The sequence below is a fragment of the Mammaliicoccus sp. A-M4 genome, assembly GCF_022386955.1.
GTDB lineage: Bacteria > Bacillota > Bacilli > Staphylococcales > Staphylococcaceae > Mammaliicoccus > Mammaliicoccus lentus.
In genome coordinates, this window is record NZ_JAJNHH010000005.1 from 115,343 (window position 1) to 156,476 (window position 41,134).

36 protein-coding genes (1 of these 36 only partly in view) are annotated in these 41,134 nt (G+C 31.6%); 25 read left to right on the forward strand and 11 right to left on the reverse strand.

Going from position 1 to position 41,134, the window contains the following annotated elements; translation table 11 throughout:
* The 7 genes from opp3C to LQ682_RS06350 all read left to right on the forward strand — a co-directional run.
* On the forward strand, window positions 1-509 hold the end of the coding sequence (gene opp3C / locus LQ682_RS06320) for an oligopeptide ABC transporter permease (protein WP_064204848.1). It extends 568 nt beyond the left edge of the window; the window shows 509 of its 1,077 coding nt (coding positions 569-1,077); the start codon falls outside the window, past its left edge; it ends in the stop codon at window positions 507-509.
* 17 nt (window positions 510-526) lie between these two features.
* Window positions 527-1,600, forward strand: coding sequence for an ABC transporter ATP-binding protein (locus LQ682_RS06325; RefSeq protein ID WP_016999391.1), 1,074 nt, complete (start codon window positions 527-529; stop codon window positions 1,598-1,600).
* Window positions 1,600-2,565 carry an ABC transporter ATP-binding protein gene (locus LQ682_RS06330; RefSeq protein ID WP_135031722.1) on the forward strand — a complete coding sequence of 322 codons (966 nt, stop codon included), beginning with the start codon at window positions 1,600-1,602 and terminating at the stop codon, window positions 2,563-2,565. The genes LQ682_RS06325 and LQ682_RS06330 overlap by 1 nt, the downstream gene beginning before the upstream one ends.
* Window positions 2,566-2,736: 171 nt before the next feature.
* Window positions 2,737-4,410: a peptide ABC transporter substrate-binding protein gene (locus LQ682_RS06335; protein WP_016999389.1), complete on the forward strand. Its 1,674-nt coding sequence runs from the start codon at window positions 2,737-2,739 to the stop codon at window positions 4,408-4,410.
* Between the two features lie 107 nt (window positions 4,411-4,517).
* The gene (locus LQ682_RS06340) at window positions 4,518-6,179 is read left to right on the forward strand and encodes a peptide ABC transporter substrate-binding protein (protein ID WP_239724025.1); all 1,662 of its coding nucleotides are present in this window, start codon (window positions 4,518-4,520) and stop codon (window positions 6,177-6,179) included.
* 207 nt (window positions 6,180-6,386) lie between these two features.
* Window positions 6,387-8,027 (forward strand): peptide ABC transporter substrate-binding protein, encoded by a 1,641-nt coding sequence (locus tag LQ682_RS06345; protein ID WP_135031726.1) that lies wholly within the window; start codon window positions 6,387-6,389, stop codon window positions 8,025-8,027.
* 43 nt (window positions 8,028-8,070) lie between these two features.
* The gene (locus tag LQ682_RS06350; RefSeq protein WP_064204854.1) at window positions 8,071-9,699 is read left to right on the forward strand and encodes a peptide ABC transporter substrate-binding protein; all 1,629 of its coding nucleotides are present in this window, start codon (window positions 8,071-8,073) and stop codon (window positions 9,697-9,699) included.
* Between the two features lie 556 nt (window positions 9,700-10,255).
* On the opposite strand, the gene trpS is transcribed toward LQ682_RS06350, so the two are convergent.
* Window positions 10,256-11,251 (reverse strand): tryptophan--tRNA ligase, encoded by a 996-nt coding sequence (gene trpS, locus LQ682_RS06355; RefSeq protein WP_064204855.1) that lies wholly within the window; start codon window positions 11,249-11,251, stop codon window positions 10,256-10,258.
* A gap of 339 nt (window positions 11,252-11,590) precedes the next feature.
* Between trpS and spxA the strand changes: the two genes are divergently transcribed.
* The 4 genes from spxA (at window position 11,591) to pepF (ending at window position 15,727) form a co-directional block, all read left to right on the forward strand.
* A complete protein-coding gene (gene spxA / locus LQ682_RS06360) occupies window positions 11,591-11,986 on the forward strand; it encodes a transcriptional regulator SpxA (protein ID WP_016999380.1) in 396 nt (131 codons plus the stop codon).
* Window positions 11,987-12,137: 151 nt separating this feature from the next.
* Window positions 12,138-12,845, forward strand: coding sequence for an adaptor protein MecA (mecA, locus tag LQ682_RS06365; RefSeq protein ID WP_016999379.1), 708 nt, complete (start codon window positions 12,138-12,140; stop codon window positions 12,843-12,845).
* Window positions 12,846-12,890: 45 nt separating this feature from the next.
* Window positions 12,891-13,874 carry a competence protein CoiA gene (locus tag LQ682_RS06370; RefSeq protein WP_239724026.1) on the forward strand — a complete coding sequence of 328 codons (984 nt, stop codon included), beginning with the start codon at window positions 12,891-12,893 and terminating at the stop codon, window positions 13,872-13,874.
* A 47-nt stretch (window positions 13,875-13,921) separates the two neighbouring features.
* Window positions 13,922-15,727 (forward strand): oligoendopeptidase F, encoded by a 1,806-nt coding sequence (gene pepF / locus LQ682_RS06375; RefSeq protein ID WP_218707334.1) that lies wholly within the window; start codon window positions 13,922-13,924, stop codon window positions 15,725-15,727.
* A gap of 802 nt (window positions 15,728-16,529) precedes the next feature.
* On the opposite strand, the gene LQ682_RS06380 is transcribed toward pepF, so the two are convergent.
* The 3 genes from LQ682_RS06380 to LQ682_RS06390 all read right to left on the reverse strand — a co-directional run bounded on the left by LQ682_RS06380 (window position 16,530) and on the right by LQ682_RS06390 (window position 18,372).
* Entirely contained in the window at window positions 16,530-17,318 is a 789-nt protein-coding gene (locus tag LQ682_RS06380) for a DsbA family protein (RefSeq protein ID WP_239724029.1), read from the reverse strand.
* Window positions 17,319-17,338: 20 nt separating this feature from the next.
* Entirely contained in the window at window positions 17,339-17,698 is a 360-nt protein-coding gene (locus LQ682_RS06385; protein ID WP_064211107.1) for a globin domain-containing protein, read from the reverse strand.
* Between the two features lie 95 nt (window positions 17,699-17,793).
* Window positions 17,794-18,372, reverse strand: a complete 579-nt coding sequence (locus tag LQ682_RS06390) for a CYTH domain-containing protein (protein ID WP_064204859.1) — start codon at window positions 18,370-18,372, stop codon at window positions 17,794-17,796.
* 135 nt (window positions 18,373-18,507) lie between these two features.
* Here LQ682_RS06390 and LQ682_RS06395 point away from each other — a divergent pair, with 135 nt between their 5' ends.
* From LQ682_RS06395 to fabI, 7 genes are all read left to right on the forward strand, one after another.
* Entirely contained in the window at window positions 18,508-18,864 is a 357-nt protein-coding gene (locus LQ682_RS06395) for a UPF0738 family protein (protein WP_016999373.1), read from the forward strand.
* Window positions 18,865-18,869: 5 nt separating this feature from the next.
* Window positions 18,870-19,505 (forward strand): GTP diphosphokinase, encoded by a 636-nt coding sequence (yjbM, locus tag LQ682_RS06400; RefSeq protein WP_016999372.1) that lies wholly within the window; start codon window positions 18,870-18,872, stop codon window positions 19,503-19,505.
* Between the two features lie 12 nt (window positions 19,506-19,517).
* A complete protein-coding gene (locus tag LQ682_RS06405) occupies window positions 19,518-20,321 on the forward strand; it encodes an NAD kinase (protein WP_016999371.1) in 804 nt (267 codons plus the stop codon).
* Between the two features lie 3 nt (window positions 20,322-20,324).
* Window positions 20,325-21,167, forward strand: coding sequence for an RluA family pseudouridine synthase (locus LQ682_RS06410; protein ID WP_239724031.1), 843 nt, complete (start codon window positions 20,325-20,327; stop codon window positions 21,165-21,167).
* A gap of 50 nt (window positions 21,168-21,217) precedes the next feature.
* Window positions 21,218-22,600 carry a magnesium transporter gene (gene mgtE, locus LQ682_RS06415; protein ID WP_016999369.1) on the forward strand — a complete coding sequence of 461 codons (1,383 nt, stop codon included), beginning with the start codon at window positions 21,218-21,220 and terminating at the stop codon, window positions 22,598-22,600.
* A 10-nt stretch (window positions 22,601-22,610) separates the two neighbouring features.
* The gene (locus tag LQ682_RS06420) at window positions 22,611-24,452 is read left to right on the forward strand and encodes a cation:proton antiporter domain-containing protein (RefSeq protein WP_064204861.1); all 1,842 of its coding nucleotides are present in this window, start codon (window positions 22,611-22,613) and stop codon (window positions 24,450-24,452) included.
* A 150-nt stretch (window positions 24,453-24,602) separates the two neighbouring features.
* Window positions 24,603-25,376: an enoyl-ACP reductase FabI gene (gene fabI / locus LQ682_RS06425; protein WP_016999367.1), complete on the forward strand. Its 774-nt coding sequence runs from the start codon at window positions 24,603-24,605 to the stop codon at window positions 25,374-25,376.
* Window positions 25,377-25,951: 575 nt separating this feature from the next.
* Here fabI and LQ682_RS06430 read toward each other — a convergent pair.
* The gene (locus LQ682_RS06430; protein ID WP_017000866.1) at window positions 25,952-27,064 is read right to left on the reverse strand and encodes an AI-2E family transporter; all 1,113 of its coding nucleotides are present in this window, start codon (window positions 27,062-27,064) and stop codon (window positions 25,952-25,954) included.
* A 361-nt stretch (window positions 27,065-27,425) separates the two neighbouring features.
* On the opposite strand from LQ682_RS06430, the gene LQ682_RS06435 reads away from it, so the two are divergent.
* The 3 genes from LQ682_RS06435 (at window position 27,426) to LQ682_RS06445 (ending at window position 30,355) form a co-directional block, all read left to right on the forward strand.
* Window positions 27,426-28,985 carry an alanine/glycine:cation symporter family protein gene (locus LQ682_RS06435; RefSeq protein ID WP_017000865.1) on the forward strand — a complete coding sequence of 520 codons (1,560 nt, stop codon included), beginning with the start codon at window positions 27,426-27,428 and terminating at the stop codon, window positions 28,983-28,985.
* A gap of 78 nt (window positions 28,986-29,063) precedes the next feature.
* Window positions 29,064-29,813: an alpha/beta hydrolase gene (locus tag LQ682_RS06440; protein WP_017000864.1), complete on the forward strand. Its 750-nt coding sequence runs from the start codon at window positions 29,064-29,066 to the stop codon at window positions 29,811-29,813.
* 35 nt (window positions 29,814-29,848) lie between these two features.
* Complete coding sequence (locus LQ682_RS06445) at window positions 29,849-30,355, forward strand: 2'-5' RNA ligase family protein (RefSeq protein WP_017000863.1); 507 nt, start codon at window positions 29,849-29,851, stop codon at window positions 30,353-30,355.
* A 111-nt stretch (window positions 30,356-30,466) separates the two neighbouring features.
* Here LQ682_RS06445 and ltaA read toward each other — a convergent pair whose 3' ends face one another.
* The 5 genes from ltaA to LQ682_RS06470 all read right to left on the reverse strand — a co-directional run bounded on the left by ltaA (window position 30,467) and on the right by LQ682_RS06470 (window position 35,426).
* Window positions 30,467-31,669: a lipoteichoic acid biosynthesis MFS flippase LtaA gene (ltaA, locus tag LQ682_RS06450; RefSeq protein WP_064204863.1), complete on the reverse strand. Its 1,203-nt coding sequence runs from the start codon at window positions 31,667-31,669 to the stop codon at window positions 30,467-30,469.
* Entirely contained in the window at window positions 31,647-32,822 is a 1,176-nt protein-coding gene (locus LQ682_RS06455) for a diglucosyl diacylglycerol synthase (RefSeq protein ID WP_017000861.1), read from the reverse strand. Before LQ682_RS06455 ends, ltaA begins: the two co-directional genes overlap by 23 nt.
* A 107-nt stretch (window positions 32,823-32,929) precedes the next feature.
* The gene (locus LQ682_RS06460) at window positions 32,930-33,574 is read right to left on the reverse strand and encodes a TetR/AcrR family transcriptional regulator (protein WP_064204864.1); all 645 of its coding nucleotides are present in this window, start codon (window positions 33,572-33,574) and stop codon (window positions 32,930-32,932) included.
* A 9-nt stretch (window positions 33,575-33,583) separates the two neighbouring features.
* On the reverse strand, window positions 33,584-34,717 hold the full coding sequence (locus LQ682_RS06465) for an ABC transporter permease (protein ID WP_239724033.1): 1,134 nt from the start codon (window positions 34,715-34,717) through the stop codon (window positions 33,584-33,586).
* Window positions 34,710-35,426: an ABC transporter ATP-binding protein gene (locus LQ682_RS06470; RefSeq protein WP_239724035.1), complete on the reverse strand. Its 717-nt coding sequence runs from the start codon at window positions 35,424-35,426 to the stop codon at window positions 34,710-34,712. The genes LQ682_RS06465 and LQ682_RS06470 overlap by 8 nt, the downstream gene beginning before the upstream one ends.
* A gap of 130 nt (window positions 35,427-35,556) precedes the next feature.
* On the opposite strand from LQ682_RS06470, the gene LQ682_RS06475 reads away from it, so the two are divergent.
* The 4 genes from LQ682_RS06475 to LQ682_RS06490 all read left to right on the forward strand — a co-directional run bounded on the left by LQ682_RS06475 (window position 35,557) and on the right by LQ682_RS06490 (window position 39,884).
* A complete protein-coding gene (locus LQ682_RS06475) occupies window positions 35,557-37,041 on the forward strand; it encodes a UDP-N-acetylmuramoyl-L-alanyl-D-glutamate--L-lysine ligase (RefSeq protein ID WP_239724037.1) in 1,485 nt (494 codons plus the stop codon).
* Window positions 37,031-37,270: a YueH family protein gene (locus tag LQ682_RS06480; RefSeq protein WP_064204868.1), complete on the forward strand. Its 240-nt coding sequence runs from the start codon at window positions 37,031-37,033 to the stop codon at window positions 37,268-37,270. Before LQ682_RS06475 ends, LQ682_RS06480 begins: the two co-directional genes overlap by 11 nt.
* Window positions 37,271-37,283: 13 nt before the next feature.
* On the forward strand, window positions 37,284-38,846 hold the full coding sequence (locus LQ682_RS06485) for a peptide chain release factor 3 (protein ID WP_064211112.1): 1,563 nt from the start codon (window positions 37,284-37,286) through the stop codon (window positions 38,844-38,846).
* A gap of 216 nt (window positions 38,847-39,062) precedes the next feature.
* The gene (locus LQ682_RS06490; protein WP_026023726.1) at window positions 39,063-39,884 is read left to right on the forward strand and encodes a TerC family protein; all 822 of its coding nucleotides are present in this window, start codon (window positions 39,063-39,065) and stop codon (window positions 39,882-39,884) included.
* A gap of 457 nt (window positions 39,885-40,341) precedes the next feature.
* Here the strand turns inward: LQ682_RS06490 and LQ682_RS06495 are convergent.
* The coding region (locus LQ682_RS06495; protein ID WP_239724039.1) for an IS256 family transposase at window positions 40,342-41,134 on the reverse strand (793 nt) is incomplete at its 5' end.

The window sequence follows — 41,134 nt, forward strand, 5'->3', positions numbered from 1 at the left end:
ATATCATGCAACGTATTGTTGAGATATTATCTTCAATTCCAAACTTAATTGTTGTTATCTTGTTCGTGTTATTATTCGACCCGTCAATTTGGACAATTATTCTAGCCATGTCCGTTACAGGTTGGCTAGGTATGAGTCGTATTGTTCGTGGACAATTCTTAAAACTTAAAGAACAAGAATTCGTAATGGCTTCAAGAACATTAGGGGTATCAAATTATAAATTAATCTTTAAACATATTTTGCCAAACACACTTGGACCAATTATTGTAACGTCAATGTTTACAGTACCAAGTGCAATATTCTTCGAAGCATTCTTAAGCTTTATTGGTCTAGGTATACCAGCACCACAAGCATCATTAGGTTCTCTAGTTGATACAGGAAGAAAGATGTTATTGATCTTCCCACATGAACTATTTGTTCCAGCTGTGGTATTAAGCTTATTAATCTTATTCTTCTATCTATTCAGTGATGGTCTAAGAGATGCCTTTGACCCTAAAATGCGTAAATAATAAGGAGGAAATGAATTATGGCTAAGAGAATTTTAGAAGTAAATAACTTAAAAGTTTCCTTCGACATTGACGCGGGGGAAGTACAAGCAGTTAGAGGTGTAGATTTTTATCTTGATAAAGGTGAAACACTCGCAATTGTAGGTGAATCTGGTTCGGGAAAATCAGTTACTACAAAAGCTTTAATGCAATTACTACCAAGTAAAGTAGGCAGAATAAAAGAAGGTTCTATTTTATTTGATGGTAAAGATTTAGCGAAGTTAGAAGAAAAAGAAATGCAAAAAATCAGAGGTAAGGAAATAGGGATGATTTTCCAAGATCCAATGACTTCATTAAATCCAACTATGAAAATAGGAAAGCAAGTTATGGAACCTCTTATTAAGCACCAAAAATTATCTAAAAGTGATGCTAAGAAAAGAGCATTAGATATTTTAGATTTAGTTGGATTGCCTAACGCAAAGAATCGTTTTAATAATTTCCCACACCAATTTTCAGGTGGACAAAGACAACGTATTGTTATTGCAACGGCATTGGCTTGTGATCCAAAAATACTCATAGCGGATGAACCTACAACTGCTTTGGACGTTACTATACAAGCTCAAATATTAGAGTTGATGAAAGAGTTACAACATAAGATTGATACATCAATTATTTTTATCACCCATGACTTAGGTGTTGTGGCAAACGTAGCTGATAGAGTGGCTGTAATGTATGGTGGACAAATTGTAGAAACAGGTTCAGTAGATGAAATTTTCTATAATCCGAAACATCCGTATACTTGGGGGCTTCTATCTTCTATGCCAAGCCTTGAAACATCTCATGAAACAGAGTTGCTTGCAATTCCTGGTACACCACCAGATTTAATAAAGCCGCCTGTAGGAGACGCGTTCGCTAGGAGAAGTGATTATGCACTGGATATCGACTACAAGGAAGAACCGCCATGGTTCCAAGTTTCACCTACACATTTCGTGAAATCTTGGTTGTTAGATGAAAGAGCACCAGAAGTAGACTTACCAGAAGCGGTTAAAAATAAATTAAAAGAAACACCTGACCAGTTTGATAAGCCGAAGCGTGTAGAAAGGGTGACGTTCTAATGGCTGAGAAAAAAGAAATATTAATCGACGTACAGAATTTGAAACAATATTTCAACGAAGGCAAGAAAAATGAAGTAAAAGCAGTAGATGATATTTCATTCCAAATATATCGTGGTGAAACATTAGGTTTAGTAGGGGAGTCTGGTTGTGGAAAATCCACAACTGGACGAACACTTATTAAATTACATGATGCAACGGATGGAAAAGTTATATTTGATAATGTTGATATTCAAAACATCAAAAAACGTAAAGATTTATTAAAGTTTAATCGACGTATGCAAATGATTTTCCAAGATCCATATGCGTCTTTAAATCCAAGATTAAAAGTAATGGATATTATTGCTGAAGGATTAGATGTACATAAATTAGTTTCTAGCAACGGAGAACGAAAAAAGCGTGTTTACGAATTGTTGGAAACAGTAGGTTTAAATAAAGAACATGCAAATAGATATCCACATGAATTCTCTGGCGGACAAAGACAGCGTTTAGGAATAGCACGTGCTTTAGCAGTAGAACCAGAATTTATTATAGCAGATGAACCTATTTCAGCTTTAGACGTTTCAATTCAAGCACAAGTTGTTAACTTAATGCAAAGATTGCAAGAAGAAAAAGGAATTACATTCTTATTCATCGCGCATGATTTATCAATGGTTAAATATATATCAGATAGAATCGGTGTTATGTACTTTGGTAAATTGGTTGAACTTGGACCATCAGATCAAATATATAAACATCCACAACATGAATATACTAAATCATTATTGTCAGCTATTCCATTACCAGATCCAGAATCTGAAAGAACAAGAACAAGATCATCATACGATCCTGACGTACACCAATATACTGATGATGAAGAGCTAGAATTGAGAGAAGTAGGGCCGGAGCATTACGTATATTGTTCTGAGAAAGAATTTGCTAAGAAAAAAGAAAATTACAACAAGACATTTAATTTATCAGAAGCATAATATGTACTAATAGAATTATTATTACAACTAATTATTAATAATTTCGAAAGTGTAAAATAACAATTATTTGAAAATTGTGTGAATTTCTATTGTTTTTCATACATTTTTAAAATATAATATTATTAAAGCTTCTGAATTTTCAGAAGACAGAAAACAAGGGGGAGTAACTATATGAGGAAAAGACTTTCTGTACTCATGTCAATCTTAGTTGCAGCTGTACTAACACTTGCAGCTTGTAGTGGTGGAGGTTCCAAAAAAGATGATAGTGGAGGTAAAGGCGGCGTTAAAAGTGAAAAATCTGAAAACGTCTTAAACTTATCTTCAACATCTGATATACCAACGATGGATTCATCGTTAGCTACTGACCAAGTTTCATTCTTTACATTTAACCAAACTTTAGAAGGGTTATACGTGTTAGATAAAGATGATAAACCTGTACCTGGTGTTGCGAAAGGCGATCCAGAGAAATCTGACGATGGCAAGACTTGGACGATGAAGTTACGTGATGATGCTAAATGGTCAAATGGGGACCCTGTAACTGCTCATGACTTTGTATATGCTTGGCAACGTACTGTAGACCCAGACACAGCTGCTGAATATGCATATATGTTTGAAAACATCGAAAATGCATCAGAAATTACATCGGGTAAGAAAAAACCTGAAGAACTAGGCGTAAAAGCTATCGATGATCAAACTTTAGAAGTTAAATTAGTGAAAGACGTTCCATGGATGCAAAGTTTATTCGCATTCGGATCATTCATGCCACAAAATGAAAAATTTGTCGAAAAACAAGGCAAGAAATTCGGTACTACAGCTGACACAACATTATCAAATGGTCCATTCAAAATGACACAATGGAAAACAGAAGATAATTGGAAATTAGAACCAAATGATAAGTATTGGGATAAAGACAAAGTTAAACTTAAAGAAGTTAACTATAAAGTAGTTAAAGAAGTACAAACAGCTATTAATATGTACCAAACAGGTAAATTAGATATGGTAGGCTTAGATGCTTCAAATGTTAGTAAGTATAAAGATAGAGAAGACTTCTCTACTGAACTAAACTCATCTAACTATTTCTTTAGAATTAACAATACTAAGAATAAAGACTTAAAAAATGAAGATTTAAGAAAAGCATTTGCTAAATCAATAGACAAGAAAGAATATGTAAATTCTTTATTAAATAATGGTTCAGTTCCTTCTGATAAATTAATGGTTAAAGACTTCGTTAAAGATGAAGACGGGAAAGACTACATCGATGGTGTTAAATCTCCATTAAACTATGATAAAGAAGAAGCTAAAAAACTATTAGAAAAAGCTAAAAAAGCAACTGGTAAAGATAAATTTGATATTGAACTATTAACTTATGATCAAGATGAATCTAAAAAAGCTGCTGAATTTGTTAAAGAACAAGTTGAGAAAAATTTACCAGGTGTTACATTAAAAATTAAACAACAACCGTTTAAACAGAAATTAGCTTTAGAATCTAAAGGGGACTATGATATCTCATTTGCTGGTTGGGGTCCTGACTATCCTGATTCAACAACATTCTTAGACTTATTTAAGAAGGATAGTCCACATAACCAAACTGGATATTCAAATGCTGAATATGATAAAGCGTTAAAAGAAGCAAATACTGATGAAATGCTGAAAGAAGAAAATAGCGAAAAACGTACTAAAATGTTACAAGATGCAGAAAGTAAATTCTTAGAATCTGCTTCTATTGGGCCACTTTACCAACAAGGTGTAGCACGTTTACGTCAACCTTATGTTAAAAATTGGCAACCACATAAATTCGGTGGTGACTACTCACTTAAAGAAGTAGAAATCGCAGGATCTAAATAATCAAACAATTAAGGCAATCGATGGGAACATTGATTGCCTTTTTGTATAAGCTTCTTAATTAATTAACTGAAAGCTATTAAATCACTAAATGTAAGGGGAGTAATAAAATGAAGAGAAAACTCACAGCTTTATTTGCAGTGATAAGTGCGATTATATTAACGTTAGCAGCATGCGGTAGCAACGAAAAAGAAGATAATAGCGATAAAATTAAACAATCTAAATCCAAGAACGAATTAAATTTATCTTCTGGCGATGATATTCCTACTATGGATCCATCATTAGCTTCTGACCAAGTTTCATTTACGACATTTACACAAACATTAGAAGGTTTATATGTATTAGATAAAGATGATAAGCCAGTACCAGGTGTAGCAAAAGGTGAACCTGAAAAATCAAACGATGGTAAAACATGGACGATTAAGCTACGTGATGATGCAAAATGGTCTAATGGCAATCCAGTAACAGCTCACGACTTTGTATTTGCATGGAGACGTACTGTAGATCCAGATACTGCTGCTGAATTTTCATATATGTTTGAAAACATAGAAAATGCAAAAGAAATTACAAACAGTGATAAAAAACCTGAAGAACTAGGCGTTAAAGCAATTGATGATCAAACATTAGAAATTAAACTTGTAAAAGATGTTCCATGGATGGAAAGTTTATTAGCATTCAGCTCATACATGCCGCAAAATGAAAAATTTGTGAAAAAACATGGTGATGATTTTGGTACAACAGCTGAAACAACTTTATCAAACGGCCCGTTTAAATTAACAGAATGGAAATCTGAAGATAAGTGGAAATTAGAGAAGAATGATAAATATTGGGATAAAGATAAAGTTAAACTTAAAGATGTTAATATCAAAGTTGTGAAAAATACACAAACAGCAATTAATATGTACCAAACTGGTAAGCTAGATATGGTAGGATTGGATGCACAAAACGTAAAAAAATATAAAGATAGAGAAGACTTCTCTACCCAGTCTACTTCAGGAAGCTATTTCTTTAGAATTAACAAAGAGAAAAATAAAGATTTAGAGAATGAAGATTTAAGAAAAGCAATAGCAACATCAGTAAATAAAAAATCTTATGTCGATTCCTTATTAAACAACGGATCTAAACCATTAGATACATTAATGATTAAAGATTTCGTTAAAGATGGTAAAGGTAAAGATTATATAGATGGTGTGAAATCACCACTGGAATTTGATAAAGATGATGCTAAGAAATCACTTGAAAAAGCTAAAAAAGATTTAGGAAAAGATAAATTCACAATAGAACTCTTAACATATGATGAAGATGAATCTAAAAAAGCAGGAGAGTTCGTTAAAGAACAAGTAGAAAAAAATCTTCCAGGCGTTACATTAAAAATTAAACAACAACCTTTTAAACAGAAATTAGCATTAGAATCTAAAAAAGATTTCGATATTTCATTTGCTGGGTGGTTCCCAGATTATCCAGACCCAACAACATTCTTAGATTTATTTACATCTGATTCACCTCATAACCAAACAGGCTATGCTAATGAAGAATATGATAAAGCTTTGGAAGAAGCGAATTCAGATGAAATGCTTAAAGAAGAGAACGAAGATAAGCGAATTAAAAAATTACAAGATGCAGAAACGCAATTTTTAGATTCAGCATCTATCGCGCCGCTATTCCAAACAGGATCAGCACGTTTAAGACAGCCTTATATCAAAAATTGGCAAAACCATAAATATGGTGGAGATTATACCCTTAAAGAAGTAGAAATAAAAGGTGCTAAATAATATTTAATAGATAGAACCTTACAAAGCTTAAATGTTTTGTAAGGTTTTTTTATTTTATAAGTGGAATCACTAAATATATGAACAAGAAGAACATAATTTATACATATAATAGAAAAATTAAGTTGCGACAAATTATAAATATCTTTATAATTAAAGAAAGTTCAGAAAATGACTGAATTTTCAAAAATCGAATAAGGGGATATGTTTATGAGAAAGAAGAGGTTGAAATTAATTTCATTAGTACTTTTGTCGATAACTTTAGTTTTGTCAGCATGTAGCGGGGGTGGAAAGGAAAAGAAGGACAGTGATGCTGCAGGGGATGGCAAGTCATTACGTCTTATTTCAATTTCTGATATACCATCGATGGATTCAAGTTTAGCAACAGATGCAACTTCTTTTGATGTATTGAATAACACAATGGAAGGTTTGTACAAATTAGATAAACATGATAAAGCTATTCCGGGTATAGCGAAAGGAGATCCAAAGAAATCTGATGACGGTTTAACTTGGACGATAGAATTAAGAGATGCTGAGTGGTCTAATGGAGAGAAAGTTACAGCAAATGATTTCGTTTATGCTTGGAGAAAGCTAGTTACGCCAAAGACAGCTTCTGAATATGCATTTATCATGTTTGATATCGAGAATGCTGAAGATATTAATAAAGGTAAAAAGAAACCTGAAGAGTTAGGTGTAAAAGCGGTTGATGATAAAACTTTAGAAATTAAACTTAATCGTGAATTACCTTATTATCAAGAGTTACTTACTTTCGGTTCATTTTTACCTCAAAATGAAAAATTCGTTAAAGAAAAAGGAGATAAGTACGGTACAACAGCTAAAGATACATTATATAATGGACCGTTTACTTTATCAGATTGGAAAACAGAAGATAATTATACTTTGAAGAAAAATGATAAGTATTGGGATAAAGGGAATGTCAAATTAGACAGTGTTAACTTTAAAGTTGTTAAAGAACCTCAAACAGCTTTAAATATGTATAATGCTGGTGATGTTGATGAAGCTTTAATACCAGCTGAAAACGTAAATAAATATAAAGACGATAAAGCTTATAATACCGAACTAGAAGCTAGAGTTTACTTTATGAGAATGAATCAAAAGGATGTACCAGAATTTAAAAATAAAGATTTAAGAATGGCAATTGCTCAATCGATTGATAGAGAACAATATGTTAAGAGTAATTTAAACAATGGTTCTAAACCAGCTAAAACATTAGTTCCGACCGAATTTGTAAAAGATACTAAAGGTAAAGATTATACTAAAGGCGTCGAAACAGAAAATAAATTTGATAAAGAATCAGCTAAAAAGCATTTAGAAAAAGCTAAAAAAGATCTTGGTAAAGATGAATTTACATTTGAATTATTAACTTATGATCAAGACAATGCCAAGAAAGACGCTGAATACTTTAAAGAACAAATCGAACAAAATTTACCTGGTGTAAAAATTAAAGTTAAACAGCAACCGTTTAAACAAAAATTAAAATTAGAATCAAGTATGGATTATCAAATTTCATTTGGAAGATGGGCTCCTGATTATCCAGATGCTATGTCATTCCTTGAATTATTTACTAGCGATAATGTTATGAATGAAACTGGATGGAAAAACAAAGAATATGATAAGAAAATTGAGGATTCAGGAAATAAACTACTGAAGAAAGAGCAAGAACGTGTTGAAGCAATGCAAGATGCTGAGTCATTGTTATTAGATGAAGCGACTATTATACCTATTTACCAACAAGGTAATGCACGTTTAACTCAAAGTTATGTTAATGACATTGAAAGACATAAGTTTGGGGGAGACACAGACTTAAAGCATGCAAGTAAGCAAAAGTAACAAATCATAGTTTAAATAAATAGAAACTAAGGGGATGAGTTACATGTCAAAAGGTATAAAAATTTTATCGATATTGTTAACTGCAGTTTTAGTATTGAGTGCTTGTTCATCAGGAGGAAGCGGTGGAAAAAGTTCAAAAGATGGGCAAACATTAAACCTCCAAATCAATGGAGATGTTCCAACAATGGATTCTGCAATGGCTACTGATGGACTTTCATTTGATATGTTTTTCCAAACGATGGAAGGTTTGTATACATTAGATAAAGACGATAAAGCTATTCCGGCTGTCGCTAAAGGGGAGCCGAAAATCACTAACGACGGTAAAAAGTGGACAGTTAAATTAAGAGAAAATGCTAAATGGTCTAATGGAGACCCAGTTACAGCAAATGATTTCGTATATGCTTGGAGAAAAGTAGTTGATCCAGATACTGCATCTGAATATGCTTATATATTATTCGACATTAAAAATGCAGAAGAAGTCAATTCTGGAGATAAGAAGCCAGAAGAACTTGGTGTAAAAGCTATAGATGACCACACATTAGAGTTCGAACTAACGAAGTCATTACCATACTATAAAGAATTACTTTCATTCGGTACGTTTATGCCGCAAAATAAAAAATTCGTTGAGAAACAAGGCGATAAATATGGTACAACTTTGAAAAACACATTATATAATGGTCCTTTCAAAATGACTGAATGGAAAACAGATGACAAAGTTACCCTTGAGAAAAACGATGAGTACTGGGATAAAGATAAAGTTAAATTGGATAAAGTTAATTACAAAGTTGTAAAAGAAGCTTCTACTGCAGTAAATTTATACGAAACAAATAAATTAGACATTGTTGAATTACCTGCAGAACAAGTTAATAAATATAAAGATGATAAAGGTTACACAACGGAATTAGATACAATAACTTATTATTTCAAATTAAACGAAGATAAAGTTCCAGAATTTAAAAACGAAGACTTTAGATTAGCATTTGCAAAAGCAATTGATAAAAAAGCTTATGTAAAAAATAATTTAAATAACGGATCTATTCCAGCTGATAACTTTGTGCCAAAAGACTTTGTTAAAGACAGTAAAGGTAATGAATACCAAGATGGCGTTAAAAATGAAAATCACTACAATGTGAAAGAAGCTAAAGAACATTTTGAAAAAGCTAAAAAAGAATTAGGGAAAGATGAATTTACGATTGAATTAATGACATACGACAAAGATACAGCTAAAAGAGATGCTGAATATTTCAAAGAACAACTTGAGAAAAATTTAGATGGTGTAAATATTAAAATTAAACAACAACCATTTAAACAAAAACTAGATGTTGTTTCTAAAGGACAATATGAAATGTCATTAGAAAACTGGATACCAGACTATCCTGACCCGATGACATTCTTAGAGCTTTATGTAACAGATGGTTCACATAACAACACAGGCTGGTCTAATAAAGAATATGACAAGATTATTAAAGCAGCAGACTCATCACTAGCTGAAAATCCAGATAAACGACTAAAAGAATTACAACGAGCAGAAGGTATGTTGTTAAACGAAGCGGGCATAGTACCACTTTATCAAGTTGGTGTAGCTCAACTACAAAAACCAAATGTTAAAAACGTCGTTAATCACCAATTTGGTGGGGTATCTACATTGAAAGAAGCATATATTGAAAAATAAAAAATAATGCACAAATATTAAATAAGAGTTACTCATTTAGACTATGATGTCTAGACGAGTAACTCTTTTTATTATGGAAGTAACAATAAAGATTTTTATTATAATTAAGAATTAATTTACGAAATCTAATGTGTAGTATTAACATCGCTGTCATTATGAATACATTGAGGACCCCGTTATTGACACGTTTGGTAAGAATAGTCAATAAGACTACCGTTATTGTCTCATAAAGTTGTTCCTAAATTATATTATATATTGGCAGTAGTTGATTGGATTGAAAATGCGTTCAAATCAAGCTTTTTCAACATTGCCAGTGTCGTCTATGAAAACTTTGTATAAAAAATTGAAAGTTATAACGAATTTGTCTAGTGCTGTCACTTAGTAGGATAGTATGAGTATGTGACTACTGGATCAAACTATATCAAGTGCAACCATGTATGAACAAAATTATAGATTTAAAAAATAAGCATATCACTTACAAACTGTATTAATCAGTTAAGTGATATGCTTATTTATTTTGAGTTAGGATTGATCTTCTAGTCTCATAATTTTATGGTTATTTTCTTTTTCTACCTAATCCCATTGCATTTTCCATTTTTTTAAGCGTCTTATTAGCGACTTTACTAGCTTTATCTCTACCTTGATCAAGAATTTCGTCTAGAATATCTTTGTTTTCATAGAAATAGTTATATTTTTCTTGGAAGTCTGTTAAGAATCGTTTAACTTCTTCTGATAAATCGGTTTTAAAATCTCCATAACCTTTGCCCTCATATTGTGCTTCTAATTCTTCAACAGTTTGACCTGTGATACTAGAGTATATGACAAGTAGGTTACTGATGCCTGGTTTGTTCTCTTTATCGTATTTAACAATACCATCAGAGTCAGTTACGGCACTTTTTATTTTTTTAGCGGCAACGTTTGGTTCATCTAATAATGAAATAAAGTTTTTCTGATTATCATCACTTTTACTCATTTTTTTAGTTGGATCTTGTAAGCTCATAATTCTTGCACCGAATTTCGGCATATGAATAGAAGGTTTAGTTAAAATATCATTGTATTTAGTATTAAAACGATCTACTACATTTCTAGTTAATTCTAAATGTTGTTTTTGATCGTCGCCCACTGGAACGATATTTGTATTATATAGTACAATATCAGCTGCCATTAAAGGTGGGTAAGTTAATAAACCTGCTGGTATACCTTGAAATTGTTTCTGAGCTTTATCCTTATATTGTGTCATTCTTTCCAATTCACCAATTGAAGATATTGTTGTTAAAATCCAACCTGCTTGAATGTGAGCAGGAACTTCAGATTGGATAAATAATGTTGCTTTCTCATGGTCGATTCCGGAAGCTAAATAAATAGCTGCTAACTTACGTGTGTTTTCACGTAATTTTAGTCGATCTTGAGGTACTGTTATTGCATGTTGATCTACAATACAGAAATAGCAATCATAATTATATTGAATTTCATTGAATTGTTTCAGCGCACCAATGTAATTTCCTATTGTAGGAATCCCACTAGGTTGGATGCCAGAGAATAAAGTTTCCATTAAAAAAATGCCTCTTTTCTACATAATTTCTTTCTACTATTATAACAGTATTTTATTAATTTGTAAGTTGTGTTATTCTTAATGAGTAGGGAAATGCGCAATTTACACTGAATTAATCAATAATTTATTCGCTTTTTAATGAATTATTAGTTTTTTCTCATTTAATTTTAATCTTTGAGTTATATAATATATTTATAGCGTTAAGATAGGAATTAAACAAAGTGAGCATTTATGTTTAACCTAGTGCTATATAGGGTAAATGATATATAAGTGGAATATAATCTTATAAAGTTCACTGACGTTTAACATAAATAATATTCAATTAGGAGAGTGAGATGTATGGTAACATTATTTACTTCACCAAGTTGCACATCTTGCCGTAAAGCGAAAGCATGGTTACAAGAACATGACATTCCGTATACGGAGCGTAATATTTTTTCAGAACACTTAACATTAGATGAAATTAAATCAATCTTAAAAATGACAGAAGACGGAACAGATGAAATTATTTCAACTCGTTCTAAAACATATCAAAAATTAAATGTGGATATCGATGCATTACCACTACAAGAACTATATACAATTATTCAAGATAACCCAGGACTATTACGTCGTCCAATTATCTTAGATGATAAACGTCTACAAGTTGGTTATAACGAAGATGAAATTCGTCGTTTCTTACCACGCAAAGTGCGTACATTCCAACTTTTAGAAGCTCAACGTATGGTTGACTAATTTGGTCTAATATTAGAATTATGGCTCCTGTTTACAGGGGCTATTTTTGTGTATAAAAATAAAAGAAAATAGTTCGAACAAATTACTGTTAAAATGTAAGAGTTTATAATACAATGGATGTACTATTCCTAGAGTAAGGGAGTGTGACATTATGAGAATAGAACGAATTGATGAAACAACGGTAAAATTATTTATAACTTATCAAGACATCGAAGCGCGAGGTTTCAAGAGAGAAGATTTATGGACCAACCGCAAACGTGGTGAAGAATTTTTCTGGTCAATGATGGATGAAATTAATGACGAAGAAGAATTCGTAGTCGAAGGCCCGTTATGGATTCAAGTGCATGCATTCGAAAAGGGTGTAGAAGTTACAGTTTCTAAGTCTAAAGGCGATGAACTGTTAAATATGACTGATGAAGAATCTAATGAACAATTAGAATATCAAGTCAATGATTTCTTATCTCAAGCACTCGATTCCGATCAAAATATTGGAGAACTCTTAAACGATCAAGATGAAGAAACTAGAAAGCAATTTGTTCCTAAAGATATAGGATTGCTTGTTAGATTTGAAGAGTTAGAAGATATTATTGAATATGCACATTATAATGAACATAAAGACTTAGTATTTACAGACTTATTATATATGTTAGACAACAAATATTATTATTATGTACAATTTGATCAAATAGATAACGAAGAAATTATTAATGATTTCTACGGACAACTATTAGAGTATGCAAATCCAACTCAAGTGTCTAAATTATATTTAGATGATTATGCTAAGGTTGTTATGAGTTATAATGTAATGGGTCAAATCACGAGATATTTTGAACCAAAAAATCAAATTAAAAATAAGTAATTTTAACACCTCTTTACGTTTAATAAAGTAAAGAGGTGTTTTTTTATGCTTATGGGATTAAATACTAGAAATGAACTTGTATATGCTCAACATGCAAAATCCAATGAATTGTATAGATGTCCTGAATGTAATTCTGAGTTAATTCTTAGACGTGGAAAGCATACTATTGCTCATTTTGCTCATAAATCTAATAGTTATTGTTTAAAAAACGTTTATAAGAAAGAAACTTTAGCCCATTTAGCATCTAAGCACCACATTTATTCAAGTTTAAATAAGAAAGTACAAATAGACATGGAATATTATTTGCATGAAATCGAACAAATACCAGACATATTGATAAATCGTAACCTTGTTATAGAGTTTCAATATTCACCAATTAATCTAGAGTTGTTAGGTAGCAGAACAGCAGGATTTAGGGCTTTAAATTTAAATGTGATTTGGATAAGTAAACCGGCGAATGAGTATAATGGGATATTAAAGTTAAGTTATTTTGAAGCTGCTCTCATCAATCATACGCATCGAACACTTATTACATATGATTATAATCGTAAGTTGCTAATTAAATATGATCAATTACAATCATTAGATGTTTCCCATTTTATTTTTAGAAAGAATATCATAAAATGGGAAGATTTATTACAAGCACATAATGTATCAAGAGTGCCAACATTTCTTTTGAATGATAATTTTTATAATAATTATCTTGGAAAATGTAGACAAACAAGAAGTGTTTTAGAACCAACTTTATCCTTATTATATCAATCTGGTCTCATACATAAGAATAGACCTAAATTTTTAGGAATAATTGTACCTGAACAATTATATATTTTAACGAATGCTATAACGTGGCAATGTTATTTATATTTAGAAATTAATAATGGTACGTTTACTTTTGAACGTTTTAATTCTTTCATTAAATTTAGAACTTTTAATAATGTGAACTATTCCAAGGAAGACATTTTAAAAAGCGCCTTGAAGTCATATTTATCAATACTTAATAAAATGACTTTATCACGTGCAAAAAAATGAGATTAATGAGAAAATTATTAATATGAATGTCAAAGGAGGCTATTAATATGGCAAAATTAATTACTAGGGAAGAACAAGAAGAAAAGTACACTTGGGATTTAACAACAATATTTTCTTCAGATGAAGCATACGAAGAAGCTTTCAATGAATTAGAGTCTTATTTAGGGAAAGAACAACAGTATAAAGGACATTTGAAAGATAATGCTGAAACACTATATAACGCTCTATTATTAGATAGTGAAATTGACGAGAAATTAGGTAAAGTATATGTCTATGCACATTTAAAGCACGATCAAGATACTGCTAATGATAAATACGCTGGATATGAAGCAAAAGCTGCAACTTTAGCTAATAAATTTGCAAGTGCTTGGAGCTTTATTTTACCTGAATTAATGTCTATAGATGAAGATACATTAAATCAATTCGTTGAATCACATGACGGATTAAAGAGATACCGATTTGATATTGAAAAATTAAATAAAAAGAGACCTCATATTTTAGGCGATAAAGAAGAAAAAATATTAGCTGAAGCGGGCGAAGCATTGCAAACGCCAAGTAATGTTTTCGGTATGTTCAATAATGCTGATTTAACATTTAAACCAGCAATTGATAAAGATGGTAATGAACACGAATTAACGCAAGGAACATATATAAAACTATTAGAATCTGAAGATAGAGTATTAAGAAAATCAGCATACGATAATGTATATGAAGCTTATGGTAGTCATAATAATACTTTAACAGCTACTTTAAGTGGTAAAGTAAAAACAGCTATATTCAGTTCTAAAGTACGCAATTATGATTCTGCTAGACAACAAGCATTATCTAATAATTTCATACCAGAAGATGTATACGATAACTTAATTGAAACTGTACATAAGCATCTACCTTTATTACACCGTTATACAGAATTAAGAAAAGAATTATTAGCTTTAGACGAAATGCATATGTATGATATGTATACACCATTAGTTCAAGATTCTTCATTTGATATGCCTTACGAAGAAGCTAAAGATTGGATGGTTAAAGCATTACAACCAATGGGGCAAGAATATATAGAAGTTGTTGAAGAAGGATTGAATAATAGATGGGTAGACGTTTATGAGAATAAAGGTAAACGTTCAGGTGGTTATTCATCTGGTGCACATTTAACTAATCCATTTATTTTATTAAACTGGACAGATTCAATTTCTGACTTATTTACGCTAATTCATGAATTCGGACATTCTGCTCATAGTTACTTTAGTCGTAAACATCAATTATCAAATGAAAGTGATTATTCAATCTTTGTAGCAGAAGTTGCATCTACAACAAATGAAGCACTTTTAAGTGAATACATGGATAAAAACTTAGAAGATCCTGAAAAACGTAAATATTTATTAAACCAAGAACTTGAAAGATTTAGAGCAACATTATTCAGACAAACAATGTTTGCTGAATTCGAATATTTAATCCATAAAATTGTAGAAGACGGCGAACCTTTAACGGCTGAAAGATTAAATAATGAATATGCTGAACTTAATAAAAAGTATTTTGGTGATGCCGTTATAACAGATGACAATATTGCTAAAGAGTGGTCTCGTATCCCACACTTCTATTATAATTTCTATGTTTATCAATATGCTACAGGATATAGTGCTGCACAAGCATTAAGCAAACAAATTTTAGAAGAGGGCGAACCAGCTGTTAAAAGATATATCAATGAATTCTTAAAAGCAGGAAGCTCAGATTATCCAATTGAAGTATTGAAAAAAGCTGGTGTCGATATGACATCTACACAACCAATCGAAGAAGCGATGGAAGTATTTGAAGAGAAATTAAATGCCTTTGAAAAACTGGTTAAAGGCGAATAAAAGCATGTACACGTTTCCAATATGACAAGTGTGTGACAAATAGAAAAATACGATGTTTTCTGTTGAATTATGTGTACATAGCATGTTATATTACGTATATGAAATTAATCACATAACAAACATACCCCTTTGTTTGAAGTGAAAAATTTCTCCCATCCCCTTTGTTTAAGCACCGTGTAATCAGACACGGTGTTTTTTATTTATTCGTTCATAGTTAACATCCCAAAAGTTATCTATTAGGCAATAGCCCAAAAGATTAATTAATCTTTCATGCAAATTAAAAGGATTTATCCATTAGGTGAAAACCTACGGATAAATCCTTTTTTTATTTTGGTATTAATAAGTAAGAATGTTATTGTAGAAATCAATAAAATACAAAATAGTGCCCTCGAAAGTTGCAAGAGAAGGTCCACGTGCAACATAGAGGCCCCGAAAGTTGCAAGACGAAGCTCACGTGCAACATATTGCCCCTGGATGTTGCAAGACAAAGCCCACGTGCAACATATTGCCCCCGGATGTTGCAAGACGAAGCTCACGTGCAACATATTGCCCCTGGATGTTGCAAGAGAATGTCGACGTGCAATATAGCACCTCCGAAAGTTGCAAGAGAAAGCCCACGTGCAACATAGAGCACTTCTTATCCCTAGATTTCTGAATAAAAGTGAATTATCATCGCTCCTCATACAAAAAAACAGCCAAAATTCTTATTATCTAAAGAATTTTGGCTGTTTTTATAATGCTTTCCCAATCCCGTTTGATTTGAGTCTAATAAACTTATTGTTCAAGGCTCAGTTTGTAAATTTCATTTCTTATATTTCCAGAAGTCTCCATGAATAGATTCTTGTTGTTCAATGTAACCTTGTAATTGTAATTTTTTAAGTTCTCTTTTTACAATTTTCTCTGGCCACTCATATATTGTTGCTATTTCTTGTTCGGAAACGAGTTTTTGTGATTGTATATATTCGATTAGTTTAGGTGGAAGTTGTTTCTCAACTTCTGTCCCGATTAATTCTTGAATGATATACGTATAAATATGATAAGGATATGTTCCTTCGACTTTTAAACCTTCTGAATGTATATCTTCATTAAAGAATACAAGGGAAGGTGTCATATTTACATCCATTTCTCGAGCAATATGCATGTCCGTCTGTAGACTTTCTGTTAAAGCTTGTTCTTTTAAATCATTTATAAAAACAGATAAGTCTATTCCCGATTTAAAAGCGCATTTTCTAATAAGTTCTGTTGTAATAATTTTTTCATGAGGTATAATCTCATTCTGAATTAAATTTAAAAATCTTGTAGCTCGATTATGTCCTTGTAATTCAGCAGCTTTAAAAGCTAGTGCTATATTATCAAATTCACATGTACTTTGAGCCTGACATTTAGTTAATACTATAAGAGATGGGTTCAAAATCTGACGAATCTTTACGTATTTTTGATATTCTATTTTTAACTTTGCTAATGTAGAAGAAAGATTAAAACAATCTTCGCAAAATGGATCGAAAAATGAATATATTTCTATTTTGCTTGCTGGTGTTAAATCAGCATTACTTTGTTCATTAGCATGGATTAATCTTAATTCTTCGGCCATATTATCCACCTTCAACTATATTAAGCGTTAACCATGTGATTTGCAGTTAGCTTAAGTCTTTCAAATAAATATTCTTGTATATCTCTTTCTAAATGAGATGTCGTAAGTGCTTTTTCCATATTTTCTAACCATGCATCTCGTTCTTTAGTTGTTATTTTAAAAGGCATGTGACGTTGACGTAACATAGGGTGTCCATGTTCTTCTGTATATAAAGCAGGACCACCTAAAAATTGTGTTAAGAATTGTTTTTGTTTACGACTTGTTTCTGCAAAGTCACCAGGGAAAAGATGATTAATCCGTGTATCCTTTTCTACAAGGTAATAAAAGTGATCAATCATGTCGTATAAATCTTTGGGGTCGATTACTTCATATGGAGTCATAATTTCACCTTTTCTTGCTTATTTCAATCTTGATAATATTAATATAACATGTTCTTATATATTTAAAAGTAATTCGACTTGTAATCAAAACAAATTCATGTTGATTGACTTTGGGCGTCAAAAAAGCGTTTCACTTTGTTATCTGGTTTACGATTTTCAATTTGATGTTCAGCAAGTAGTTCTAAAAAGGCTTCTTTTCCTTTATTATAGTCTGTTACTTCAAATTCCAATTCGAAATCTTCTTTCCCTAAATATTCGCTATGATCTAAAACGAGAAGGCCTGTATCTAGGCTTTTTTCTAATCTATATGTGGTTAAGTCGCCCAAGAGCTTTAGTTCATTTAAGGGAACTTGTTGTTTATTTAATATTTCAGAAATATTTTTTGGTAAAAAATGTTTGTCTAACGGTTCATTTATTGGTGGTAAACTGTCTACTACTTCGTTGTACTCTAGTAAACCCACTTTTTGTGGTACTTTTAAAGTCATTTCATATTGCTTGTTTTTCTCACGTATTCTTAGTGCCATTTTTTGAGAAATGATATCGTGGTTTTCTGTATCTATGTAGTGATTTGTTTGTTTAAAAGGTTCGTTTTGTTTAAAATAATATTGTTTTAATGATGAATATTCTTCTTGAGTAAGTAAATTTTTAAACTCTATTTCTAATTCTTGTCCCATTGTCTTTAACACTTCCTTTAATACTATTATTATAGAAGATAATAGGTTAAACAAGTAATTATGTAAAAATAGAGTCATGTTATGAATCTTTAAATTAAAATGTGTTAAAATGAATGGGAATAAGGAGGAACAGTCATGCGTATTTATGTAAATGAAATTAAAATTAATGATAATCAAATACAATGTTATACTGACCAACCAACTGATGGATTAAAGCCGGCTGAACATATGATTGTTGATAGCGATAATCTTGCGTTTGTATATATGTTAGACAGTGGGGAACAATATGATTATTTATTATTTGTCGAAGAAACATGGTCAATGATTCACGAGAATTTTGATAAAGAAGTCATCGTGAACGATCATTTAATATTAACTTCATTTAAAGAAGAAATGGAATTTTTACTAGACAACATCGCAGATAATCACAACTATGGTAAAGCATTTGTCGCTTCTGTAGAAGAAGCATTTGAATTAAACAAAGCGGAGTGATGGTTATGAATCAATGGGACGAATTTTTGGCACCATATAAACAAGCAATTGACGAGTTGAAGATTAAATTGAAGGGGTTACGTAAACAATACGAATCTTTAGATAGACCTTCGCCAATAGAATTTGTTACAGGTCGCGTAAAGCCAATTTCAAGTATTATTGATAAAGCAAATCAGCGTAACATACCTTTCGATAGATTAAAGGAAGAAATGTATGATATTGCAGGTTTAAGAATGATGTGTCAATTTGTTGATGATATAGATGTTGTTGTGGAATTACTAAGACAACGTCAAGATTTTGAAGTGGTAGAAGAACGAAACTATATTCAATACACTAAAGAAAGTGGATATCGTTCATACCACGTCATCATAAGCTATCCTATTGAAACATTACATGGTAAGACAACTGTTTTGGCTGAAATACAAATTAGAACGTTAGCAATGAATTTTTGGGCAACAATTGAACATACTTTAAGATATAAGTATGACGGTGCTTATCCTCCAGAAATAAGGAATAGGCTTGAAAGAGCAGCAGAAGCAGCATTTTTATTAGATGAGGAAATGTCTGAAATTCGTGAAGAAATTCAAGAAGCTCAAAAATATTATTCTAGACAGAAAAGCAATAAACATAATCATGATTGAGGGGTGAATGCTGTGAAATATAATATTTTGTCAAAAGGTGACTCTAAGTCTAATGCGTTAATGTACAAAATGAAAAACCATATGACTGATTTTAATATGGTTCAAGATGAAGAATCTCCTGATATTGTAATTTCGGTAGGTGGAGATGGTACATTATTGCAAGCATTTCACCAGTATAGTCACATGCTAGGGGATGTAAGTTTTGTCGGCGTACATACAGGACATTTAGGTTTCTACGCTGACTGGCTACCGCATGAAGTTGAAAAACTTATTATTGAAATTAATAACTCTACATATCAAGTAATAGAGTATCCATTGTTAGAAGTAATTGTTCGTTATAAAAAGGGTGGATATGAAACAAGATATCTTGCTTTGAACGAAGCGACAATCAAAACAGACGATGGTGCGACATTAGTTGTGGATTTAGTATTGAGAGGAGAACAATTTGAGCGCTTTAGAGGTGATGGTTTATGCGTATCTACACCGTCTGGCTCAACTGCTTATAACAAAGCATTAGGTGGTGCTTTAATACATCCATCTTTAGAAGCGATGCAAATTGCAGAAATCGCGTCTATAAACAACCGAGTGTTTAGAACGGTTGGCTCACCACTAGTATTACCTAAACATCACGTTTGTCACATACATCCAGTTAATCAAGATACATTACAAGTTACGATTGATCATGTTAACGTTAAACATAAAAATATTGAGTCTATACAATATAGAGTTGCAAATGAAAAAGTGAGATTTGCTAGATTCAGACCTTTCCCATTTTGGAAAAGAGTGCATGATTCATTTATCTCAAATGAGGATTAACATATGAAAACTTTACAATATAATGCAACATCGACTATGTTGTTAAAGACATTTTTATATGACAAAGGCATATCTAAAAAGAGTTTAAGCGCCATTAAGAAAAATGGTGCTTTATTTGTTAATGGGGAACATGCAACTGTAAGAAAAGTATTAGAACAAGGGGATAAAGTAGAAGTATGTTTACCGAATGAAACGCCAAGCATTAATTTAGAGCCTTGTGATATTACATTAAATATATTATATGAAGACGAATGGTTAATTATAGTGTCTAAACCAGCTATCATTAATACAGCACCTTCGAGAGAACACCCGCACAATAGTTTAGTTGAAGCGGTGCTATACCATATGAATAAAAATGAAGAACAAACAATACCACATATCGTTACACGTTTAGATAGAGGGACAAGTGGTATAGTTATATTTACGAAACATCAACTATTGCACCATATGATGTCACAAACGGTTATTAATAAATATTATTTAGCAATTGTTCATGGTTTAGTGCAACGAAAAAGTGACGATATCATTGCACCTATAGCGAGAGCGAGACATTCTATTATAGAAAGAGAAGTTTCTGACTCGGGAAAATTTGCGCATACATATTACGAATTATTGAACCAAAAAGATACGCGCTCATTATTAAAATTACAATTATTTACCGGAAGAACACATCAAATCCGTGTTCACCTTTCACACATTGGCCATATTATTGTAGGAGATAGTTTGTATGGTTCTAATGAAACAGCATACTCTCACCAGCTATTACAATGTCATGTTGTGGAATTTGAACACCCAATTACGAAAAGAAAAATTTATATTGAAGATGATGTCCATTATCACTTATAATACGTAGATGTGCTATAATGAATTGAATTTTTTAAGAGGAGGTGGCAAGATTGGCAAACGAAAATAATGAGCAATATGTCGAAGATGAAGCATTTGATAAAGAACAGTTAGATGCTTTATTAGAGAACAATGATATTGATCAATTTCGAGAAGAATTTTTACGCTTACATACTTATGATCAAGGTGAATACTTTGAAATATGTGATGACACCTTTAAGCAAAAAATATATCAATTTCTTTCACCTAATGAAGTTGCGGATTTCTTTGAAACCACTGAATTAGATGACGAAGAATATGAAGAAATATTTCAAAATATGAATGCCAATTACGCGAGTGAAATGTTAAGTGATATGTCTTACGATAACGCAGTAGATATTCTAAACGTGTTATCTAGGAATAAAGTTGCCACTTTGCTCACGCTTATGAACCGGGAAGACGCACGTGAAATTAAAGCGCTACTTCATTACGAAGAAGATACTGCCGGCGGTATCATGACAACAGAATACATTTCAGTTTATTCTACAATGTCTGTAAAGGAAGCTATGTTTTATGTAAAAGAACAAGCGCCTCAAGCAGAAACAATTTACGTTATTTTTGTTGTAGATGAGAATAAAAAACTAGCTGGTGTCATTTCACTACGTGATTTAATCGTCGCAGAAAACGACGCATATATCGAAGAAATTATGAGTGAACGTGTAATTAGTTCTAATGTAGCAGATGACCAAGAAGACGTAGCTCAAACGATGCGAGATTATGATTTAATTGCATTACCTGTTATTGATTATCAAGATCATTTATTAGGTATTATAACAATCGATGATATTTTAGATGTTATGGATGAAGAAGCAAGTGAAGACTACTCTAAATTGGCCGGTGTGTCTGATATAGACTCTACTAACGATACTGTGTTTCAAACAGCAATGAAACGTTTACCTTGGTTATTAATTTTAACAGTATTAGGTATGATTACAGCATCAATACTAGGCCAATTCGAAGAAACCTTATCTCAAGTAGCTTTATTAGCAGCTTTTATCCCAATAATTAGTGGTATGAGTGGTAACTCAGGCACGCAATCTTTAGCCGTTTCAGTACGTAATATATCCACAGGGGAAATTGATGAGCAAAGCAAATTCAAGCTCGCTTTACGTGAATCAGGCTCCGGTTTATTAACTGGTTTCTGCTGTGCACTTAGTTTATTTCTAATTATTATTTTATTATACAGAGAGCCAGTTTTGGCGTTGATTGTTTCCATCAGTCTTACAATTGCAATGACAGTTGGTACATTAATGGGAGCAATCATACCTATGTTTATGAATAAAATGAATATAGATCCTGCAGTAGCAAGCGGCCCGTTTATAACGACAATTAATGACATTATTAGTATGTTAATATATTTTGGTTTAGCAACTGCATTTATGTCATATTTAATATAAGGAGAAAAATATGGAACATTCTAGTTTTACTTCGCTAGTAATAGTGGTAGTAGCAGCATTTTTAACCCCTATACTAGTCAATAGACTTAAAATATCTTTCTTACCTGTAGTCGTAGCCGAAATTATAATGGGGATTATAATTGGTGATTCTTTATTTGGTCTAGTTAAAGAGGATGCTTGGTTATCCATTTTATCTACACTTGGATTTATCTTTTTGATGTTTTTAAGTGGTTTAGAAATTGATTTCAATGCATTTAAGTCAAAGAAACATTCAGAAGATGAAGAAGCGAATAAAATTCCAAGCAATTTATCTTTAATGACTATCGTCTTTTCAATGATTATGATTTTATCTATATTTTTAGCATTTGTATTTAAATGGACAGGTTTAATCGATGATGTTTTACTTATGGTTATTATCATTTCAACAATAAGTCTAGGCGTAGTTGTTCCAACGCTTAAAGAAATGAATATTATGCATACGAGCATAGGTCAGTTTATTTTACTAGTTGCAGTTGTAGCAGATTTAGTAACGATGATTCTATTGACTGTTTACGGTACGATAAACGCAAAAGGTGATTCACCGCTATGGTTAATAACGATTTTAATCGCATTTGGAATTGTATTTTACATAATTGGTGGCTATTTCATTAAATCACCGTTCTTAAAAAAGTTAACTTCAGGAACAACACAAATAGGGATAAGAGCAGTATTTGCACTTATTATACTATTGGTTGCTTTAGCTGAAGGCGTAGGGGCTGAAAATATACTTGGTGCCTTCTTAGCAGGTGTTATTGTTTCATTGCTTGGTCCAGATCAAGATATGATAGAGAAATTAGATTCATTTGGATATGGGTTTTTCATACCAATATTCTTTATCATGGTCGGTGTAAATTTAAACATACCTTCTTTAATAAAAGAACCAGGCTTGTTGCTTATCATACCTTTATTGTTTATTGCTTTCTTAATTTCAAAATTAATACCAGTAAGTATTATTGGAAAATGGTATGATATGAAAACAACAATTTCATCAGCATTTTTATTAACGTCAACACTTTCTCTTGTAATTGCAGCTGCTAAAATTGCTGAACAATTAGGCACTATTTCACCTGAAATCTCAGGTATACTTGTATTAAGTGCAGTAATAACATGTGTGTTTGTACCAATAGTATTCAAGAAGTTATTCCCAATACCAGAAGAAACTAAAGTAATTGTTAAAGTAAGTTTCATTGGTAAAAACCAACTGTCTATACCAGTTGCTCAAAGTATTCATTCACACATATATCAAACGACTATGTTCTTTAGAAAAGACTTAGCTGATCATCGTAATTTAGATGAAAGTATTAAAACACATGAGTTAGATGATTATGTTGAAGAAGAACTAATAGAGCTTGGGTTATTTAAATCAGATATCATTGTTTGTTCTGCAAATGATGATGCTATTAATAAAAAAGTAGCTTTAATGGCTCATAAACATGGTGTTAAACGTATTATTTGTAAGCAAGAAAACATTTCAGAAGATGATGAATTACACGATAAGAACATTGAATTCTTTAGTAGTTTCTTAAGTAATAAGATATTACTTAAAGGTTTAATTGAATCTCCAAACGTACTGAACTTATTAAGTAACGTAGAAACATCACTATATGAAATCGAAATGAAAAATCACAGTTACCATAATGTGTTATTACGTTCATTTCCTTTTGCAGGCGATATCATTTTCGTACGAATTATTAGAGGAAAAGATTCAATCGTACCGCATGGTGATACAGAATTACAATATGGAGATAAACTGATTGTTACAGGTTCGAAAGAATATGTATCAGAACTAAAACAAGATATGGAATTCATTTGATTTAAAGTGAAAATGAGGAGTGAAACTTGCTTCTCATTTTTGCTTTTTTCTAAATGAAAATAAAGGTATTATGCTTGTCAGGTGGTATGACCAGTGGTATCATTACCAGTGAATGTAAAGAATAATATACATATTAAAGGAGTTAAATGAATGTTTAATTTAGAAGGAAAAACATATGTCATTATGGGTATTGCTAATAAGAGAAGTATTGGTTTCGGCGTAGCAAAAGTATTAGATGAACTTGGCGCTAAATTAGTATTTACTTACAGAAAAGAACGTAGTAAAAATCAACTTGAAAAATTATTCGACGAACTAAAAAACCAAGATGAAGCATATTTATATGAATGCGATGTTCAACAAGACGATCACGTTGTAAATGCTTTTAAAGAAATAGGCGATAAGTTCGGTAAAATAGATGGCGTTTATCATTCAATTGCTTTCGCTAATATGGAAGATTTACGTGGTAGATTTAGTGATACAACAAGAGAAGGATTCTTACTTGCACAAGACATCAGTTCTTATTCTTTAACAATTGTTTCAAGAGAAGCTAAAAAACTTATGCCTGAAGGTGGCAGTATCGTTGCTACTACATACTTAGGCGGGGAATTCGCAGTTCCTAACTATAATGTTATGGGCGTAGCTAAAGCAAGTTTAGAAGCAAATGTTAAATATTTAGCAAGTGATTTAGGCGCAGATAATATCCGTGTTAACGCAATTTCTGCAGGACCTATCCGTACTTTAAGTGCTAAAGGTGTAGGTGGATTTAACTCTATCCTTAAAGAAATTGAAGAACGTGCGCCATTACAACGCAATGTAGACACAGAAGAAGTAGGTAAAACAGCTGCTTACTTGCTAAGTGATTACTCTAGCGGTGTAACTGGTGAAAACATTCATGTTGATTCAGGTTATCATATCGTAAAATAATTATTAGTTTGGGAAGTAAACTAGTCTCATAAATAGTGCTCACAATTCGTTGTTGTTTAACCTTCGAATTGTGAGTTTTTATTTATATGAAATGATATTTAAAATGGGAGAGAGATTTCGTAGTCCCGTCCCGGCAAGGATGACTAGGATTTAAAACAGCTTGATATAAGTGCATTTTCAATTTAATTAGCTACTGCCGTCATAATAAAGAGGTCTGATACATTGTTATGTTTCAGACTTAAACGCAAAATACAGGTCGATAAATAAAAATTATCGAACCGCAAATGCAAAATACAGTCCGATAAATAAAAATTATCGAACCGCAAACGCAAAATACAGGTCGATAAATAAAAATTATCGAACCGCAAACGCAAAATACAGGTCGATAAAATAAATTATCGACCCGCAAACACAAAATACAGGCCGATAAATAAAAATTATCGAACCGCAAACGCAAAATACAGGCCGATAAATAAAAATTATCGAACCGCAAAATGAATATAGCTTGAAAGAAGAGTAGCGTACAGTAAAAAAGCCGAAACACGAACGCCGTGTTTCGGCTTTTTAAATAGTCATTATTTTAAATCATTATCTACTATTGGATCATCTTCTACCGTTCTCGATGCTGTTGAACTTATTGATTGTCTATGTGTGTATACATTTCTAACAATTGTCTTAATAACAGCATAAGTTGGTACAGCAATTAAAATAGCTACGAATCCTCCTAAATTACCAGCTGCTAATATAACAGTAATAATTGTTAGGGGATGAATGCTTAAAGTCTTACCCATAATATTTGGTGTAATAACATTACCTTCTAATTGCTGACAAATTAACGTAATAATACTTACCCATATAAACATCACTGGGTCTTGAATTATTGAAATAATGGCTGCTGGTATGAAAGCTAACCATGGTCCCAGGAATGGTATCATATTAGTTACTAATGCGAGCAAGGCAAGTAATAGAGCGTAGTCTAAGCCTACAAATGTATAACCGATATAAAGTAAGACACCTAAGATTAAACTGACTGTTACTTGGCCTTGTATATAAGCTTGTAGCGTTTGGTTAATGTCTTTACATAAATTAACTACGAACCACTTTGTACGTCCTCTAAATGGTTTAGCGATAAACGGGATAAATCTTTCATGATCTTTCAACATATATATTAAGAAGAAAGGTACTAAAATTAATAAGAAAAGTGTTGATACTAATGAAGATATATATCCAAATAAGTTTGAAAGCATATCTGTCACAATACCACTAATACTTTCTATAGAGTCATTAATTTTTTGAGAAATGTTATCTGGTAGTCTATCTCTTTGTTGTAAAGCATAATCTACTGCATTTTGTACTTCACGCTGGATGTAAGGCATGTTTCTAATTAAATTGTTAATTTGATCTGTTACTAGAGGTGCAACTATAGAAATGAACAACATAATAACGAATACTAATGCAATCATTAAAATAGTGATGCTGCCCCATCTAGGTATTTTTCTTTTTTCTAACATTTTTTGGAATGGTAAACAAATATAGAATAAGAAACCACCTAATAATAAAGGTAATAAAATCGATTGAACAATAACAATGATTGGATAAAAAATCTGATTAATTTCCATAAATACTTTTATGATTAGAAATGTTAGGAGAATGGCGATTCCTGAACGGAACCAAGCTTTATTTAACAAGAGCGTACCTCCTTTAATCTAGTTTTGTATACCATTATATTATAAGCGAAAAATGAAAATTGACAATGATAATTGGAAATACTTTTAAATCTATATTCGTAAATTAATCTATACTAATTTTAAGTTGTACGGATTAGAATAAATATTAATCTTTCATGAATAGAAAGTTAATAGTATTTTAAACTATATTAATATAAAAAAAGATTAAATCAACAAAGAAAACGCTTACAAATATTATAATTATTAAGTGAAAAAATATATTGATTGTGTTTTTATACATGGTATAATCATAACAAGATAATTTCCAAATTTTCAGAATTCAGAAATTATCTTACAGGCTTACAACAAAGGGGAGATTATTATGGAATCTATTGTTAGCTTTGCCAATGATATAGTGTGGAGTAAAGCCCTTGTATATGGTTTATTACTTACAGGAATTTTATTCTCATTTATGATGCGGTTTTTTCAAATTAGACATTTTAAAGAAATGATAAGGTTAATGTTTCAAGGGGAAAAGTCACCTACAGGTATTTCTTCTTTCCAAGCGATAGCAGTTTCATTAGCTGGTCGTGTTGGTACTGGTAATATTGTGGGTGTTGCGACAGCGATTTTCATCGGTGGTCCTGGTGCAGTATTTTGGATGTGGGCAACCGCGTTCTTAGGTGCTAGTTCAGCTTTCATCGAATCAACGCTCGGTCAAATTTATAAAAGAGAAATTAAAGGTCAATACCGTGGGGGTCCTGCTTACTATATAGAAACTGGAATAAAGGGTAAAGCAGGAAAAATTTACGCAGTTATTTTTGCACTTGTTACAATACTTTCAGTAGGTTTGTTACTACCTGGTGTTCAATCAAATGCGATTGCCTCTTCAATGAAAAATGCATTCGGTTTGAATGCGTGGATTATAGCTATTGTTTTAGCAATATTACTAGCGTTAATTATTTTTGGTGGTATTAAATCAATTGCAAATGTAGCAACGGCAGTTGTTCCGTTTATGGCTATTATTTACATAGGTTTTGCAATATTAATTATTATTCTTAATATAGATGCAGTTCCTTCGTTAATTGCGCTTATATTTAAATCAGCCTTTGGAGCTGAAGCAGCATTTGGTGGTATATTTGGTGCCATGATTGAGATAGGTGTAAAGCGTGGACTGTACTCAAATGAAGCAGGTCAAGGTACTGGGCCTCATGCCGCTGCTGCAGCAGAAGTTTCACATCCAGCAAAACAAGGATTAGTACAAGCGTTCTCTGTATATATTGATACATTATTAGTGTGTACAGCAACAGCATTAATGATTTTAATGACTGGTACATTTAATACTACAGATGGTGCTACAAATAAAGATGGATCGCCACATTTAATTCATGATAATGGAATTTATGTAGAAAGTGCTGATGGTAGTAAAGATGTGAGTGGTACAGCAATGTATGCACAAGCAGGTATAGATAAAGCATTCTCAGGAGATGACTACACATTTAGTCCGGGCTATTCTGGAATAGGTTCATATTTCATCGCATTAGCGTTATTCTTCTTTGCTTTCACAACTATACTCGCATATTACTATATTGCAGAAACCAACGTCAGCTTTATAGTCCCCTCCGACAAGCAGAAAATATGGATAAATCTTGTGCGGGTAGTGCTCATAGCTGCCACAATTTATGGTTGTGTTAAAACGGCGGATGTAGCATGGATGATGGGTGACTTAGGTGTTGGTATGATGGCGTGGTTGAATATTATTGCAATATGGATACTACACAAACCAGCATTACGAGCACTTAAAGATTTCGAAAGGCAAAAGAAAGAAAAAGGTTCAGGAAAATATGCAATATATAGACCCGATCCAAATGAAGTTCCAGATGCAAAATTCTGGCATGAAGATTATCCAAAACGTTTAAAAGAATTTGATATTAAAGAATAATTTATAAATATCAAACGCTTTCAAATATGCGCTCTCTACTGTACAATGTATTTATATGTATAGTTGGGAGCGTTTTTTATGGATAAAAAAGTAGGTCTAGTTGATCAAATTAATTTAGAAAGTAAATTTTTAGAAAGGGAAGTGACAGTCTCAATCTATTTACCCAAAGATTATACAGATTTGTATAAACATCATGTGATTATTACTTTTGATGGTCGTGATTTCTTCCAATTCGGCCAAATACATCGAACGTATGAAAAGCTAAGATCAGCGAATCAAATAGATAAAGCAATCATAGTAGGTGTTCACTATGAAAGTGTCGAAGAAAGAAGAAAAGAATTTCATCCAGATGGTTCGCATAGAAAAGAAATGTCAAAATTTGTTGTGAAAGAGCTTTGTCCTTATATTGATAAAACATTTTCTACGTTGAAAGTGGGAAATGCTAGAATACTATTAGGCGATAGTTTAGCAGCAAGCATTGCTTTATTAACAGGTCTAGAATACCCACATCATTTTAGTCAACTAGGTTTATTTAGTCCAATGATTAACGATACCGTTACAGAAAAATTTAAAGCGTGCTCATCATTAGGGTTGTTAAACATTAAACATTATATTGGAAAAGAAGAAAATCATTTTAAACTGATTAGTGGCAATTATGCTGATTTTCTTACACCAAATAGAGCTTTTAGTGAACTTTTACAAAAATATAACATAACTTACGAATATAGAGAATTAGAGGGTGGGCACACATGGAAAACATGGAAACCGCACTTAGAAGACATGTTAAGTTACTTTTTAAGTCATCAAAAACAGAAAAGTTTGATATAATAAAATAGAAGACAAACAAAGGAGGAAGTATCATTATGAAATTAGGCATCGTACTTATTCCATCAAAACCATTCCAAGAAGCAGTGAATGCTTATCGTAAAAGATACGATAAACACTATGCATTAATTAGTCCGCATATTACTATTAAAGAAAAATTTGACATTGAAGACAATGAACTAGACAAAGTTAAAGATAGACTTGCGGAAACTGCTAAACAACATCAACCAGTAAACATTCAAGTATCAAAGGCGTCTAGTTTTACGCCAACTAAAAACGTAATATACTTTAAAGTAACAAAAACAGATGAATTAGAAGCATTGTATAATGAATTTAATAATAGTGAATTCTATGGTGAAAGCACACATCCATTTGTCCCACATTTTACAATTGCACAAGGTCTTTCTAGCCAAGAGTTTGAAGACATCTTTGGGCAAGTTAAAATGGCTGGTATCAATCATTCAGAAACGATTGATACTATTAAATTAATGAAACAAAATGATGATGAAACTTGGTCTGAAGAAGCATCTTATACATTAGGATAAAATTAAACAATATAAGACATAATTATATTATTTAAACAGATTATTCTAGAACTTAATTGTTCAATAAAAAAACAGAGGATATTCCACTTAAAATGGATATCCTCTGTTTTTTTATATAGTATTTGATCTTTTCTTTCTTCGGACATTTAAAAAGTATATACCATAAAATAAAGCTAAGAATAAGAAAATTAAACTTGAAGCATAAATTGTATAGTATACGTCAGCGAATATTTCTGAAATAACGCCACCTAGTATAGGTCCAATCATCGTACCAAAACCTTGTACGCTGTTGAATACACCCCATGTTTCTTCTTGTACTTTTGTATCTATATGACTAGCCATAAATGTATTCCATGCTGGCAATAATAGGCCGTAAATCGTACCGATTAATAGGGCGATTGTTATAACAATAAATAGCTGTGTTAATAAAGTTAATCCAAAAATAAATGAACTGTAAGCTAAGAAGCCTATAAAAATAATGATATGAGTAAATACTTTAGCGTATTTATCCATCAGTTTTGAAAAGAATAGCATCGAAATTGTACAACCAATACCACCAACTATCAAAATAATCGTATATTCTAAGGTTGTTACACCCATATGTTTAGTTGCGTATGTTGGTAATATTGGAACAAGCATTCCTATTGAAGCACCTTGTAAAAATATACCTGGGAATAATAACAAATGTCTCTTTGTAACATCTACAATTTCTGTTAATTGTTTTTTTACAGATTTACTTTCATAATCAGTCAATTGTACTTTAACAAAGTAGAACAATACCCAAGCGACTAATACACATAATGCCATCATAAATGAAAATTTAGTTGGATGTAATTTGAATAATAAATTCATAAATATCATACCTGAAAGCATACCGACTAACCAACTAAAGTAAACATAACCCATTTGTTTACCACGTGATGATTCTTCTACGCTTGAAAGCATAATCACCCATATAGGGCTGACTGCAATTCCGAGTAAAATAGCACTCAGAATATAAATAACAGGTGATGGGAAGAAAATAATTAATGCTAAACTTGTAAATGCTAATAAAAAACCACTAGTTAAGATTACAGTTGGACCGAATCTTTTTAATAGAAAACCAATTACGAAATTTGTTAACGCGTCACTTATAAAATGTAAAGAAATTGCTGTAGAAGTAATACCAACAGTCACTTTCGCTGTAGTCGTTGGTAAAAATGGTAAATAACTTAATATATACATACCTCTAGCAAATTCCATCATAAATAAAATGACGAGCATTATCCAAAAATCTTTTTTATAGAATGATTTACCTGATGAAGTATTTGGCATACATAGGGACCTTTCCATAAATTTCATTGTAAGTAAGTGAATCGCTTAGTAATGAAAGTAAATCCTTACAAATTGTTTCAGTTGGTTTTTCTAAATAGTTTTCTTCTAGTAGTTGTGTCATTTCTTTAAGTTCTTCAGGTTGATTTACAAGTGAAATAACTAATTTAGTAGCTTCTTCAGGTGTGTTAGCAACTTTCCCATATCCTTTTTCACTAAAGTATTCAGCATTCTCTAGTTCTTGTCCTGGAGCAGGGTTAAGAAAAATTAATGGTAAGTGTCTAGCAAACGCTTCAGATATTGTTATACCACCAGGCTTCGTAATCATCAGTTGGCTAGAAGCCATCCACTCATTCATATGTTTTGTATAACCTAATATAAGTACGTTTTTATTACCTTTAAAGTATTGAGCTAAATCAGAGCGTAAAGATTTATTGTTTCCACAAATCATGACTACTTGAGAGTCTTTAGCATGTGCATCAATTTTTTCAATCATAGATGAAAAACCTGTAGAAACTCCAAATGCTCCAGCGGACATTAATATAACGCTTTTATTTGGATCTAAATTTTGTTTCATTAACCAATCATGACGATTGATAGGTTCTTCAAACTGTTTTGAAATAGGTATTCCTGTAACTCTAATCGATTCTGAGTCGATACCTATTGAATTAAACTCTTCTTTCAAATCTTTAGTCGCTACATAATAGCGATTTGAGTGTGGTGTAACCCAGTTTTTATGCAAACGATAATCAGTCATAACTGTAGCAATAGGTATGTTCAAATTAAATTGTTCAGTCAAAACAGATACTACTGGCGTAGGGAACGTCAGTAATATTAAATCAGGTTTCTCTTTAATTAGTAAATTTAACAATTTATTTAATCCATAATATTTATAAAAACACTTATCTATTTGTTCAGGACGACTATAGTAGAAAAATTTATACATATTTCTAAAATATTTGAAGCTATTAATGTACCATTGTTTCGCAATAGAAGTCATAATAGGATGTGCTTCAAGAAATAAATCATGTTGAATGACAGTTAAATGATCAAGATTCATTTCACCAAATTGTTTCACAATACTATTCGTTACTTGTAAATGACCGTTACCAAAAGAACCGGTAATAATCAATAATTTTTTGTTTTGAGAAACCATTAGCCACACTCCGTATTTGTATTTATTATCTATGATAGTTTAACGTATTTTCCTTAATTTGTGAAAAGATATTGCATTTATTACATAATCTATACAGTTTCTTATGATTATCTCAACATTTTTATCAATAATTGTTTAGTTAATATGATATTTTCATTTAATTTTGATTTTGAGTAATCTTGAGAAAGTAATACAGGTAACATCACACTAATCGTTTGACTAGCCATCATTCGAAAGGCTAAATCAGCGGGTATATCTTTATCAATTTGATTGTTGTCTTTTAAATTTTGAATATATTGAGAAATAGTGGGACCGATTGATTGCTTAACAACATCAGTCATTATATTACGAAAATCTGTATTATACATTATTTCTCCAAAAATTATTTTTATTATATTTTTATTATTATCAATGAATTTTATTCTATTATCTACAAATGTGTCAATAAATGCATCTAAATTATCACATTTTGATAATTCTGAACTGAATTCTTTTAACACTTCAGGAGCAACTACCGATTTATATAAAGGTAATAATCCTGCATATAATAATTCATTTTTTGTTTTGAAATGTTTATATACAGTGCCTTCAGAAACTTTTGCCATTCTCGCAATGTCTTTTGTCGAGGTATTATAAAATCCACGTTCACTAAATAATACCGTTGCGCTATTTAATACTGCTTTTTGTTTTTCACTTATTTGTGATTGCTTTTTTAGTTGTTCGTTCATAATTTCTTTAATAGAGCGATTCATAATATAAACCTACACTTTCCGATATCTTTTCATACCTAATATATTTAAGACTAGCAACAAGACAAATATTAGGAAGAGAATAATCCAATTCACATATATATCTGATATTTCATAACCTCTGATCATAACGTTTTGGATTGCATCGCCAGCGTAATAAAGCGGCATTATATGTGCAATATATTGCAATGTTTTGTGCATTGAGTCTACTGGTATTATACCCGCAAAAAACACTTGTGGAACAATAGCTAGAGGTATAAATTGAATCATTTGAAATTCAGATGATGCAAAAGTTGATAATAACAAGCCTAAAGTTAAAGCAATAAATGAAATCAATATATTTGTTATAAATACGAGCGCAATATTTCCTTCTGTTATCATCTGTAATATATATATTGAATAAATAACAATTAATGCTGTTTGAATGACAGCAAATGTACCATAACCAATTATATAACCTATAATAATTTGATATTTCTTAATTGGAGAGGATAGTGTACGGTCAAGTGTGCCTGAAGTTCTTTCTTTCAGTAAAGAAATACCTGAAATTAAAAAGGTAAAGAAAAATACAAAGAATGCAATTAAAACTGGGCTGATTGTATCAAAATAATTCGTATCTTTATTGCCATGCAAATAGTGATTTGATGTTTCAATTTTTTCAATTTTTGGTTTGTCTTGTTGAGGTAAATCTTGTTTTATGTTGTCTGGTAACTTTTTCGTTATTTCACTTAACATTTTACTTTGATTATTTAACGCATTTGTTAACTGATTGATATTTTTACTGACTAAAATTTGATTAACCTTTAACTTTAATTGATTCGTTACACTAGGGTCTGAATTTTCATAAGTAATAGAATACTCGTGATTACTTTCTTCTACAAAACCATCTAGGTCATCATTTTTAAATTTATCTTTTAAATTTTTATAATCATCATATTGAACTGTTTCAATGTTTTTATCATGTAATTGGTTTATTAAATGTTCATTAGCTTGATACGTGCCGATTTTTAACTCTTTAGATTCATCTGAGTAATTAAACAAGAAATAAATTAATGTTAAGATGAGCAGTGGGGCAACGAGCAGAAGCATTAGTGTACGTTTATCTCGCAACACTTGTTTAAATATTCTTGTTGCTATATTAAGCATCTACACCATCTCCTAACTCAAGAAAAACTTCTTCTATCGTGTTGACTTTAAATGATGATTTTATTTCATCAGACGAACCGTAAGAAATAATATTGCCGTCTCTCATTAATAATAGTCTGTCACATTTATCCGCTTCATCTAACACGTGAGTCGTGACGAGTATCGTTTTTCCTTTATTACGTTCCTCAAATAAATCGTTCCATATAGACTTTCTTAATTTTGGGTCTATACCTACAGTAGGCTCGTCTAAAATTAATATTTTTGGGTTTTGAATAAAACTAATAGCGAGAGAAAGTCTTCTTTTCATACCTCCAGAAAAAGCACTTACTTTTTTCTTGCGTTCATTATATAAATTCACCATCTCTAAAGCACGTTGTATATTGGTTTGTAAATTTTGTTCTTTAGTAATATATAATTTTCCAAAGAATAACATGTTCTCGTAAGCAGTTAAATCCTCGTATAATGCATCACTTTGCGCCATATATCCAATTGAACGTAAAATTTTACGGTTAGGTATGTCGACATCTTCAATCGTAATATTACCTGAATCAATGGCTTCCATTCCTAAAATACATTTTATGAGTGTTGTTTTACCAGCACCAGAAGGGCCAATTAAACCTGTGATACAACCTGGTTCAAAATGTGTTGTCATATCATTTAATATATTAACTTTTCCGTATGACTTAGTTATATTATCTACTTTTATCATTATGAACACCTCTTTTAATTTAAAAGTGAGTACTCACTCATTTTACAACTAGATATATCTTAAGTCAAAACTATAAAATCATATAAAGAAAGTGTATAATAGACCTATTGAAAATAAAGGAGAAATAACGATGAAAGTTGAGACGTTATTAAACAAAATAAAATTAAAGCAAGTTTATGGGAATACAAACCAAGAAGTAAACGATATTACAACTGATTCTAGAACTGCAACTGAAAAATCTATATTTGTAGCCTCCCGAGGCTATACAGTAGATAGTCATGAATTTATCCCTAATGTTATTGAACAAGGGTGTACTGTAATCGTAAGCGATAGATATATTGAATTATCTGAAGAAGTACTATTAATTGTTGTAAAAGATACATTAAAAATAGCAAGTATTTTTAGCCATATAATTTTTGAATATCCAAGCCAAAAATTAAAAACAATAGGTGTTACTGGAACGAATGGTAAGACGACAATAGCAACGATGGTACATCATTTAACTAGAGCGCTTGGTAAAAATAGTGCTTATCTTGGAACAAATGGGTTTCAAATTAATGAAACTGTAACGGAGGGTGTGAACACGACACCGGAAACAGTTACATTAACTAAACATATATCCGAGGCTGTTAAGCAAGAATGTGAAAGCATGACTTTTGAAGTATCTAGTCACGGTCTAGTAATAGGTAGACTAAGAGGCGTAGAGTTTGATATTGCGATATTTTCAAACTTAACACAAGATCATTTAGATTTTCATGGCACAATGGAAGCATATGGTCATGCCAAATCATTATTATTTAGCCAATTAGGCCAAGACTATAGAAAAGACAAATTTGTCATATTGAACGCTGATGATGCTTTTTCTAAAGAGCTAGAGCCGGTTACTCCATTTGAAATATTTACATATGGAATAGACAATGAAGCTGATTTTATGGCTCAAAATATTAATGAATCTATCAATGGCGCGACATTTACTTTAACAACGCCATTTGGTGAATATGAAGTTGAATCTCCGTATTTAGGTAAATTCAATATTCTTAATTTATTAGCGAGCCTTCTTGGTGTTTGGGTGCAAGGTTATGATTTAAAAGAAATCATTAAAGCTGTTAAACAGATGCCCCCAGTTGAAGGACGTTTAGAAGTATTAGATAAAAACCTACCGATTGATTTAATTATTGATTATGCGCATACATCTGATGGTATCGATAAATTAATTGATGCTGTAAAACCTTTTGTTAAGCAAAAATTGATATTTTTAATAGGTATGGCTGGAGAAAGAGACTTAACAAAAACACCTGAAATGGGTAAAATAAGTTGTCGAGCAGATTACGTTGTATTTACACCAGATAATCCAGCAAATGATGATCCGAAAATGTTAACAGCAGAATTAGCTAAAGGAGCGACACACCAAAACTATGTAGAATTTGAAGATAGAGCAGAAGGTATTAGGCACGCTATTGAAATTTCAGAACCAGGAGATACAGTGGTATTAGCATCAAAAGGAAGAGAACCTTACCAAATTATGCCAGGAAATATTAAAGCACCTCATAGAGACGATTTAATTGGTCTAGAAGCAGCTTATGAAAAATATGGAGGTAAACCTAGTGAAGATTAGAGAAAGCCATTCTGATAACTTAAAATGCAAAGTTTTTATATATGAGAATAAAAAGGAAGAATATTTTGTTATTTCTATTCCAGATTTATTTTGGTCTATCCAAATCGATTATGACTTATTCGGTGAATCATTAATTGAACATCTGTATATACATTTGTTTAATATATTAGATGAAGAAGACGCAAACGAATTAGCGAATAGAATTAGCCATTGGACATCCGAATTATAAGGAGAAATGAATTGTGACAATAAAAGAAGAAGTAGAAAGTAGAAAAACCTTTGCGATTATATCGCATCCAGACGCTGGTAAAACGACGTTAACAGAGAAATTATTACTATTCGGTGGTGCGATAAGACAAGCAGGTACCGTTAAAGGTAAAAAGTCAGGAAAATTTGCTACGAGTGACTGGATGAAAGTAGAACAAGAGCGTGGTATTTCAGTAACCAGTTCTGTTATGCAATTTAATTACGATCACTATAATATCAATATTCTAGATACACCAGGACACGAAGACTTTTCGGAAGACACATATAGAACATTGATGGCTGTAGACAGTGCTGTCATGGTAATTGACTGTGCTAAAGGGATAGAGCCCCAAACTTTAAAATTATTTAAAGTATGTAAAATGAGAGGAATCCCTATTTTTACGTTTATTAATAAACTTGACCGTATGGGTAAAGAACCATTTGAATTACTTGAAGAAATTGAAAAAACTTTAGAAATTGAAACATATCCTATGAACTGGCCAGTTGGAATGGGTCAAAATTTCTTCGGTATTATTGATAGAGAAGAGAAAACTATTGAGCCATTTAGAGATGAAGAAAATGTACTACATTTAAATGATGATTATGAATTAGAAGAAAATCATCCAATTAAAAATGATTCACAGTTTGAACAAGCTATTGACGAATTGATGTTAGTTGAAGAAGCGGGTGAAACATTCGATAAAGAAATGTTGCTTGCTGGAGAGTTAACACCTGTATTCTTTGGTTCTGCATTAGCTAACTTTGGTGTACAAAACTTCTTAAATGCCTATGTAGATCATGCACCAATGCCAAATGGCAGAAAGACTGAAGAAGGTGAAGTAGTTGATCCATTTGATACAGATTTTTCAGGCTTTATATTCAAGATTCAAGCAAATATGGATCCAAAACATAGAGATAGAATCGCATTTATGCGTGTCGTGAGTGGAGCCTTTGAACGAGGTATGGATGTAACATTGCAAAGAACGAAGAAAAAACATAAAATCACACGTTCAACTTCATTTATGGCTGATGATACACAGACTGTTAACCATGCAGTGAGTGGGGATATAATCGGACTGTATGATACTGGTAATTATCAAATAGGAGATACACTTGTAGGAAATAATCAGAAATTCCATTTCGAAAATTTACCACAGTTTACACCTGAAATCTTTATGAAAGTTAGTGCGAAAAACGTTATGAAACAAAAACATTTCCATAAAGGTATTGAACAATTAGTACAAGAAGGTGCTATTCAGTTGTATAAAACATTACACACGAACCAAATTATACTCGGTGCTGTTGGACAGCTACAATTTGAAGTATTCGAACATAGAATGAAAAACGAATATAATGTTGACGTTGTAATGGAACAAGTTGGAAAGAAAATAGCTAGATGGATTGAAAACGAAAAAGATATTAAAGATAATATGAACTCTAGCCGTTCAATATTAGTGAAAGATCGTTATGATAATTTCGTATTCTTATTTGAAAATGAATTTGCTACAAGATGGTTTGAAGATAAATTCCCAGAAATTAAATTATATAGTTTGTTATAAACTAAAAAACAATGTATAATAACGAAGAAAACTAAATAGACCTACGACTTTGTCGAAGGGGAGTAACTTTAGAATGTAAATTCTAGCATATTATCGTCATTACGAAACGCAAGTTTCCGGTAATATGGGCATGTTATAAATGTTAAGTGAGACCTTTGCCTTTTATTAGGCATGGTCTCTTTTGTTTTGCAAAATAAAAATTGGAGTGTGAGAATGATGGATCCAAGTTTATTGCTCAGCTATGGTTGGGTTTTAGTCGTATTGGTCTTTCTTGAAGGTTTATTGGCTGCAGATAATGCAGTTGTAATGGCAGTAATGGTAAAACATTTACCTGAAGATTTAAGGAAAAAGGCATTATTTTATGGTTTATTAGGTGCATTTGTTTTCCGTTTTATTTCGTTATTCTTAATTAGCTTCTTGGCTAATTTCTGGCCAATTCAAGCAGCAGGGGCACTTTATCTTATTTATATGTCTGTTAAGAACTTAATAGATTTTAAAAAGCATAAAGATAAAGAGATTAAAACGCCCGATGATGTTGAAGAAAGTGATGAGAACTTTACCGAAGAAGAATTCCCTTCTGATAGTGAAGGTCATCATAAATTGAAGAAGAACTTCTGGATGACAGTATTAAAAGTTGAATTTGCAGATATCGCATTTGCTATAGACTCTATGTTAGCAGCATTTGCAATCGCGGTAACATTACCAGCTTTAGGTATTCATTTTGGCGGAATGGACTTAGGACAATTCAGTGTAATGTTCATAGGTGGTATGATGGGTGTAATCATTATGAGATTCGCTGCAACATATTTCGTAGAATTATTAAATAAATATCCGAATTTAGAAGCAGCAGCTTTCGCTATAGTTGGTTGGGTAGGTATAAAGCTACTCGTTATCGTATTAGCACATGATGAAATTGCATTGATACCACATGATTTCCCACATGGTATTGTATGGCAGTCTATTTTCTGGACAGTTTTATTAGCATTAGTGATTATCGGCTGGATTACATCAGTTCGACATAATAAAAAATCTTCATAACTAGTTATTTACGAGGGAGTGAGATTGAGTTCTCATTTTGCTAAAAACTTCGTAGCCCACCATAGGTAGAATTACTAGTAATGAAAAAAGTTTGATATAAGCACTTCGTTAATTTAGTTTTTGTCATTATTAATTAAATTATGCGAAGTGCTTTATTTTTTTATAAATATGGAGTTGATATACTGGTCTAACGTGCAAGAAATTCGAGACAAGCCCGTTACATTTTCTAACGAGCTAGTGCTTTTAAACAAGCCCGTTAGCGTGATATTTTTCATGACTGCATTGTAATTTTAACTTAAATACATATGGTAAACAGTCAAGTCCATATTTATGTGTAATATCTTTAGAAGTAATCAACCTTTGGTTTTTTAGAATGTATTAACAAAATAAATCTGTTTGATTTTTAGCAGATTCATTTTGTTAATCTCTACTTATTTTTCAAAAATAAGTAGTAAGTTTAAGGAATAAAAGGTCTTTTAGCATTATCTAGATTTTCTTGAATATCCATGAGTAATGCACCAATTAATCTAAAAGCTGAGTCTAGGTTAGGGAAAGTCTTAATGACTTTCTCTCTTTTTCTAAGCTGCATATTTATATTTTCAATAGAGTTAGTAGTTCGTATATTCTTATGGTGTTGTGCTGGAAATCTATAAAACTGTGTGGCATCTTCGAAGCCCTGATCTAATATATTTAAAGCTTCTGAATACTTAGGATTATTTTCATACTTAGTTACAAATTCATTTTTACTTTCAAGCGCATGTTGATATGTAGGAGCTTGAAAAATAGATTTAAGTAATGTTCTTGCCTCTTGTGAATTCTTTTTTGGGAATCTTTCAATGATGTTTTTAAGAAGATGAAATGTACAACGTTGCCAAGTTGAATCTATAAATTGTGATTTAATAGACTTAATAAGACCAGAATGTGCATCAGAAATAATGAGCTCAGGAGTTGTGAGGCCACGCATTCTTAAATCTTCAAAGAACTCAGACCAAGCCTGTTCAGATTCTTGATTAGAAATTTTAAAACCAATAATTTCACGTCTTTTAAGTTCATTTACTCCCATAGCTATATAAACGCCTTTAGAAACTATTTTATTATTCTCTCTAACTTTAATATGCATGGCATCAACAAATACATATCTGTACTGATGACTAGTAATAGGTCTACTCGACCACTTTTGAATATCGGGGTCAATATTTTTCATAACTTCTGAAATCGTAGATTTCGAAACAGATTTACCTGCCAGAGCC

Bases quoted from the DNA above. Each gene is read 5' to 3' on its own strand.
- LQ682_RS06325 (WP_016999391.1), top strand. From the start codon at position 527: ATGGCTAAGAGAATTTTAGAAGTAAATAACTTAAAAGTTTCCTTCGAC.
- LQ682_RS06330 (WP_135031722.1), top strand. From the start codon at position 1,600: ATGGCTGAGAAAAAAGAAATATTAATCGACGTACAGAATTTGAAACAA.
- LQ682_RS06335 (WP_016999389.1), top strand. From the start codon at position 2,737: ATGAGGAAAAGACTTTCTGTACTCATGTCAATCTTAGTTGCAGCTGTA.
- LQ682_RS06340 (WP_239724025.1), top strand. From the start codon at position 4,518: ATGAAGAGAAAACTCACAGCTTTATTTGCAGTGATAAGTGCGATTATA.
- LQ682_RS06345 (WP_135031726.1), top strand. From the start codon at position 6,387: ATGAGAAAGAAGAGGTTGAAATTAATTTCATTAGTACTTTTGTCGATA.
- LQ682_RS06350 (WP_064204854.1), top strand. From the start codon at position 8,071: ATGTCAAAAGGTATAAAAATTTTATCGATATTGTTAACTGCAGTTTTA.
- trpS (WP_064204855.1), bottom strand. From the start codon at position 11,251: ATGGAAACTTTATTCTCTGGCATCCAACCTAGTGGGATTCCTACAATA.
- spxA (WP_016999380.1), top strand. From the start codon at position 11,591: ATGGTAACATTATTTACTTCACCAAGTTGCACATCTTGCCGTAAAGCG.
- mecA (WP_016999379.1), top strand. From the start codon at position 12,138: ATGAGAATAGAACGAATTGATGAAACAACGGTAAAATTATTTATAACT.
- LQ682_RS06370 (WP_239724026.1), top strand. From the start codon at position 12,891: ATGCTTATGGGATTAAATACTAGAAATGAACTTGTATATGCTCAACAT.
- pepF (WP_218707334.1), top strand. From the start codon at position 13,922: ATGGCAAAATTAATTACTAGGGAAGAACAAGAAGAAAAGTACACTTGG.
- LQ682_RS06380 (WP_239724029.1), bottom strand. From the start codon at position 17,318: ATGGCCGAAGAATTAAGATTAATCCATGCTAATGAACAAAGTAATGCT.
- LQ682_RS06385 (WP_064211107.1), bottom strand. From the start codon at position 17,698: ATGACTCCATATGAAGTAATCGACCCCAAAGATTTATACGACATGATT.
- LQ682_RS06390 (WP_064204859.1), bottom strand. From the start codon at position 18,372: ATGGGACAAGAATTAGAAATAGAGTTTAAAAATTTACTTACTCAAGAA.
- LQ682_RS06395 (WP_016999373.1), top strand. From the start codon at position 18,508: ATGCGTATTTATGTAAATGAAATTAAAATTAATGATAATCAAATACAA.
- yjbM (WP_016999372.1), top strand. From the start codon at position 18,870: ATGAATCAATGGGACGAATTTTTGGCACCATATAAACAAGCAATTGAC.
- LQ682_RS06410 (WP_239724031.1), top strand. From the start codon at position 20,325: ATGAAAACTTTACAATATAATGCAACATCGACTATGTTGTTAAAGACA.
- LQ682_RS06420 (WP_064204861.1), top strand. From the start codon at position 22,611: ATGGAACATTCTAGTTTTACTTCGCTAGTAATAGTGGTAGTAGCAGCA.
- fabI (WP_016999367.1), top strand. From the start codon at position 24,603: ATGTTTAATTTAGAAGGAAAAACATATGTCATTATGGGTATTGCTAAT.
- LQ682_RS06435 (WP_017000865.1), top strand. From the start codon at position 27,426: ATGGAATCTATTGTTAGCTTTGCCAATGATATAGTGTGGAGTAAAGCC.
- LQ682_RS06440 (WP_017000864.1), top strand. From the start codon at position 29,064: ATGGATAAAAAAGTAGGTCTAGTTGATCAAATTAATTTAGAAAGTAAA.
- LQ682_RS06445 (WP_017000863.1), top strand. From the start codon at position 29,849: ATGAAATTAGGCATCGTACTTATTCCATCAAAACCATTCCAAGAAGCA.
- ltaA (WP_064204863.1), bottom strand. From the start codon at position 31,669: ATGCCAAATACTTCATCAGGTAAATCATTCTATAAAAAAGATTTTTGG.
- LQ682_RS06455 (WP_017000861.1), bottom strand. From the start codon at position 32,822: ATGGTTTCTCAAAACAAAAAATTATTGATTATTACCGGTTCTTTTGGT.
- LQ682_RS06460 (WP_064204864.1), bottom strand. From the start codon at position 33,574: ATGAATCGCTCTATTAAAGAAATTATGAACGAACAACTAAAAAAGCAA.
- LQ682_RS06465 (WP_239724033.1), bottom strand. From the start codon at position 34,717: ATGCTTAATATAGCAACAAGAATATTTAAACAAGTGTTGCGAGATAAA.
- LQ682_RS06470 (WP_239724035.1), bottom strand. From the start codon at position 35,426: ATGATAAAAGTAGATAATATAACTAAGTCATACGGAAAAGTTAATATA.
- LQ682_RS06475 (WP_239724037.1), top strand. From the start codon at position 35,557: ATGAAAGTTGAGACGTTATTAAACAAAATAAAATTAAAGCAAGTTTAT.
- LQ682_RS06490 (WP_026023726.1), top strand. From the start codon at position 39,063: ATGGATCCAAGTTTATTGCTCAGCTATGGTTGGGTTTTAGTCGTATTG.